Origin of the sequence: Halocatena marina (assembly GCF_023276375.1) — an archaeon.
Classification (GTDB): domain Archaea; phylum Halobacteriota; class Halobacteria; order Halobacteriales; family Haloarculaceae; genus Halocatena; species Halocatena marina.
Map to the genome: position 1 here is coordinate 342,374 of NZ_JALLPK010000004.1, position 45,243 is coordinate 387,616.

General features: G+C 52.3%; 49 protein-coding genes and 1 pseudogene. 29 read left to right on the forward strand and 21 right to left on the reverse strand.

Annotation, left to right across the window (positions count from 1 at the left end; genetic code table 11):
- Positions 1–264 precede the first annotated feature (264 nt).
- A complete protein-coding gene (locus MW898_RS24435) occupies positions 265–789 on the reverse strand; it encodes a hypothetical protein (protein ID WP_248910909.1) in 525 nt (174 codons plus the stop codon).
- Positions 790–1,132: 343 nt separating this feature from the next.
- Here MW898_RS24435 and MW898_RS24440 point away from each other — a divergent pair, with 343 nt between their 5' ends.
- Entirely contained in the window at positions 1,133–2,170 is a 1,038-nt protein-coding gene (locus MW898_RS24440) for a PDDEXK family nuclease (protein ID WP_248910910.1), read from the forward strand.
- Positions 2,171–2,564: 394 nt separating this feature from the next.
- Here MW898_RS24440 and MW898_RS24445 read toward each other — a convergent pair whose 3' ends face one another.
- Positions 2,565–2,930, reverse strand: a complete 366-nt coding sequence (locus MW898_RS24445) for a hypothetical protein (protein ID WP_248910911.1) — start codon at positions 2,928–2,930, stop codon at positions 2,565–2,567.
- Positions 2,931–3,189: 259 nt separating this feature from the next.
- Here MW898_RS24445 and MW898_RS24450 point away from each other — a divergent pair, with 259 nt between their 5' ends.
- The 6 genes and pseudogenes from MW898_RS24450 (at position 3,190) to MW898_RS24475 (ending at position 6,871) form a co-directional block, all read left to right on the forward strand.
- Positions 3,190–3,537 (forward strand): winged helix-turn-helix domain-containing protein, encoded by a 348-nt coding sequence (locus tag MW898_RS24450; RefSeq protein WP_248910912.1) that lies wholly within the window; start codon positions 3,190–3,192, stop codon positions 3,535–3,537.
- A gap of 5 nt (positions 3,538–3,542) precedes the next feature.
- The gene (locus MW898_RS24455; protein ID WP_248910913.1) at positions 3,543–3,854 is read left to right on the forward strand and encodes a hypothetical protein; all 312 of its coding nucleotides are present in this window, start codon (positions 3,543–3,545) and stop codon (positions 3,852–3,854) included.
- 77 nt (positions 3,855–3,931) lie between these two features.
- Positions 3,932–4,234, forward strand: coding sequence for a DUF7521 family protein (locus tag MW898_RS24460; RefSeq protein ID WP_248910914.1), 303 nt, complete (start codon positions 3,932–3,934; stop codon positions 4,232–4,234).
- 536 nt (positions 4,235–4,770) lie between these two features.
- Positions 4,771–4,854 (forward strand): annotated as a pseudogene (locus MW898_RS26465) (TrmB family transcriptional regulator); the annotation flags it as partial.
- 284 nt (positions 4,855–5,138) lie between these two features.
- Positions 5,139–6,062, forward strand: a complete 924-nt coding sequence (locus MW898_RS24470; protein WP_248910916.1) for an ArsR/SmtB family transcription factor — start codon at positions 5,139–5,141, stop codon at positions 6,060–6,062.
- Positions 6,059–6,871 carry a DUF6036 family nucleotidyltransferase gene (locus tag MW898_RS24475; protein ID WP_248910917.1) on the forward strand — a complete coding sequence of 271 codons (813 nt, stop codon included), beginning with the start codon at positions 6,059–6,061 and terminating at the stop codon, positions 6,869–6,871. The genes MW898_RS24470 and MW898_RS24475 overlap by 4 nt, the downstream gene beginning before the upstream one ends.
- An 81-nt stretch (positions 6,872–6,952) precedes the next feature.
- Here the strand turns inward: MW898_RS24475 and MW898_RS24480 are convergent, their stop codons facing one another.
- The gene (locus MW898_RS24480) at positions 6,953–7,186 is read right to left on the reverse strand and encodes a hypothetical protein (RefSeq protein ID WP_248910918.1); all 234 of its coding nucleotides are present in this window, start codon (positions 7,184–7,186) and stop codon (positions 6,953–6,955) included.
- A 171-nt stretch (positions 7,187–7,357) separates the two neighbouring features.
- Positions 7,358–7,948 carry an NUDIX hydrolase N-terminal domain-containing protein gene (locus MW898_RS25895; protein WP_278000009.1) on the reverse strand — a complete coding sequence of 197 codons (591 nt, stop codon included), beginning with the start codon at positions 7,946–7,948 and terminating at the stop codon, positions 7,358–7,360.
- Between the two features lie 381 nt (positions 7,949–8,329).
- On the opposite strand from MW898_RS25895, the gene MW898_RS24495 reads away from it, so the two are divergent.
- Positions 8,330–9,373 carry a DUF8127 domain-containing protein gene (locus MW898_RS24495; protein ID WP_248910919.1) on the forward strand — a complete coding sequence of 348 codons (1,044 nt, stop codon included), beginning with the start codon at positions 8,330–8,332 and terminating at the stop codon, positions 9,371–9,373.
- A gap of 108 nt (positions 9,374–9,481) precedes the next feature.
- Here the strand turns inward: MW898_RS24495 and MW898_RS26470 are convergent, their stop codons facing one another.
- Positions 9,482–9,751, reverse strand: coding sequence for a GNAT family N-acetyltransferase (locus MW898_RS26470; protein ID WP_373689911.1), 270 nt, complete (start codon positions 9,749–9,751; stop codon positions 9,482–9,484).
- Between the two features lie 362 nt (positions 9,752–10,113).
- Here MW898_RS26470 and MW898_RS24500 point away from each other — a divergent pair, with 362 nt between their 5' ends.
- The 5 genes from MW898_RS24500 to MW898_RS24520 all read left to right on the forward strand — a co-directional run bounded on the left by MW898_RS24500 (position 10,114) and on the right by MW898_RS24520 (position 16,612).
- The gene (locus tag MW898_RS24500) at positions 10,114–11,979 is read left to right on the forward strand and encodes an ABC transporter substrate-binding protein (RefSeq protein WP_248910920.1); all 1,866 of its coding nucleotides are present in this window, start codon (positions 10,114–10,116) and stop codon (positions 11,977–11,979) included.
- A 77-nt stretch (positions 11,980–12,056) separates the two neighbouring features.
- On the forward strand, positions 12,057–13,040 hold the full coding sequence (locus tag MW898_RS24505; RefSeq protein ID WP_264556729.1) for an ABC transporter permease: 984 nt from the start codon (positions 12,057–12,059) through the stop codon (positions 13,038–13,040).
- A complete protein-coding gene (locus MW898_RS24510) occupies positions 13,040–14,230 on the forward strand; it encodes an ABC transporter permease (protein ID WP_248910922.1) in 1,191 nt (396 codons plus the stop codon). The genes MW898_RS24505 and MW898_RS24510 overlap by 1 nt, the downstream gene beginning before the upstream one ends.
- A complete protein-coding gene (locus MW898_RS24515) occupies positions 14,227–15,270 on the forward strand; it encodes an ABC transporter ATP-binding protein (RefSeq protein WP_248910923.1) in 1,044 nt (347 codons plus the stop codon). Before MW898_RS24510 ends, MW898_RS24515 begins: the two co-directional genes overlap by 4 nt.
- On the forward strand, positions 15,263–16,612 hold the full coding sequence (locus tag MW898_RS24520) for an ABC transporter ATP-binding protein (RefSeq protein ID WP_248910924.1): 1,350 nt from the start codon (positions 15,263–15,265) through the stop codon (positions 16,610–16,612). The genes MW898_RS24515 and MW898_RS24520 overlap by 8 nt, the downstream gene beginning before the upstream one ends.
- Before the next feature lie 82 nt (positions 16,613–16,694).
- Here the strand turns inward: MW898_RS24520 and MW898_RS24525 are convergent, their stop codons facing one another.
- The 7 genes from MW898_RS24525 to MW898_RS24555 all read right to left on the reverse strand — a co-directional run bounded on the left by MW898_RS24525 (position 16,695) and on the right by MW898_RS24555 (position 22,369).
- Positions 16,695–17,243: a hypothetical protein gene (locus tag MW898_RS24525; RefSeq protein ID WP_248910925.1), complete on the reverse strand. Its 549-nt coding sequence runs from the start codon at positions 17,241–17,243 to the stop codon at positions 16,695–16,697.
- Positions 17,244–17,393: 150 nt separating this feature from the next.
- Positions 17,394–19,109: a hypothetical protein gene (locus MW898_RS24530; RefSeq protein ID WP_248910926.1), complete on the reverse strand. Its 1,716-nt coding sequence runs from the start codon at positions 19,107–19,109 to the stop codon at positions 17,394–17,396.
- Positions 19,102–19,860, reverse strand: coding sequence for an ABC transporter ATP-binding protein (locus tag MW898_RS24535; RefSeq protein WP_248910927.1), 759 nt, complete (start codon positions 19,858–19,860; stop codon positions 19,102–19,104). The genes MW898_RS24530 and MW898_RS24535 overlap by 8 nt, the downstream gene beginning before the upstream one ends.
- Positions 19,861–20,295: 435 nt before the next feature.
- Positions 20,296–20,871 (reverse strand): hypothetical protein, encoded by a 576-nt coding sequence (locus MW898_RS24540; RefSeq protein ID WP_248910928.1) that lies wholly within the window; start codon positions 20,869–20,871, stop codon positions 20,296–20,298.
- Positions 20,872–21,109: 238 nt separating this feature from the next.
- Positions 21,110–21,466, reverse strand: coding sequence for a hypothetical protein (locus MW898_RS24545; protein ID WP_248910929.1), 357 nt, complete (start codon positions 21,464–21,466; stop codon positions 21,110–21,112).
- Between the two features lie 305 nt (positions 21,467–21,771).
- Complete coding sequence (locus tag MW898_RS24550; RefSeq protein WP_248910930.1) at positions 21,772–22,038, reverse strand: hypothetical protein; 267 nt, start codon at positions 22,036–22,038, stop codon at positions 21,772–21,774.
- A gap of 118 nt (positions 22,039–22,156) precedes the next feature.
- Complete coding sequence (locus MW898_RS24555) at positions 22,157–22,369, reverse strand: hypothetical protein (RefSeq protein WP_248910931.1); 213 nt, start codon at positions 22,367–22,369, stop codon at positions 22,157–22,159.
- A 548-nt stretch (positions 22,370–22,917) separates the two neighbouring features.
- Between MW898_RS24555 and MW898_RS24560 the strand changes: the two genes are divergently transcribed.
- Positions 22,918–23,241 carry a hypothetical protein gene (locus tag MW898_RS24560; RefSeq protein WP_248910932.1) on the forward strand — a complete coding sequence of 108 codons (324 nt, stop codon included), beginning with the start codon at positions 22,918–22,920 and terminating at the stop codon, positions 23,239–23,241.
- Positions 23,242–23,876: 635 nt separating this feature from the next.
- Here the strand turns inward: MW898_RS24560 and MW898_RS24565 are convergent.
- From MW898_RS24565 to MW898_RS24590, 6 genes are all read right to left on the reverse strand, one after another.
- Positions 23,877–24,746 carry a universal stress protein gene (locus tag MW898_RS24565; RefSeq protein WP_278000023.1) on the reverse strand — a complete coding sequence of 290 codons (870 nt, stop codon included), beginning with the start codon at positions 24,744–24,746 and terminating at the stop codon, positions 23,877–23,879.
- A 193-nt stretch (positions 24,747–24,939) separates the two neighbouring features.
- Positions 24,940–26,325, reverse strand: coding sequence for a hemolysin family protein (locus MW898_RS24570; RefSeq protein WP_264556600.1), 1,386 nt, complete (start codon positions 26,323–26,325; stop codon positions 24,940–24,942).
- A 194-nt stretch (positions 26,326–26,519) separates the two neighbouring features.
- Positions 26,520–27,413 carry a universal stress protein gene (locus tag MW898_RS24575; protein WP_248910934.1) on the reverse strand — a complete coding sequence of 298 codons (894 nt, stop codon included), beginning with the start codon at positions 27,411–27,413 and terminating at the stop codon, positions 26,520–26,522.
- Positions 27,414–27,762: 349 nt separating this feature from the next.
- Positions 27,763–29,268 (reverse strand): TrkH family potassium uptake protein, encoded by a 1,506-nt coding sequence (locus MW898_RS24580; RefSeq protein ID WP_248910935.1) that lies wholly within the window; start codon positions 29,266–29,268, stop codon positions 27,763–27,765.
- A gap of 448 nt (positions 29,269–29,716) precedes the next feature.
- Positions 29,717–30,085 carry an ArsR/SmtB family transcription factor gene (locus MW898_RS24585; protein ID WP_248910936.1) on the reverse strand — a complete coding sequence of 123 codons (369 nt, stop codon included), beginning with the start codon at positions 30,083–30,085 and terminating at the stop codon, positions 29,717–29,719.
- 399 nt (positions 30,086–30,484) lie between these two features.
- Complete coding sequence (locus tag MW898_RS24590) at positions 30,485–30,670, reverse strand: hypothetical protein (RefSeq protein WP_248910937.1); 186 nt, start codon at positions 30,668–30,670, stop codon at positions 30,485–30,487.
- An 864-nt stretch (positions 30,671–31,534) separates the two neighbouring features.
- On the opposite strand from MW898_RS24590, the gene MW898_RS24595 reads away from it, so the two are divergent.
- From MW898_RS24595 to MW898_RS24615, 5 genes are all read left to right on the forward strand, one after another.
- Positions 31,535–32,134, forward strand: a complete 600-nt coding sequence (locus MW898_RS24595) for a hypothetical protein (protein WP_248910938.1) — start codon at positions 31,535–31,537, stop codon at positions 32,132–32,134.
- A 433-nt stretch (positions 32,135–32,567) separates the two neighbouring features.
- Positions 32,568–33,308, forward strand: a complete 741-nt coding sequence (locus MW898_RS24600) for a TrmB family transcriptional regulator (RefSeq protein ID WP_248910939.1) — start codon at positions 32,568–32,570, stop codon at positions 33,306–33,308.
- Complete coding sequence (locus tag MW898_RS24605) at positions 33,305–33,454, forward strand: hypothetical protein (protein ID WP_248910940.1); 150 nt, start codon at positions 33,305–33,307, stop codon at positions 33,452–33,454. Before MW898_RS24600 ends, MW898_RS24605 begins: the two co-directional genes overlap by 4 nt.
- 12 nt (positions 33,455–33,466) lie before the next feature.
- Positions 33,467–34,030, forward strand: coding sequence for a helix-turn-helix domain-containing protein (locus MW898_RS26150; RefSeq protein ID WP_264556728.1), 564 nt, complete (start codon positions 33,467–33,469; stop codon positions 34,028–34,030).
- Between the two features lie 57 nt (positions 34,031–34,087).
- Positions 34,088–34,396, forward strand: a complete 309-nt coding sequence (locus MW898_RS24615) for a DUF7344 domain-containing protein (RefSeq protein WP_248910941.1) — start codon at positions 34,088–34,090, stop codon at positions 34,394–34,396.
- A gap of 194 nt (positions 34,397–34,590) precedes the next feature.
- On the opposite strand, the gene MW898_RS24620 is transcribed toward MW898_RS24615, so the two are convergent.
- Positions 34,591–35,100: a MarR family transcriptional regulator gene (locus MW898_RS24620; protein WP_248910942.1), complete on the reverse strand. Its 510-nt coding sequence runs from the start codon at positions 35,098–35,100 to the stop codon at positions 34,591–34,593.
- Positions 35,101–35,696: 596 nt separating this feature from the next.
- On the opposite strand from MW898_RS24620, the gene MW898_RS24625 reads away from it, so the two are divergent.
- The 3 genes from MW898_RS24625 (at position 35,697) to MW898_RS24635 (ending at position 39,087) form a co-directional block, all read left to right on the forward strand.
- A complete protein-coding gene (locus tag MW898_RS24625) occupies positions 35,697–36,242 on the forward strand; it encodes a hypothetical protein (RefSeq protein WP_248910943.1) in 546 nt (181 codons plus the stop codon).
- A 1,558-nt stretch (positions 36,243–37,800) separates the two neighbouring features.
- Complete coding sequence (locus tag MW898_RS24630; RefSeq protein ID WP_248910944.1) at positions 37,801–38,187, forward strand: ester cyclase; 387 nt, start codon at positions 37,801–37,803, stop codon at positions 38,185–38,187.
- Positions 38,188–38,664: 477 nt separating this feature from the next.
- Positions 38,665–39,087, forward strand: coding sequence for a hypothetical protein (locus tag MW898_RS24635; protein WP_248910945.1), 423 nt, complete (start codon positions 38,665–38,667; stop codon positions 39,085–39,087).
- 608 nt (positions 39,088–39,695) lie between these two features.
- Here the strand turns inward: MW898_RS24635 and MW898_RS24640 are convergent.
- Entirely contained in the window at positions 39,696–39,848 is a 153-nt protein-coding gene (locus MW898_RS24640; RefSeq protein WP_248910946.1) for an SRPBCC family protein, read from the reverse strand.
- 119 nt (positions 39,849–39,967) lie between these two features.
- On the opposite strand from MW898_RS24640, the gene MW898_RS24645 reads away from it, so the two are divergent.
- The 6 genes from MW898_RS24645 to MW898_RS24675 all read left to right on the forward strand — a co-directional run bounded on the left by MW898_RS24645 (position 39,968) and on the right by MW898_RS24675 (position 44,079).
- A complete protein-coding gene (locus MW898_RS24645; protein WP_278000010.1) occupies positions 39,968–40,765 on the forward strand; it encodes a DUF4013 domain-containing protein in 798 nt (265 codons plus the stop codon).
- Between the two features lie 309 nt (positions 40,766–41,074).
- Positions 41,075–41,914, forward strand: a complete 840-nt coding sequence (locus MW898_RS24650; RefSeq protein ID WP_248910948.1) for an ABC transporter permease subunit — start codon at positions 41,075–41,077, stop codon at positions 41,912–41,914.
- Positions 41,915–42,200: 286 nt separating this feature from the next.
- On the forward strand, positions 42,201–42,434 hold the full coding sequence (locus MW898_RS24655) for a hypothetical protein (RefSeq protein ID WP_248910949.1): 234 nt from the start codon (positions 42,201–42,203) through the stop codon (positions 42,432–42,434).
- Positions 42,435–42,495: 61 nt separating this feature from the next.
- Positions 42,496–42,696: a hypothetical protein gene (locus tag MW898_RS24660; RefSeq protein ID WP_248910950.1), complete on the forward strand. Its 201-nt coding sequence runs from the start codon at positions 42,496–42,498 to the stop codon at positions 42,694–42,696.
- Between the two features lie 24 nt (positions 42,697–42,720).
- Complete coding sequence (locus MW898_RS24665; protein ID WP_248910951.1) at positions 42,721–43,179, forward strand: hypothetical protein; 459 nt, start codon at positions 42,721–42,723, stop codon at positions 43,177–43,179.
- 657 nt (positions 43,180–43,836) lie between these two features.
- Entirely contained in the window at positions 43,837–44,079 is a 243-nt protein-coding gene (locus tag MW898_RS24675) for a hypothetical protein (RefSeq protein ID WP_507237224.1), read from the forward strand.
- Between the two features lie 103 nt (positions 44,080–44,182).
- Here MW898_RS24675 and MW898_RS24680 read toward each other — a convergent pair whose 3' ends face one another.
- Complete coding sequence (locus MW898_RS24680) at positions 44,183–44,548, reverse strand: iron chaperone (RefSeq protein WP_248910952.1); 366 nt, start codon at positions 44,546–44,548, stop codon at positions 44,183–44,185.
- A 507-nt stretch (positions 44,549–45,055) separates the two neighbouring features.
- Between MW898_RS24680 and MW898_RS24685 the strand changes: the two genes are divergently transcribed.
- Positions 45,056–45,243 (forward strand): hypothetical protein (locus tag MW898_RS24685; protein WP_248910953.1); only part of this gene is annotated, 188 nt, incomplete at its 3' end.

Sequence of the window (45,243 nt, forward strand, 5' to 3'; positions counted from 1 at the left end):
CGTTCGGCAGCTTTGCTCGCAACTCCGGAGGGGATTTCCCCCCACGGTCCTAGATCGTGATTGGCCGGGTCAGGCGATCCGGGTTCGATCATCCGTTCGACAGTGCATCCAGCATTGGAGAGAGCATTGTACACGTTACTTATCTTCTGCCGGTTGACGTCGTGGGCCGCAACGAGGCTCACTGCATGCTCTAACTACTCGTGGGAGAGGTCGACCTCAGTCACATGTGCGCCACAGTCAGTGAGATCCACGGTATCATGGCTCTCACCCGAGTTCCAGTACGTCTGCTCCAGTGAGATCATCGAGGAGGGTTTCGATATCGATATCCCACTCCCAGTTACAGCCGATAAACAGCGTGGATATCTGCCGACTGCCCCGAAGTATCACAACAAATCCTTCATCCTTCAGCGGAAGCTGGACGATCGCCACAGCACGGCAGAGTGATCGTGTCGCCTCGGACGGCTCGATCAAACCCGTGATGAGTTTGTGCTCGTCCAAGAGAACTTTTATTGTGCTAATTGGAAATAAAACAGATATGAAATTTATTAAAAATAAAAGCTTGTTCTGGTCAGATATTGATTCATACGTTTCAATAATGTCTTTATATTTCCTTATGGCATACAACTGATACACAATTATCGATACGAGTGACAGAATAATAACCAATTGTGCTACTGGTACTGTTACACTGACACTATCATATACACCAGTGAAATATGCAGCAAATCCACTCATAAGAATAATTAGACAAAGAACACCTATGGCTAATTTGTTGTATTTCTCCTTCATTAGTTCTCTCAACTATGTAAATGAATATAAAAGCATCTGTTCTCTTGGTCGTGGCGAATCGCCATACTATGGTTGAATCACGCATTCACAGCTCGTTGATATTCCAATCAAGTCAACCGTTGATTTCGATCTGGGCCGAAAGCATGGGGGCAAAGAAAGGATGGCAAAAATTGACGAGTAGATTTCTGAAGGAATCCTGCTGACTGATTGAACGATCGCTAGCATTATAGTTCTTAAAAATCTCGACGATATAGCTATTTTCTGATCTATCAAAACTAGCTTTCTTAATGTGATAAGCAGTAGTATAGTCAGAGTTAAAGATGATTTCGTGTTTTAAATAGATATGCTCAGAATCGAGGGAGGAGAAGCGACCGAACTCACGACCACCGAATTAAGTGCAGAACAACTCGATGAGAATGATCTACGCGAGTGGGTGGTTGACAATACCGCCGAAATACTGGGTGAAGATCTTCTTGTGATCGGTCGGGAGGTTGGCGTTGCAGATCTACGTGATGGAGTCGATATTCTCACGATCGACCGTGCAGGGAGCATTGTCGTTATTGAACTCAAACGTGGGTCTCTTCGCGGATCGGTTGATTTTCAGGCTCTGAAGTACGTCTCATACGTCTCTCGTTGGTCGTATGATGATATTAAACAGCAGTTTGAGATGTTCTTACAGTCCAGATGGGGGAGCGATCTTCACGGCGAAGATGCGTCCTTTGCAGAAACGCTTGAAGAATTCTGTGATGATGACTATGAGCTCAATGGAACGCAGCGGGTTTTTCTGGTCGGAAACAAGGTTCGTGAACGTATCGGGAGCGTTGTGCTCTGGTTGAGAGAGCAGGGAATCGATACCAGCATCGTTCAATTTTCGATCTTCAAGGACGAGACAGACAACCTCTATCTCGACTCGAAGACACTCGTCCCGACATCTGACTTAGAGAAATTCGAAACCGGCGACACTCCGTCCGACAAACCGTGGAAGATCGATGGCAAGCGTTGGCACCTCGAAGAACGAACGAATGAAGATACCGCTGCACTCGTTCAACAGCTGGTCAATTCGCTTAGCGAGATCAACGGTCTGGATGGCCCAAGCTGGACACAAAAAATCTATATTGCATTTCGGGTGGAGGGGACGAATCGACTACTATTGCGAACGCGGGCACATTCGGTGCAGGTCGATATTCGTGATTTTTCGATTAACGACGAAGATGATCTTCTTGAGTCAGCAGCCAACCTCATCGACGACTGTGAGCGGGTTGGAATAGATACTGCATTCCAAGAGAATCGAACCCGGCTGCAAATCAAATGTGTACCCGACGACGAACTGGCGGACGCCGACTGGATCGATTTCACAAAGAGCCTCGTGTTTGGAGAGTAAGATGTGATCTGGCTTTTTGGTGATAAGTTCGACAATCCTGACGAGCAGTAGCGTTTGGTCGTCATCGCTGTGGAGTTGATCACGGGCGTATTGCTTGTCGCCCTGATTGTCTTCGTGCTTGGTCGACGGTGGCACGGTAAGCCTTCTGTCAACCGAGCGTCGACGCAATCGAGCCGTCCCTCACTACTCATCCCATGTACAAGATATCCGTATAACCGTTCGGAACCAACTTCTCGTGAATCATGAAGAAGATAGAGCGAGCAGCACGTAGAGCTGTCGTCACGTCAGTGGCTGTAAATAGAGTCGATACTACTGTTTGGTGATCAGGATGGATACACTGTTCTCGGTATTCGTTCGGGAAAACCGAGAGCAATCGCGACTATGAGTACTCCGGTTAGAAGCAGAGGAGAGATGTGGATGAATCCAAAGAAAATATCGAGAGAGAGAGAAGGCCGAAGAACCCGCCAAAACAGAGGAAGAGGATTCCGATTCCCACGATGAGGATCTGAGCGACTCGACTCTTTCGAGCCCCGGCGGCGATAACAGGCGATATCCCGACTGTAAGAAACAATACCCCGACGGCTGGAATCCAGATGTACCGACCAGCAACGAGTAGCAGTTGATCGAGCCAAGAAACTGTGATCGAGACGTCATAGCCTGGCGTGACGATACTCGTGAGTCCCCAATACAAGAGGAATGCTCCGATCAACCCAACAATTCCGTAGAGTGCGTTCAAACCAACCCTCTGTGATCTATTCATGCGATGTCGTTCCGTCTTCTGTGTAGTTGTTGCCGAGCAGACAGCCTACCGTGTGAGCGTTTCTCGAAGCGTCCATTACTACCATTATCTAACACAATCAGACATAGTATCGGTCATATGATAAGAGGAAGTGGGCGACTTCTGAGTTGGAAAGTACTCCCATCTACTTTTATTACTACCCATCATTGTCCAAATGTGACGTGGTTCCACGACGAGAACAGATCACGGGATCAATTGTCGGGAGGACAGCAATCAGCCGATGACCACGAATGGTGAGTTCAGTGAAATCGCCGACCTACTCGATGATTCGTATGCACGTGATATACTTGCTGAGACGAGTATTGAACCGAGATCTGCAAAGATGCTGAGCGAGCACTGTGATGCATCGCTGCCGACGGTTTATCGCCGGATCGAACGTTTACAGGAGCACGATCTCCTCACGGCCCAGCAGCAACTCGCTCCCGACGGGAACCACTACAAGACGTACGAAGCTCGGCTCGAACGAGTATCTATTGACCTCACGAACGGAACATACACTGTCAAAATAACCCGGACGAAGCAGGGCGCAGCTGACCGCTTCTCCGATCTTGTTGAGGAGATGAAGTAACAGAAATGATCTCACTGCCGCTCCAATCGATAACAGACGAAACGGTAGTCGTAGTGCTGTTATTCATCAGTTTTTTTGTGGCTGTCGTCCTCTCACTCGTGGTCGGAGTCAAAGGCCTCCAAAGCTATCGGGTGTCGAACGATCGAGGTATCGCGTTGCTCACAGTAGGTATCCTGCTCCTGAGCGGGGTAGCAGGCAGTGTCAATGTTGCTTTCACACTGTTCACAGCCGTCCCTGGCTGGATCGTGACGACGGGAGCCAATCTTGTTCGGCTCCTCGGCGTTATAGTCATTATTATGACAATTTATGACTCATAATACTTCCCCTGACCGGATTGCATCGAACAGCGTCACCGGAACCGATGCCGACATCGATCAACTGATGAAAGACTTCAATGACTGACGTAATCACACCGCTCATCATCGATACAGTCGCAATTCGGCTTGGTACCGCCGGACTCCTCGCCATTGGTGGTGTCGTCATCGCATATCAAGGCTACCGTGGATACGTGCGAAATGACAATCGGACGCTGCTGTTTCTGACTGTCGGAATTCTGTTTTTGACCACGATTCCAGTCGTGGTCGAGGGAGGGTTGCGATTGACGGATGCACTCGTCTCATCATACGTGAACATTGTCGTTCTGTTTCTCATCATCTTTGGACTCGTTGTCATCCTGTATGCATTCACCCGGACATAGGAACGCATCCTCTGAACCGTGTTTCTGACACGCCTGACAGAGTGTGCGGGATTTCTCACATTATAGTGATGTCTTATGTAACAGACGATCTTCGGCAAAGGTCAATTATTACATAAGGTCAAATCAGCTTTCTGAACAGTGAGCTACTATGGTCTCTCACCACTGTGTGATGTTGATGTTTCTCGATAAATCGGTGCGATCGACCCATCTCTCCTCACTCCGGCGGAAATGTACTGGTGAGTAAGGCAAGACATGACGTTCGCGAACCGCGTCACATCTTCAGCTTGATTGGTACGATCTTGTGTCAGTGAGAATCCTCACATCGCTGGTGATGGCCACCGTGTCGGGATCAAGTGTTGTTCAGAACTGCTTCAGTAAACCGTCTCGCCTGTCCCGAGAGTGTAGGTATTGAATGTATAGTTTTGGCCCTGTTCTCCTTGAGATCTGACGAGCTCGCCATCAAGATTGTCACTGTCGCTCCCTGCTGCGTTGCTTGAATTGTGGTGATCTCGATGGATTCCTGTACTGGCTGTTCGGAGATGACAGGTGTTGCACGCGGGAGCGTGGGTGTTGTCCTCTCCCGGCTCGAAGAACGCGATTTGGTACGTCACCACGATCAAATATCGAGACTTCGACCGACAGCGGGGGACGCTGGCACAGCACATTATCGCGGCAGTTGTTAAGGTCTTGCATGGTTACCCCCCGCTCCCAGACGATTGATAGTTATCACTATTGATACGGGTGTGATTAAAGGAGAGCGATTACGCTAGCCTCCTCACAAACGTCGAGGTGCTTGCTCACCCCCGTCGGGACATGTCGACGTCGTGCTCCATCTCGACTAAGCCAGTCAACTGTTGCAAAACAGCGAAGTTATTTATACATTGATTCGTAATTATGCAACAGTATGCTCACTGAAGGCGAGTTCCGTGCCCTCATCGTCCTCCGTGGTGAGATGACGGTCTCTGAACTCGCAACGAATCTCGATCGGAGTCTCAGCTACACCTCAGAACTCGTCACCCGGCTCGGAACGGCTGGCCTTGTCAAGATACGCCGACAGGGGAAAACAAAGCAGATTCGACTGTCAGATACGAAGGCCCTCGAGTTACTCGGAAATCTCACGCAGCAGTATTCACATATTGATTGGCCGGAGCTGTTGTCTGGGTCAGCACTCCGTGTTTGTTACTACCTCGACACCCCACGCACTGCGACCGATCTTGCACGCCGCGCCGACGTCCATCGGAGCACCGTCCACCGTGCTCTTTCCCCGCTTCAGCACCGCGGAATCGTCTACCAGACCGATGATAACACATACGCACTGAATGAGGGGTTCGAACAGCTGAGCGTCTTCGCTCAAGAACTTGCACATCAAACCCATCGACAGACCGTCAAAGCGCAGATCAACACGTACACGATTCTGTGGGAGTCCCTCGATGAGTTCCTTGTACAGACAGATACCGAGATCGTTGACGAAAATTTCACCCCGACGGGACCAGATCAGTTCCAAAGATATGACTTGCCGCTCTTGGCACGTGATCGCCGATACTACCTTTATTCGGAGACGACGGAGGACCTCTCGCCGGAGACGTTGTGCTGTCATATGCTCGTGATCGATTCGGGAGCACGGACGCAATCATACTGCCTGCTCTTACTCAGTCACATTGACATCGACCGCGACAAGCTACGTTCTCAAGCCGTCAAGTACGACGTCGATGACGTCGTCGACGAGCTCTGCACGTATCTCAACACCAGCGGTGACCAGCGAACGTCTCGACTTCCGGAGTGGGAGGATTTTCAGGAACTGGCTGAAGAGTACGGGGTGACAGCATGAGGGCACGGTTCGACAGCTCATACATTCGGTCGGAACTCGAACGAATCGGTGAGCACCTCGACGAGCCACTCACCGTCTTCCTGATCGGTGGTGGGTCGATGGCGTTCCGTAATCTGAAGAATACAACTAAGGATATCGATCTCGTCGTCTCGTCTGGTGAGGATCTCGGTCAGCTACAAGCAGTGCTCCTCGAGCAGGGATACGATGTTGTCCGGGAACCGGACGAAGCATATGAAAAACTCGGTGCCCAGCGAATCCTTGAGAACGATGATGGATGTCGAATCGACATCTTCAACCAGCAGGTGATCGACAAGCTGATTCTTTCTCCGGGGATCCGTGAGCGGAGCGAGCAGTATCTCGACCCAGGGAATCTTGTGGTCGCACTCGTGAGCCCAGAGGACATCTTCCTGTTCAAAGCGGTCGCTGGACGGGTGGATGATATCGAGGATATGTTTTCGTTGCTGCAGATCGGGCTCGAGTTCGACCTCATCGAAGCCGAACTCGAGACGCAGATTGAACTTCTGGAGCAAGAACTGTTCGTGACGTATGTGAACGAGGCGTTAACTGATCTTACCGAGCAATACAACGTGACGACACCGTTGCACGATCCCATCGCGGAGATCACAGAGCACGTCTACGAGGAACTCGAAGTGCTTCATGCGCTCGACGAACCGAGATCGATGACCGACCTGCAACAGGAGCTCAACCACATTACAACGGACGTACAGGAGATCGTGGGCCGTCTGGACGAAAAAGATGCAGTCACGATAACCGATGGACGGATCGAACGCCGCTCAACAACGATCTGACAGCGATGGGTGAGTGAGGAATGAGATCATCCATCCGCTGTGAGCCTGTCTCCACTACATTCTGTTCGCCTATATCCCCGTCTAACGGAACCGAACCCCGCTGAGGGACAGCCCATTGAATAAAATGAGTCCTCCGATAGCAGCGTGTATGATAGCTGAAACAAATACCGTTTGCGGGTGAGCAGCCCAGTCGATCAAGTTGTATCCAATGAGCACACTGATAATGCCGAGCAGCCGACGACTGATAGAAGTGCTGAGTACCTGAATCGGTCCAATAGCAATCAAAGGACTGATATCCGAATTGTTGGAGGGCATTATTTATCCCTACTCATTTGGAGATAAATTGCTTTCCTCTCTTCGCCAACTCCGACTCATGAAGAGAGATGCACCCCTCGGAGTGTGGATTGTGATGCATGCCTTTCTGTCAGTGTCTCAGAAAATGAAACAGCCACTAGAGGCGTGCGGCGAGTCCACGCTCTCGCTTAGTCACTGAGCGTCGGTGCGTTCAGCAACCTGATGTCGTTGTGCTTGCAGTGCGTACTCTTTGTCCTCGCCATTCCAGGACGGAACGCGATCGAGACGCCAATGCTTCAGTTCCTGCCCCTCTGCGGACAGGTGAGCCATCCCACCAATAATCTCACTCCGATAGACAAAATGAACGTGCCGGTGCGGGAGGCCATCCTCACCCGGCTTCCGGAAGTTCACTGTAGTCATTTCGAGAAGATTAATCTCATAGCCTGTTTCTTCCCGTGTTTCACGGACGGCTGCCTCCGGGGGCGATTCATGTGGTTCAACAAGCCCGCCGGGAAGCCCCCATTTGTCGTTGTCCGTTCGCTTCATGAGGAGAATCTGTTCGTCACCATCGAAAGTCGCGGCCCCAGCACTCAATGAACAGCCGAGGTTGCGTTGTAAGCGTTCTTGTACCGCATCCTCCGGGAGTTCCAGCGTCTTCGCATAGTACGTCTCGACAAGCTCCATGAGTCGAGTATATCGCTCTCTGTCGTACGGATCGTCAGAAAAGCGGAGACCGTCCCGAGCGAGCAGTCGAAGCTCATCGAGCAGCGGAAGTATGTCCATTATTACTCATTCACACATCTATGCGACAAAATTCTTCGTCAGCTCAGTCGCTCGTGACGGCCACTCGCTCACAGCCGGCGAGTGAGGAACTCGGTGATCACTTCCAACTGTTTCGAAGGTGTGTTCACAGAAATTCGATATGCTACCGTACATTCAGGGAGCTGGGCGAGTCTATTCAGTGCCAAGATTTACTCGAGAAGCTCCGGTATCTGAGCTAGACTACCAATCTCGTAGGTAGCTGGTCGTTTCCTGTCATGCTTTTGTCGCTCCCGTTGTAGAAGGGCTGAATCAATGTCAACGGACACGTGAGGTCTCAAGTAGTGTGGAATACCACGACTCGTGAACCATAACGTTCAAACGTTCTTCATCTATCGTCTATACGTGTCCCGCTCTTTCCCCTCCATCCGTACAGTCGCAATACTTCTTCTGCTCATCGTCGGCAGTACTCTCAGTTTCGCCTTCCACGCAACGGCAGGTGATGCAACGATTACCTATGAGGCTACTCCCGTCGAACCTGGCGAGAATCCGAAACTGGTCACACACGCGACGAGCAACGTGACCGACCTCGATGAACTACTCTCGGATACGTCTAGCCAATATCAGCAACCGATCCGAACCGCCGCCGCAACCGGCACCTACAACGGAACCCTTTCCTCGGAATTGCATATCGTGATCGAGGACGTTGAGACACCGTACGTCTGGTACAATGGAAGCTACTACGTCTGGACGCTGTCGACGCACAGAGAGACGACAGACGCAACGATCCAGATGCGCCAGACCGATCCCGAAACGGTGTTCACCTCCGTCGTCCGTCCAGTAGCAAAAGCGCCACCCGAAGTCCAAACAGCCATCGAAACGGGAACCACGACCGGCCCGGTCGTCAGGCCGGGGTTGTACCATCAGGACGGGACGTACTACGTCGTCGCGCCCGAAAACGAGGCTGCACTGGGCATCCATATTGTGAGTATCTTTGTCGGATTCATACTTATGCCAGTCGGACGTGGATACGTCGCGGTTGCGCTGGGGCTTCTCGGGTACCGCTATCGCGATCCGACGCGCGATCGTCTGTTGACTGTTCGTCGAGCCACCGCAGTCGCCGCACTCGCGGTTCCGATAGCACTCTTTGGGACAGCCCTTTTTGAAAGTGGCTCCCTTACCCGCTTCGTTACCGGTCCCGCAAGTGCAACCGTCGTCGCGTCCGGTGTCGTTGCGGGTGTTCTCACTGCCCAGCGGCGGTGGCTCAGACTCGTCGGACTGACAATCGGGATCGGGCTGCTCACTACGGTGGCAATGTCGGCCGTCCAAGGTACCGCTGGACTCGTTTTCGGGCCACTTGCCGTATTCCTCGGGCTCGTTACCGGCGTCGTTCCGTTCGGATACGGCTACGCATTCGCACAGACAGCGTCACGAGAATCGACTCAGTAGACCCTGGATGACGGCACTGACGCCTATCTCGCTGCCGTTGGGAACGCGCTACTCCCCGACGAAACGACTGCTGTCTAGTGGCGAGAATCGGTAAGACGGTGAATGAGATTACTGGTATTGTTCACGTCGAATTGAATAGCGGTGGCAATCAAATACCTCACTACCGACGGCCAACCAATTCCGTAGTAGGCCTTCATCTGTCCCACCGAACTTCTCAACATATCTTTCAACCGCCTGTTTGGACTGCTCGTTTCCGTCAATATACCCAACAGCAACCGTCTCAAGGTCAAGTACGTTGAATACAATTTCGATGAATACCTCGGTACGCTCGCCCGAGTATCCTCGTCCCCAGAACTGTTTATCAAAGACGATTCCAATTGTAGCGAACTGGCGTTCCTAGTCGGGGTAAAGTCCGGCGAATCTAGCGATTGTCTCTCCATAGACTTCAGACTCTTTCGGTCGAACGACATACTTCGCACCTTCATCCTCTTCCCGTTGCTCCTCCGTCTGTCGCCACGAACGTGTCGGTGACGATCAAAAACACGGGGATTTTTCTGTTGTTTCTTATATGTACTTTGAAGATTGCACGACAATGGCAGTACTGAGTTTCGAATTACTGAGCAACTTTCTCGGTGCGTGATTGATCTGCTTGCCTCCAGACTGCAATAGAGATATTTTCATATTAGAAATGTATGGATTTATTACAAAAATTATTTACCACAATAGAAAAATCCATTTGTATGTCAGATGGTAACAATCAAGGTGGTCCCAATGAGCCTGCGGTCATTTCGTCGGTCAGACGCCGACGAATGCTCAAAATTCTCGGTCTCAGCAGTACGTTCGGTCTCGCTGGCTGTATGGGTGGTGGCGACAATGCTGGCGACAGCGAAAACAGTAATTCCTCCACTAGCGGCGCCCCCTCGGTCGGCGGAAAGTACACAACAATCGCAACTTCCGGCCCACAGACGCTAAATCCGCTGTACAATACCGAAGCCGGAGCTGGGGATCTCATCAGCTACACGCTCGATCTGGGCTATACGTTCAAGCCAAAGACAAAGTTCTTTCCACAGGTTTACGATATGTCGAGCGACGACTCGCAGGTATGGGTGGTGAACGTCCGCGAAGGTCTCAAGTTCAGCGGTGACTATGGCAAGCTCACTGCCGAGGACTTCGTCTACCAGATCACCCAAGTCCATCAGTCCGAGTGGGCTGGGACAGCTGACACGTCGTCGTGGCCGAGTGAGTACAACGTCGAACAAACGGGCGACTATGAGTTCCAGATCGAACTTCCAAGCCCGAACGAACTATACCCTGAGACTTACGATCCGCTGTTGTACCCGATCCCGAAGGGCCTGATGCAGCCCTATGTCGAGAAGCAAAACGCCGATGGTCTACGAAAGGACAAGGAGCTACTCGAACTAACGTTCACCGGAAATATGGGTGCGTACACTCTCGATAGCCGTAATCGTGGGAATTCGCTCACCTTCGTCAGAAACGACAACTACTACCTCAAAAACGTAGACAGCGTGCCTGAACGCTTCAGCAACGCCCCATACTTCGAGACGCTCAACGTATCGATCGTGCCCGAACAGTCGTCCCGGCTCGCCGCGCTCGAGACCGGCGAAACTGACTCGGCGGCGGTCCCACCGAATCGAGTATCGCGCTTTCGCAACCTTCAGCAGGTCGATGTTATTGAGATTCCACAGCCGTACACCGAGGTCTGCTGCTATAATATGCGTGACAACGGCTGGAACGCAGGTCCAGGAAACCTTTTCCGGAAGAAAAAGTTCCGACAGGGTCTTGGATGTGCGGTCAACAAAAAACGCCTTGCTAAAGGCGTCTTCCGCAACTTCGCGAATCCCGTCTACACGTGGCAGCCCAGTTGGTCGCGGTGGTACCCAGAGGACGACAGCTCTATTAAGCAGTACGGGACGGGGGACCTGTACGGCAAGCAGGCGACCCGAAGCCGTATTAAAAAAGCCATTTCGGATACGGACTACGGCTACAGTGGTGATATGTTGCGGACTCCGAGCGGCGAGCCAGTAGAACTTAGTCTCTATCATATCGCCGGAGATGACACCGATCAAGCGATGGCCGAGTTCATTGCCAAGGAATTCGAGAAAAACGCTGGCATCAACGTCAAGCCCATGGAGATTCAGGGCACACAGTTCGACGAAAAGTACTGGCAACAGCAAATTCCCAAAAACCCCGAGCAGTACGAGTGGTCCAATGGGGCGACCAACGCGGGTCCGCGTGAAGTCACGAGTGCCAACTCGTGGGACATGGAGGTAGTGTTTGGTCTCAATACCTACCCGTTGAATCCGACTACCGCAGATGTGTTCTTCGTCAAGGATTCGGCGTACAACCCGTACGGCTACTACCCGTCGTGGGATGCGAAGAAGTTGTTCGATCAGGCTAGCAACGCGACGAGCGTCAAGGAACTCCAGTCTATTATGAACAAGATCTTTGTCAAGATCAACGAGGACCAGCCGTTTGGGATGCTTGTCTTCCCCTCGGACACGATCGGGTACGCTGCGGGGATTGAGGGCCCACAGAAGAATTTCTTCAACGGCTGGGACTCCCAGACGTGGTCCCGTAGCGACTGATACAATAGCTGACCGCAATATCTGACAGCTTATTTCATGTTCGAAGGTCCAACAATATGGAACTAGGAATCAACAATTTGGGAATAGGATGGTATATTACGCGACGAGTCGTGTGGGCGTTCATCGTCACGTTCATTATTGTCTCGGTAACGTTCGGTCTGTTGGCTGCCGCGCCGAACCCTGAAATATCGCGGGCAGCGACACAGACGGCACTCCAAGGCGGCGATCCGGCGGAGATACAGGAGACAAAGGAGCGAATACGCCAGCTCCGTGGTCTCGACGCCCCGCTCCACCAGCGATACACCGACTACGTCACCGGCGTGTATACGCTCAACTGGGGGTGGTCGGAATCCCGGAGTCAACCGGTGACCGAGGCAATCCTCGAGGCATTGTACTACACAGCACAGTACTCGATTCCGTGGACGTTGCTGGTGATACTGATAGGCCCTGTCGTAGGGCTGTATTCTTCGGCCAACCGGTACAGCTGGAAGGATCACGCGGCAACCGGCTTTGCCTTCTTTGGGTACGCAATCCCGAACTTCTTTTTTGGAATCATCCTCTTGTTGCTTTTCGGGGTCCAACTCGAGTGGATACCCATTATCTATAATCCAGACGTGCCAGTATTCAGTATTGAAAACGCACGCCAGCTCGCGATTCCCGTGTTCGTACTGGTGACTGGCTCGATCGGCGGCATTATGCGTATCTCGCGTAACGAATCAACATCATTCATGACTGCGGACTTCGTAAAGACCGCGAACGCGAAGGGAGTCTCGAAACTCAGAATCTACGGTCGTCATGTCCTTCGTCCGACGATGGTGCCGCTGTCGACGACGATGGTGGGCCAGCTTCTCGCGCTGTTTATCGGATCGTCGCTACTCGTAGAGATTGTCTTCGGCATTCCAGGGATCGGCCGGCTGAGTTATCGGGCTATCATTGCACAGGATACGAGCGTCGTATTGGGGTTCACGTTTTTCTTCACTTTCGTCGCTACGATATCGAACCTCATTCAGGACCTCGTCTACACCGTGCTTGACCCGCGGATTGACTTCGATGATCGATAATGTCTACTGACGAACCAACCACACGATTCGACGAGGTGGACTGGGAGGAGATCACTAGCGGACGCGATCGCACTCTGTCCCCCAATCTCAAGGGTGCGGCCGTCGTCCTCGGTGCGATCTCCGCACTGATCCTGTACGACGTCTTCATCGTGCCAGCCGATGACTCGACGTTTGGGGCGGTCGGCTGGTACTACGATGTCACCGGCATCGACTGGCTATTCGCCATTTCGATCGTCCTGTTCGGGTTCTACGGCGTCCTACCGTTGTACCAGAACGCCCGGATGACGCGGTACTACTGGCGAGAATTCAGAAAAAACCGACCCGCGATTGTCAGTCTCGTCTTTCTGGGAATCATCTTTGTCGGTGGGCTCTTCGGGCCGGTGTTCATGGCTCCGCCGGAAGTCCAGCTGTATCGACAGTACCAGCCACCGGTTGGATTCGAGATTAGCCAGCAGTACATCGTCAACTGCGCTGGCTCGGTTGTGAATGGCGCGTGTCAGGGAACGTGGCAGTATCCGTTCGGAACCACTGGAGACGGACGGGGCGTCTTCACGATGATTGTCTACGGAATGCAGATCACGATGAAGATCACGTTTATCGCCACACTCTTAGTCATCACCATTGGTACCGCCGTTGGGACGGTTAGCGCCTACATGGGTGGGCTCGTGGATGAAGTCCTGATGCGGTACGTCGACATTCAACAGTCGTTTCCGACGCTCATTCTCTACCTGCTTGTCCTCTATATCTATGGCGGGAATCTGGCCCTGTTCATTCTGTTGTTTGGGTTTTTCGCGTGGGAAGGCACTGCTCGATACGTGCGGAGCAACGCGCTTGCAAAGACCGAAGAGGAGTATATCAAGGCAGTCCAACTCAGTGGCGCGAGCACATATCGGATCATTCGCCGGCATATTATTCCAAACACCGCGAGCAGTATTATTACGGACCTTACACTTCTGATCCCCGTGTTTCTTCTATTTGAGGCCCAACTCGCCTTCCTTGGACTCAGCGCTCCGGGCACCCCGTCGTGGGGGAATCTAATTGCCGATGGTAGGGCAGATCTCGCCTCGGCACCGTGGATCACCCTAATACCAGGGACAGTGTTGACATTTACCATCCTCGCGTTCAACTTCCTCGGCGACGCGGTGCTTGACGCGATTGACCCCGAAGCACAGGCGGAGGTGGAACGATGAACACAGACACGCCACTCCTTACGGTCGAGGATCTGACGACAACGTTCGAAACCGACGCTGGCCTCCTCATCGCGGTCGACGGCATTGACTTCGAGGTGCACGAGGGAGAGACAGTTTGTATTGTCGGCGAATCCGGTAGTGGCAAAACGGTGGCGAGCGAGTCCATCACGCAACTGATTCCCTCGCCGCCCGGTTCGGTCGATGGTACAGTCCAGTTCAAGGGTCGCGATGTTGTGTCGATGAGCGAGTCCGAACTCCGGAAGATACGAGGCCAGCAAATCGCTCATATCTTTCAGAATCCACAGGACGCGCTAAATCACTGTTACACTATTGGATGGCAGATCATCGAGGCGGTACAGGTTCATGAGGATATCTCGGATGAAGCGGCCCGCGAACGCGCGGTTGACCTGTTGACCCGCGTCGGTATTGCCAACGCTGCCGCCCGTCTCGACGACTACCCACACGAATTCTCGGGCGGGCAGAAACAGCGCGTCATGATTGCAATGGCACTGATTACGGACCCCGCTCTGCTCATCGCCGACGAGCCGACCACAGCGCTCGACGTGACTGTACAGGCTAAAATCCTCCGACTGCTCAACGACCTTCAGGATGAATTCGGGATGGGTGTCTTGTTTGTGACCCATGATCTCGGTGTCGTAGCTGAGATTGCAGATCAGGTTGTCGTAATGTACGCAGGGAAGGTAATGGAACGCGGTGATGTCTACGAAATTTTCGAAACACCGTCGCATCCGTATACCCGGGCGCTGATTGAATGTCTACCAGGCGGGAATCGCTCCGGAGACGGGATTGAGGGTACGCTTCCGGACCCGACCAACCCACCCGATGGGTGTCGGTTCGCACCGCGATGTGAGCACGCCGTCGCGAAGTGTACGCACGGTGGCCAGCCCGCCCTGTTCTCGATTGACGCCGCCGACCACCGCGTCTCGTGTGTCCATTACGGTCATGGCGGCGACCCGTCAGTCGTCACCAGCGAGGATGGGGATCAGGCACAGTCCGACGGAGGGGCCGCGGATGACTGAGAACCCGCTGCTCTCGGTGCGGGACTTGAAAAAACACTATCCGATTACAGAAGGACTTCTTTCACGGCAGGTCGGGGCCGTGCGCGCTGTCGACGGGATTAGCTTCGATATCGAAAAGGGCGAGACACTTGGGTTGGTTGGTGAGTCTGGCTGTGGGAAGTCGACCGCCGCCGCCTCAATCATGCGACTGGAAGAGCCGACCAGCGGGGAGGTCCTGTTTTATGGCAACGGAGATGACTCGCAAACTGCTGGAAACAATACTGCGACCGATGTGACGAAATTTGACGACCATCAGCTCAAGGCGTTCCGGCGGGACGCTCAGATGATCTTTCAAGATCCCTCGTCAAGTTTCGATCCGCGACAGACCATCGGGGCGTCAATCACTGAACTCCTCGAAATCCACGGTATGGTTGACGGATCACGTCGTCGGGCTATCGCTGAAAATCTGCTTGAAGACGTGGATCTCTCACCGGACGACTTCGACCGCTATCCCCACGAATTCTCGGGGGGCCAAAAGCAGCGAATCGCGCTCGCCCGCGCGTTAGTGCTGAATCCCGACCTCGTGGTCGCTGACGAGCCGGTGAGTGCGCTTGATGTTTCCATCCGGGCCGAGATTCTCTCGCTGATTAACGATCTCCAAGCAAAGTACGGTCTGTCGGTGCTGTTCATCAGTCACGACCTCTCGGTCATTCAGGACGTTTGCGACCGAGTTGCAGTGATGTATCTCGGTGAGATCGTGGAGATCACAACGACCGACGAGATATTCTCGAACCCCCAACACCCGTACACGGAGGCGTTGCTCTCTGCAATTCCAGCACCGGATCCTCGGAGCACGCAAAAGGGTATCGAGCTGACGGGGAACGTTCCGAGTCCATCGGACCCGCCGTCCGGATGTCGGTTCCACACCCGGTGTCATCGAGTAATCCAGTCCGATGAGTACGACCTCGAACAATCGAACTGGCGAGCGCTGTTGACGTTCCGGGATAGTGTTAGTAACGGCACCGTCGACGCCAAGGAGACAAGACGGGCTCTCAGTAGTAGTTCGGACGAGAACCATGAGACCACAGTCTCAGATGCGGAGATAAAGCGCGAACTCAGGGTAGAGTTTGGGCTCCCCAAGAGACTTTCTGATCGGTCGGCCGAGGAGACACTCACTGAAGCACTCGACCGGCTAGCTGATGGCGACCGCAGCCGAGCGAGTGAATTGCTCTCGACGTTCATCACGCCCTGTGAAGCGTCCAATCCGGAATTGACCGACCACGGGGCTGATCATCTGGCTTCGTGTTACCTCACTGAAAACGAAGCCTCACTCCGGAACATTGCGGATCCACACGTGGACTGATAGTAACGAGGCAGTTTATCGACCGACGAGATTCGACACTCAATATCAAAACTGGTTGTCCGAGTCTAAATACGACCGTATCCTAGATCAGGATTTGAGTATCACGTGGCCGAAGATGAATGCATGTCAGTACACGGCGAGTGAACGAGTCAGTTGACTCCTTTTCGTCGGGAGTCTCGGTCGGTCCGTCATCGATCTCCGAATCATCTTCGTTCGACGGTTCGTCATCATCAGCTCCGGAGATGGTGATAGATAGCTCGTAGCGATCATCCATGTCATACAATCCGATCCCATCTTCGTAGGGATACACGTGAATGAAATACGCCCCACTCGCGTTCGGTCCAAGGAGTCGGGTGTTCACCAGATTAGAACCCACGTCACTCGTCATCACGCTAATTGTTTCGCCTTTGTCGAGATCGACCGCGTACGTATCCTGGTCAGAACCACTCACCACCGCCGATATCGTCTTACCCGACTCGATCGAGGTGGCCGTCGCTGGTTGTTCGTTCGGATCGTACTGATCGGGTCGCTGGGTCTCAACCGTGAGGTCATACTCGGTGATATTCGTCCCCTTCACCCGGACGTAGTAGGTCCCGGACAGTTCGACCACCGTCCCACCCAATGCCTGCATGGTAGGACCGATTGTCCGGTCCGAGGGAAATTGTGGTCTCCAGGGATTCGGTGACAGTCGATTGCTTCCGACGCTACTGCCTCGTTACAGCAGTAGGGCCGTAATGGATACTGATTCGCCGTAGTAGATATCTCCGCGGTAGAGCTTGGGCTACTGTTGCTCGTATTTCTCGAAGCGACTGATTGCGTTTCGATAGCAGATTCCTGCCACGAGGAGGCCACCAGCAAAGAGTCCTCCACCAAGACCATAGCGCAGTGTTTCGATATCAATTGCTTGGATATCGGTCATCAACTGTTCAAACCAACCGACCCCACCCATATCGAGCAGTCCGAGCACGAATACTGGAAGACCACCGAAGATGAACGACAGTGCAGTCCGGGTCAGTTCAGGATCAAGCAGTAGGCCACCAAGTAATGCGCCGGGAACGACCACACTCAAACTGTGGATTACGATCGTGCTTATCCGTGGGGGGAGTACGTCGTCGCTCCGACCGATTGAAATCGCATCGAATCGTGGCATCATCATCCCTAGTGCAGGGGCGATTGTCACCGCTACCAGGGTCAAATAAAGAGTGATACCGACCAGTCCAGCAATTTCCATTGATGAGTAGGGTGAGATCATCCCAGCGAGTGCGGTAAGTACTCCCGCGATTGGAAGACCATAGAGCAGCCCTGGAACCAGCAATCCGTGGACGTACTGGCGTGCAGGGATGGTAGCGACCGTCATTGGCAACATCGATCCTTCATCACCGAGTGGATTCATCGCGGTAATCTCACTGAGAATCCAGGGCAGCCCAATTGCAAGCACCGGTGCCAGGGTAACGTCGAGTACACCATCGCTGTAGGCGATAAATACGGCATCGAAGACGACAACTGCCGGAAGCATGAGATACGAGAGCCGGCTTGGATCGCGGATCGAACGCACAATCACCCACTCAGACACCCGGCGAGTCGGCTGAGAGATAAACTCTGGAAATGGGAGTGGGCCCAGCCGAAATGAACGCTCACTGTGATCCGTCGGTTCATCGTCATCGTCGATGCTGACTGGTTCACTAAACCAGTAACCACTGGTGATTCGTTCGGTTGCGAACATTCCACTGATGATAATCAGTGCGCTCGTCACCATCGATCCAATAGCCTTCACTGTCGATCCTTCGATCGCTCCTCCTACCCCCAACACGCCAACATCGAGAACCCACCCCGTTGGAAACCAGCCCATAACGGACAGATTCATCCCTTCCATCGGGCCTAATATCGCGAACAGATATCCACCCATTACGATCGCTACGGCTACTCCACCGATGATGGTCTTGTACCGTCGGACGAATTTCACGTGAGTGAGCAACCAGGCGATCGCATACCCAACAGCAGTCCCTGTGATTATAGTGGTCATCACGAACATCAACGCCGCGATCGGAATAGTGAGAAATTCGCCGGGGGAACCGAAGATAATGAACCCAGCAGCCGTAAGCACGATTATTGGAGCCGCAAAATACGCAAGTCCTCGCAGCGTTTCGGCGATAATGTGGCCCATAGCAGCCGTTCGTGCAGACACTGTCGTCAACACTAGCTCCTCGGCTTCGACGCGGCTCCGTTGGGTGACTAATCGGTTGGTGAAGATGTAGACACCGAATACCCAGAACATTGCTAACTGTCCTCGAGCACCATCTGTGAGTGTCATTCCTGAAAATCCCTGCAACTCATCAGCAAACGCAACGAGCAATGCAAGTCCTACGACGCCCATGAACACCATTGGTCCAACTGTCATCGCCAATCGTGCTTTGTCGTCCCACATCCCTGTGAGCGTTCGCTTAAAATCGAACCGACCCATCTGCCAGGCGTGGGTAAGCCAGCCCGACTCAGTCATTTGGCTGCACCTCAGCAGCTGGCTCAGTGTCAGTCAGCTTCAGGAACACGTCTTCGAGTGACTGTTTTTGGCCACTTTCGGCGCGCTGAGTCATGCTGTTGGGCGTGTCTTCGGCGATGAGCTCTCCATCGGCGAGAATTCCGACGGTGTCTGCAACGTCTTCGACAACCGGAAGGATGTGCGTGGAGAGAAACACCGTCGTCCCATCGTCTGCTAACCCGCGAATCCGCTGGCGAATCGTCTTTGCGGCCCGAGGATCGAGCCCTGAAGTTGGCTCATCGAGAAACACCACTGGTGGTTCGTGTAGGACTGCCTGTATATAGGCGACTTTCTGTCGCATTCCCTTCGAATAGCCGTTGATCCGATCGTCAGCATCGTTGAGGAGATCGAAATCGTCCAGAAGCGTTTCGATGCGCTCTTGTATCGGACCTTCAGGAAGATCACGCAATCCAGCTGCGTAGGTCAACTGCTCGAACGCGGTCGCTTCGTCGTACAACGGTGGTGTTTCTGGAAGATAGCCGATCTGTGACCGCAGAGCGTCTCGATCGGCAACTGAAACGCCTCCCACGTGCGCACTACCACTACTAGGCGTGAGCAACCCAGTCAACATCCGCATCGTCGTCGTCTTTCCCGCGCCGTTCGGACCGAGAAATCCATACACGACGCCGGACGGAATCTGGAGAGCCAACGAATCAACTGCGAGGGTATCACCATACCGCTTGGTGAGGGCGGTGGTTTCAATTGCTGTCATCGCGATTAGAGTAGATTACCACGCCCGACTATTAGAACCTCTGATTTATAATATATCTCTCATACATCAGAAATCGACTTAATGGATTCATCATGCATAGCCACCTGCGAAATGTAGATATAAAATATTGATTTCGAGTCTAGGTGCATTTGCAACCAACTTAGCCGACCTCAGTAGATAATGTTGCTCCTGATGATCGTGCAAACGCTCCCATTTTCAATCTTGCCAACTTATTCATGTTCCGTACTGCTCTCTGTTCACCAGTTTCGCCGACTCTCTCGTCTAAAGCCGAAGTCCTTGCTGTCTGTCCAGCACACATCGTGCGGATGAGCGCATCCAGAAGACCCATTCCACAGCGATCTGTCGCGATGGGACCCGGGCATGAATTGACGGGGGCCAACGCGAGAGTCCCGACGAAGGGGCGCTGTCTGCCGTTTACTCTGACGTTTCGGTCGCAAACGCGTCGCCGTGGACGGCGAGCGTTGTCCAGTAGACTTCGCCGTCGTATTGGACGAGATACGTGCCACTCAACTCACCTTCACCCGATTTGTCGAGACCGTGGGCCTGCTCTTGGTCGCGGAACCGATCGGCTAGCGTGACGAGTACAGACGGTGGCCCCTCGTCCGGGCTGACGACGTACTGCTCTTTGCTGATCGCCGTCTCGACGATGTCACGCTGGGCGTCTGAGGGACCTGACAATGCGAACGCAGACCGCTCGCGCATCTGGCGACCGTACTCGGCTGCTGGGGTGACCTGGCTGACGGTGTACTCGTAGGTGATCAGCGTCATTACGTCTGAGCCATCGACGAACCACGCCGCCTCCGAACCACCTTTCCAGACGCCGTAGGGAACCTTCGGGGGCAGTGTCGCGTCAGCAAGGGCGGTCATTTCGAGGTGGGCAGTTGCGTCCTCGGTAACGCCAAGAACGCCATTAGACGGCCCGAGTCCGGTATAGACAGTCAATATCGCTAACAGGAATGCTGGTGGAGGTAGGACGGTACGGCGGTGCATACTGAACACACGGTAAAGCACCTCGGAAAGCCTTGTGAGGCATTTGTCTGGCGTGATTCGATCTATCTTCCTTCGATTTCAGGTGGTAATTACAAGCCACCCCTTCCCCCTCGTCGCAGCATGAAGAATACGAAACAGCAGCCCAATCACCCTATATCGTGAGCGGCCAACGTTCAGTGGAGGGACTGGCAGTTGCTGTCGCGTCAGTCTTCATCATCCATTGAGTAAGGATGCAATCTCAATAGGGTTTCAACCAATACGCCATCACTATCGTGCCGATACATAGACCCATTAACATAGACAGTTTCCCTGTTATTTCCTGTGTGGAAAGAATGAGTATGGAGATATGGATCACGATCCCGTATGTATTCTGCACGAGGGGATAGGCCATCAGAAAATGGTAGATACCAAGCAAGGCCATCGCTCCTATGAATCCTACGAAAACGTATGTAAACATTATAACTGCGTCTGTAGCCCATATCAACCCTACTGAGATAATTGCAATTACAAAGTAAAATAAATAATACTTGAAAAAACCGTCAATTTCGGGTGATGGGCCACCCCTGTCACTATCTATCCCCGTTTTGCCACTCATATTAGTCAGCTGCTTATTCCATTAACATAAACCAGATCAGATTACCTTTTCGAAGAGGGGCCAGGATCATTACATTGGGATTATCATTTGAAACTTGGAAAACATTTTTCCGAATGTTATTATCTACGAGCCTTATGTGATAGATAGTGGGTGGGTAGCAACCAAGAGTTACACAAGGTCAGATCCATCAGCGCTCGGTTCAATTGAGGCGAAGATCACCGTCGGAAACGGTGCAAAAGGCCATCTTTATGCATTATTTGATTATGTGCATGACTATCTGCAACCAGGGAACGACATCCCGACTGTTAGCCCAGCACTTGCAGCACGGTCCCACCGATGGTAAGGAGGGCACCCAGGACGACGAGTCTGAAGTGGTATCGATTGATAGTGACAGCCGTCGGCTCCGTGGTGAAAATAGCATGGATCGACGCGAGTCCCATGCCACTGCCACCGATAGCTAGCAGTGTATTACTTACGCTGAGCCCGATGGACATAACGGATGATAGGGCATTCACTGCCAGTACTGCACCGACAAGCATGAGAGATCCGTGGTAGAGGTGAAAACGATTCATACCTGATACCGACAGTAGTAAAGCAAAAGAATCTCGGTTATTGGCATTTTTGACGTCTTTCTTCGGTAAGGTGAATATCTTGGTCCTGTAAGACAAAGGAACGATTCGAAATTCTCCATCACTTCTTGCGTTGGTGTTCTGAAAGCATCTCCGCTTCTTCTTCGATTTTGGCTATCTCACGATCCCCCTCGGGATTGCTTCCTCCGTGTGAGTACCGAACGGAAGAATCGAGGACTGAGGGGATGAATCGTCCGTCTTCCGTCTCTTCGTTATCGGCAGCCCTGTCACCTTTGAAGCGAGCGGTGAGCCGAGTCAAGAGAGCACGGAGCATATATTGATCTATATTTTCTACGAATATAAACATTCAGCTATCCTCGCCCATAGGCTTCGGTGCACAACAAAGCGACGCTCAGTGGGAAGCCACGTTTCACGGTGCTTGTCGTCATAGTGCTCGTCAACCGTGTCCCTCCCACTGACAACCTCCAGCGAGTAGTGTGTCTCAACGCTTATCCGTGAGATGCGTCGCGGCTCGACGTCAAAGTCCTCCGCCTGAAGGCAACAGTCCCCCATCGATCAAGTCGCGATCTCGTGGTCCTACAACACCGCTGCTTGGTGTCGGTGATTGGCAGTCGAAGGTCCGGCGACATACCCTCGAGGACTCTTCAAACTCCTGTTATTAGGTGTTTCACTAGTATCCTCTCAGAGCGTCATATTCGGCGATCAATCGATTCTTTCCAGCTGAGTTCTATAGGACGGAGCCACGATATATTTCTTCACCATATTCTAATCGAATATATTAGTACTTTTTGCATTAATATATTAAATGATAATAACGGAATTGTTTTATAGCATTTTGTGAAATCTGTATTTGCACTACGTATGACATTAGAAGTAAAAGAAGTTGAATTCGATATTAATGCGAAAAAGGAGAAATACGAAGACACCAAACGGGTCGAGTTCGAGGGTCACATTAATGATGATACGATCTTCAGCGCACTCACGGGATTCGACTTGCACTACGACGGAGGAGAGTCATATACCATCAACAAAGTGATGGCCGATACGTCGATCGATGATACGAGAGGACGATCAGCCACGGTCGAGGTGACCGCTGATTTTGCCTATGCGGAAGGACACGTCTCCGTCGACGATATATTCACTGGTCAGGTGAATGTGATCGTGGTAGCTGTCACTACTGCGTGATGGTCCTTCGGGGGTAAACTCCTCCGCGTTCACTCTTTCTGCGCGTGTATGTACTATGCTCAGAAGATACTGTTTGCATCAGATTGGCGAAATGGTGGGTGGTACGAACGCATCCACCCTCCTTCGGTCGATCAGTTGTCTTTGTTCGTTGAGAGCGGGGCTTCCACATCACCGTCCAACTGTCGTTGTGCAGGGAAGCCAGTCGATGAGGAGGGTTCGTGGGGTAGTCCACGGTGGCTCCAAACTGACAAACGAGGTTAGTAGCTCCCATACGTAGAGTGGTCGTCATAACCGGAAACGGTTCACAGTGTTGAAATTATTGTATTAGAATAAATCTCTTTAACTGAAGAGGTACTAACGTAGTGTCGAATAGAAAACGAATGGGGAAATTGTTGTCCCGTATGGCGTGGGTACTTGCCAATTCGATCACGCCGGTGGTTATAGGTTTATTTTTCCTATGGAAGATGACTCATATTGATCCTATCATCATCTGGGCCCTCGGAGCATTCATGATCCCAGGAGGGATTCTAGGATACCTTTGCAAACACGAAAGAGATGTTTAGAAGTGTGATGTGGAGATAGCATATAATACTGACATCTACATAGGTCTTGGAAACCAATCCTACCGACGGGACTCACTCTGATTCTGCGACGGTCATAACGGGGACCGGTGCCGAGCGCACGGTCTTTTCAGCGACACTGCCGAGCAGGATACGATCTGTGCCACGTTTCCCTGTCGTTCCCATCCCAATGGCGTGTATGTCGTTGGATTCGATACTGTCGAGAATTTCCTCGACAGGTGTTCCATGTTCGATATGACGAACGGTATTGGTAACCCCACGCGTTTCGGCCTCAGAGACGACAGTCTCGACAGCGTCCGTCGCGGCCTGTTCTCCTTCCTTCTCGGAAATCGTCGACCGAACATCCGGCCCGAGTGTGGAGTTGTCCACGACAGAAAGGACGTGCACGGTTGCATCAAGCGACGCTGCAAGCTCAACGAGATGACTGGCAGCGTGCGTTGCAGCGGTACTCCCGTCCACTGGAATGAGTATGTTCTCGTACGGGAACATCAGCGTCTCATCGGGCTGCATACGGACAGTGAGCACGGGAACCGACGAGAGACGGACAACCTTCTCGGAGACACTCCCAATGAGGTATCGTGAGATCCCATCGCGGCCGTGGGTTGGCATCACGACCAGATCCTGGTCGTAGCGCTCGGCGTACTCGACGATCGTCGGGGCGGGATTGCCCTGGACGACGTCGGTCTCGTATGGAACCCCAAGTGAGTCCAGTATTTTTGAGGCCTCATCAACGATGTCTTCCCCTTGTTGTGCGAGTGCATCGACTGTGTGACCATCGACGACGGTGACGCTGTCGCGCGTTGTGTCGGCGACGTAGAGTATCTGAATGGTTGCGTCGGCCCAGTGCGCGAGCTCGCTGGCGTGATGAAGTACCTCGGCTGCGCCTTCGCTACCGTCGAATGGGAGAAGGATGTTCTCGTACATGACTCGATAGGTAAGGGTACGTTTGCCGATCACCTAATGATTTTCACCCAACTTTCAAGATAGTAGCTTCCATCTGAAGATCGGAGTAACAATCGCACGTCCTGCGTCTCCGTGTACAGAGAGCTAGTCTCAGTTGCAGAATAGAACAACCGAGAATAGTACCCCTACGACCTAGCCGCTGGGACACTGCCGGTCAATCGGTTTCGTCCTCGCCTGCCGACGTTTTCTCTTCGACCGGATCGGCTGCGTGGTCGACGGTTACCCGGACCTTCTGAATGCGAGTGTTTTCTACCTGTTCGGCCCGCAGTGTCACGTTCTCGTAGTTGAATCCCTCGCCCTGCTCGACGAGGCGACCCGCGCGATTGAAGATGAAGCCCGCGATTGTTTCGAACTCTTCGCCTTCAGGGAGGTCAATGTCAAGGGCCTCGTTGACCTCATCAACGTTGACATCGCCCCGGACCAGCACCTCTGTGTCGTCGACGGACTCGATCGGATGATCCTCATCACCCACCAGTATCTCTCCGACGATCTCCTCAAGCACATCCTCCATCGTAATGAGCCCCTCGGTGGCACCGAATTCGTCGATGACGATAACCATGTGCATCCGGTTCTCGCGCATCTCGGAGAGAAGTTCATCGACGTTCTTTGACTCGGGAACGTGGAGGGTTGGAGTGACCACCTCCTCCACCTCGAGGTCGGTGGCTGCGCCGTAGTCGGAATTCTGCAAGTCACGGATATCGAAGACGCCGATTACGTTGTCCAGCGAGCCCTCGTAGGCCGGCAGGCGGGCGTGCCCTGACTGGATACATTTCTCAATGGCCTCCTCGACGGTCGCGTCTTTGGAGATGGCCGCCATGTCGAGGCGTGGGGTCATCACCTCCTTGGCAGTGGCGTTGGTGAATCGAAGGGTGCGCTGGAGCATCTGACGTTCCTCCTCGTTGAGGATGCCCTCGCGCTCGCCTGTTTTGATCATGTTCTGAATTTCGTCGCGACTGACGTACGACGACTCGATAGACGAGCCGCCGCCGGTAATCTTGTTCACGATCGTTGTCAAATAGTGGAACAAAGTGATGAGCGGCCAGAGCACTTTCCCGACGATTTGTAATAGCGGAGCGACGGTCCGTGCCCACGAGTCGGTGTTCTCGACGGCGTAGGACTTGGGCGCGCTCTCGCCGAACAGCAGAACCATCGACGTAATGCCGAACGACGATACGAGAACTGCCGTCCCCGCGTCGAAGTAGAAGCCAACGATGGTAGTCGAAATAGAGGACATTGTGATGTTGACCAAGTTGTTTCCGACAAGAATCGTCACGAGCAAGCGGTGAGGGTCCTCTTTGAGGGATTTGACCACCCGCGCGCCACGCTTGCCATCCTCGATCATCGCGTCTATTTGGTGGGCTGGCAGGGAGAATAATGCAATCTCAGACGATGAAAAAAATCCTGATCCCATAAGAAGCATCAAAATCAGGATGATACCAACCACGGTAACTCCCGCCTGCCCCAGTTCGATACCAACGACCGGCACAGTGTACAGTGTGATACCGGCCTCAGATGCTGCTGTGAGCACAGAAGTTTCCACAACATCACCATATTACTAGAGCAGAAAATTAACCCTTGTGTAACCGGCGTCTGGATTGTCGTAGAAGTCGCCCCCGACGCACGTGATCATCTTCTTGGCATAGCCATTCACCCCTGGTGAAAGGTGTACGGTTTGGATGACGCGTGGGCCGGAGTCCCCTCTTCTCCAGATTCGTTGTCATCACACTGTTCGCATTAGTCTGCCGGTGGTACGACTAGTATCGGTCTGTCAACGGTGCGTATGACCCGATCCGCAACACTCCCAAGATGCTGGCTGGCGAGATTTGAGATACCTTGTGAGGCGACTACCACGACGTCGATCTCGTTGTCGGCGACGTACTCACGAAGCGCCTCGTGGGGCGTACCGTGCGTAACTGATCTACGGAGGTCAATATCTACGTCCGTCTCCCTGACACGGTCAGAAAAGTGGGAGACGGCCTCGTGGCCTTGCTCTTCGAGGTGATCGATGAATTCCTCAGAGACACCACCGACATTGAATACACCTCCCTCCGCCTGTACATCCACGACAGAGACGACATGGAGCGTCGCATTGGTGTGGTGTGTGATATCGGCTCCGTATGGCGCTGCGCGCTCGGCGTTCTCACTTCCATCTGTTGGGGCAAGGATGTGCGCGTACGATCCACTATCGGTGTTAGCTGAATCGGCATCCGGAACGATTAGAATGGGAGTGTCAGTGCGGCGGAGCACTCGGTCGGTCGTACTTCCTAAGAGGTGTTCTGTAACTCCTGATCGCCCTGCTGTTCCCATGACAGTGAGATCAATTGAGCGGTCGGTGGCGTACTCGCCAATCGCTTCAGAGGGAATCCCCTCGAGCAGTTCCTTTTCGTAGGCAACGCCAGCGTCCTCTGCACGTGTTGCCGCCTCTGATAAGATTTCGTGACCGATATCTGTTAGCGTATTCATTACCTCTCCGACAGCCATTCCCGAAGCAGCGATCTCTGTGCCGACGTTAACGACATGTAAGAGATAGACTGTTGCGTCGTACGTATCCGCAATGGCAACGCCGTGATCAAGGGCAGCGGTGCTTGCCTCACTTCCGTCACACGGAATCAGGATCGTACTGTACATACACTACTCAAATTGAGGCTCTGGAGAGGAAAAATTGCTGCCCCGTCAACTGCAGCGTCCACTTCAACGGCCATGGGTTTGTGTGTTCAAAAGCGGAAACACAGCTGTTATCCCTCAACACTCGAGGGCAAAGACGTGCTCACATATCTTCGATTTCTGGCATGCTACTGAGTTCAATTGGTGAGCACGCCAGTAGACGTGCGTATAACTGGTGTAATGATGCGGGTAATGGATAACAGCGTTCGGCTGGTACGAGATTGCTGGGAGTCCTCAAGATCCCTTCGAGGACTGAGATCTGTCTAAACCGCAAGAGTAGAATATGGTGGAATAAGGTGGAGTAGTTTACATGTCACAACCGCCAGAAGGCACGGGTGAATAATGTTAATACAGGAATGATCTCGATTCGACCAATCCACATGAGCAGGATCATTGCGGTTTTTGTCGTCGCCGGGAATGCGTGATAACTTCCGTAGGGGCCAGCTCGACCGAACGCCGGTCCGATGTTCAAGAATGTTGCGGCGGCTGCACCCATCGCTTCAAACTCCGAAACTCGTAGTCCAACCCGTGCAGCGTCCACCACGATAAATACGGTCAATCCGAACGCGAGCACGAGACTGAGCAATACAAACCCGTAGACGTCCCGAACAGTCTCTTCATCCACTGGTGTGTTGCTGACACGAATAGGACGAACAACTGATGGATGAACAGTCGTGAACAGTTCTCGTTGAAATGCCTTTATAACTACTAACCACCGGAGTGCTTTGATCGAACACGTTGTACTCCCCACCATTCCTCCAATGAACATACAGGCAAACAGGATGTGCTTGGCCGCCGGTGACCAAATATCATAGTTTGTGCTGGCGTATCCAGTCGTTGTGAGAATCGAAACGGTATTGAAGATGGCGTGCCGAACGGTTTCTTCAACTTTTAGTGTGGTCAAAGGGTCGAGCGTTACTGCGGTAGCGACGAGCCCTGTTGCGAGAATGATCGTTCCCAGATAGAAACGAAATTCCTCGTTGTCGCGGAATCGTTGAAAATCCTTTCCGGTAAGGACGAAATAGATGAGGGCAAAGCTCGTTGCTCCGACGAACATACACACAACGAGCGCCCACTGAACGATGGGTGAGAATGCTTCAGCACTCGTAGGTTCGGGCGAAAATCCAGCTGTTGCAACCGACGTGAACGCGTGCGCGATGGCATTGTAGAGTGTCATCTTTGGTGCCACTCCCACGAGATGGAGCGAGTACAGCAGGATGACCGCAAGCACGGTGATTGCTGCGTACAACCCTAACAGTATCCGTGCCGTTTCGGCGATGTGCGGGGTGAGCTTGTTAACTGTTGTCGTCCAGGTCTCCGATTCCATGAGTTGTGCTCCACCAACCCCCGCTTCTGAGAGAATCGCTGTCGCGAGGACCAGAATACCGAGGCCACCGAGCCATTGGATGAGCTGGCGCCACATCATGATTGACTGGGTGTGAGCATTGAAATCCAGCATGACTGTCGCGCCCGTGGTCGTGATACCACTCATCGATTCGAAGAATGCATTTATTGGATGGGCGGTCGTTCCGTTTCCAGCCACGAGAAAGGGGATCGCACCAATGATCGCAACAAGCAGCCAGATGAGCGAGACTGCGAGGAACGTCTCGCGTACATTCAGATCACCGTCAGCCGAGAGGGCATTCATACCAAAGGCAAGTATAAGTGTGGCTGCAATCGTCACAAGAAACGGTTCAACTGGCTCCCCGTAGTAAATCGCTATCATCAGTGGGAACGTGAGTGGGATTGCAAGGTATGAGAGTACCGTCCCTATCAGTCCAAGACTGACACGCCAGGCAACCCGGATCCGTATAATCATTGTTTGGTATTAGAAAGAAGAATGGGTATATCCATTTGTTTCATCGCCGTTCCTTTTTCTAGTACACTCATCTCTGATAGGTGTTTCAGACCTGCATTGTTTGGAAGTGCTCTTACTGTCTACTTAATTTTCTCACACAGATGTTTTCAGTGGCCGAGAGACAGAACGTGAGCAGCGACCGATACAGTGGCTATCAGTGGAATGATCACGACTGTCTTATCAGCAAAGCGCATCGTTCTTCGGTGCTACGACTCTCATCCGCCAAAGGTGAGTTGTACGTCTCATCGACCGACAGATCATGAGTGTCTGCATAGCCGTAATCAGATAACTGCTGAAGAGAAGTCATCTCTCACTGAGGAAATGTCTGATAACAATCACTACCAGAGAAGCCTGACTCCATCCCAACTGACTGGGAGGCAGCTCCCAACTTCAATGACGCCGCAGAGTCTTATTGAAGGAACTCCCGGAGCTGCTGGTGTGCGGGGTCCTGACCAATAAACAACACAATCGATTCATGTGTCGGCGCATACAGCGTCATCTCGGTTCCTTTTTCCGAATACCCGGTTCCAGCTGGTTGGATAAAACCCACGTTTTCAAGCTTCGAGAGGTGATAATGAACGTTTTGGAGAGATGTTTCGGTCTCGGCTTGAATGTCGCAGGGAGTCGATGGGTGATTGTAGATGATCGACAGTATCTGACGGGTCGTTGACGCTGTCAATGCGTTGTACGCAGCATCGACACCCGCATCATTCTCATCGATAATACGCGATTCGGCAGGAGTTGTATGTACTTCGTTCCGCAATGGGAGCAAACTCATCCCTTCTATCTATTGAAGCATCATATTTGAGTATACGATCCCTACACGTATTTTATTATACCACTAAGATTAATTGATGCCGGTATATAATTAGAAATATATTCGTCATCTGATAATGTCTGCCCTTGGTTAAATTGAGTTGATTGTATTCTAAGCATCCGACCCGACGAGACAACAACTCGTGAGACGAGAAAAATGGCTCAGAAATAGTGCTGAATTGGGGGATGTTGTGCTGGGGTTGTCGGTTGTGAGTAACTATACTGGCACCTACCCCTCTCTGTGCAAGGTTACCTGTCTGAGTGAAAGTGCGGTGAGTGAGGCGATACGATTATCCGAAGCTGGTGCCCGTCACGTACTCGTAAGCACAATGGCTGGCGATACCTTCGCATTATTCCACGTTCACTCAGCTGCTCGTTCGTCGTCGAACATTTCGACCGGCAGCCCGAGCGTTAGATCAAGATCCTCAGACATCCGATGGTGACGAACATCACGTGCGATGTCGTATAACGCCTGTGTGAATCCGACGATTCTCATCAAGATGTGAATGACATGATGAGCGACAAGATAGACTGGTGGAGGTTTCATTACGTTTGGGGCGACGTCCATCGCATCTATAATGGCGAACACGACAGCTGTCGTCAGATCTTCGGCTGGATCGTACTAGTGATGACCCACCTGAATTCGCGTCGAGTTGTGGAAGAATCATCTGTCCTGTTCGTTTCATTAGAAATGTATTCCCATAGCATGAAGTAGGGAATATGACCATCTGACAATAATATTCTACCGACACTTAGAGGCCTTTTCAATGGGATCTACGAGAATATTCCTGTCGTGCGTACCTATATCCTTCACTCACGCTGGAATCAAATGCCTATCGACGGAGACTCCGAAACTGGCGACATGACCAAGCGTCCTCGGTTTCGCATACTACACGCGGAGACTCTCATGGTACGATCTACAGTCACATAGTGCTAGTGTTGGTTTCGCTCACGACCGTTTAGGGATAGTGGCGGTATATCCTCAAACCAATTCTGTCACTCAAATCTTCACAAAGAATTATCATGATGTATTAATAATAAGAAATTATACATGATTACTAAGTACTATTCTACTGTTTGTCGATCTGGCAGCCAAAACGGGCTGTCGAAACACGAATTTGGTTCATTGGCAAACCGTGTGATCCACCACACGGTTTCTGTTTTAACGTCTCCTCGTGAGGACCAAATGCATCCTGAACCCGTCGACGGGGGAAACTGTGGGAGACCAATTCCTTCTGCGGAAAAGTGCTGCGACAGTACTATCCATCGGTGCGTTGTCCGGCTACCTCCACTGGAATGGAACGACCGTGGATCGGCCGTCCACATCCCGAGACATTCCACGATGACGTGAACAGTCGACACACAGAGGCGGCTTGTTCGAAGGACGGAGCTGCCCTCAGTACCGACCGACGTGAGCGCCTCACTCATCACCACTCAAGCGATTCGCTGGGAGGTGCCGCCGGACAGCTTCACAGATCTGAGAAAACGGGAAGACGCAGCCTCACTCGGTGATATCACTGGAAACGGGTTCAGCCACGACGATCTGTCCGTCGCTCGTCACCGTCACGCGGAATCCCCGATAAAGAAACTGCACGCGGCCGAGCAAGGCCCCACTGGCTCTATCGAGTGCTCTGCAACGGCCTGCCACTCGCTTGCCTCGCCATTGCCCGTAGGCGGGCGGGTGCTGTCGGGCTCGTCAGCGCGAATGTCTCTCATCGCGCCCCACGGGAGTCGGTCCCGTGACCGGATGACTCGACGGCGGTCGCAACGCTGTCGATATCGTGGCCGCTCACTCCTCGGCAGGCTTATCTTCGTCCCGGTCAGAAAAGGGCGTTTCGAGCCACCACGTGACGAGCGTCGTGAGGACCGCCACCAGACTATTTGTTCTACCCGTTCCCCCGATGGCTGTTACATCCGCGCCATCGTTGCTAACCATCGTGCTCATGAGGACCGTCTCACGATCGGTGCGGGCGTTTCCCCTCACCGGGCTGGAGGTGTGCAACGTAACTAGCAGCTTCGTACTGACTCATCCTCATTTCTTGGAACAGCTCAACGGCGATCAACTGAGTGGATCGCTCAGCGAGCATGAACGTCCCGCCAGCGACGGATGTCCAGCAATCCCACTGTCGACTGGTTATGGATCATCAGATCCCGACCCTGAACACCTTCATGGTATGGGGGTGTGAGGATGTTCGTGACAACCGATATCCTATCGTCAAGTCTCGGTTATCATTCCGCTCATCGCTCGTCGCCTGATGTTGTTGCCAGAGTGGTAACAATCGAGATATCTATGTCTGGTTACACCGTACTATGACGTCTAATGGCATAGTACTGTAGATCACCAATGTAGCCAATCGACGGTAAGACACGATGGAACACGACACCGCCTACACGAGCGCGGTTGACACTCTTGAAGCACTTGGACTCAAGCAGTACGAGGCAGCGTGTTTACGGCGCTGACGCGACTCTCGTATGGGTCGGCCAAGGATCTGAGCGAGGTCACAGACGTTCCCCGGACACGCGTCTACGATGCCATTGAGCAACTCCAACGTGACGGATTGGTCGATGTCCAACAGTCAACTCCTCAACAATTTCGAGCCGTCTCGATTACGGAAGCGACCGCGCTGTTGCGCCAACGCTTCGATACGCGATTGAACCGCCTGCAGACCAGCCTCGACGCCTTAGAGCCGATTGAGGCCAACACCCGCACCCCTCCGCTGAATGTTTGGACGACGACCGGGAGTGAGACAATCACCCGGCGCATGATCGACTTTCTTGACCGGGCAGCCGATGAGATTATCCTGATCGTGAATGGTGAGCCCGTCATCACTGACCGGTTGCTCGATCGAGTACGAGCTGCCTCCAACCGAGGGGTCGAAATTTACGTTGGAACGCTATCCGAGGGAGTCCATGATCGCCTACGAACGATGCTTCCCGACGTCACGCTGTTCGAATCAGAACTCGACTGGCTCCAACCACGTGGGGCAGAAGACGAGTCGATCGGCCGCCTGCTGTTGGTCGACCGTGAGACACTCCTCGTGAGTTCGATCGGCCACCACAGTCCTGTAATCGAGACGGCGCTCTGGAGTGAGGGCGTCGACAACGGGCTGTTGGTGATCGCTCGCCGGCTCCTCGCGACCGGGCTCGATCCAGAAAGAGGAATGCGCGAGACAACGAGGGAGTGACAGCCCTCCACAACGAGGAAAAGACACACGAACACGACAACAACGGACACCTTAGACAATCACTACTACACAGGTCCATGACTGTCATCACCGATATTTCAGTGCCAGCAGACCAGTTCGCACTCGGGCGCCTGCTCGATGAGTAACCGGATATCGCCATCGAACTCGAACGGCTCGTTCTACTGCACGATGGAATCATCCCCCTGTTTTGGGTCGAAGGAGCGACGCTCGAGGATTTAAGAGCCACCGTTGAAACGGACCCGGTCTCCGAAGAAGTACACCACCTGACAGAGATGGATGGGCGCCATCTCTTCGAGATCCAGTGGAGTCCAGACGTCAACGCGCTCGTCGACCCGATGATCGAGAGTGGGGCGGAGGTCCTGCCCGCCACGGGCACGGTCAACGTCTGGGAGTTCAGGCTCCAGTTTCGCAATCGCGCGCGGTTGGCCACCTTTCGTGAGCGCTGTCAGGACAACGAGGTGGATATGCACCTGAACGCCCTCTACAATCCCACCGTCCCGGCCGAGAAAACAGACGACGAACTCACGGCCGAACAGTACGACATCATCGATACCGCCTATCGCAATGGGTATTGGGAAATTCCCCGGGAGATCACCATGGGCGAGTTGGCAGAGCTAATCGGGATTAGCTCGAATGCTGCCTCCCAACGGTTGCGCCGCGGGCTTACCGTACTCGTCGGAGAGGCACTCACCCCATACTAGCGATACGGGCCCTTTAGGGCGGGGAGGAGTCACTGTCGCTCTACTGTAGTATCGTATATGGACGTTGGGGACGCATTGCAATTGTTAGCAGATCCCTATCGCTGCCGGCTGGTGTTGACATCGCTGGAGCACAATCTTGAAGACGAAAGCGACATTTCGGCCGTGATGGCAGACGATGCCGAGGAGTTCGAAGAGCTCTCTCTCAAGATGTATCATCACCATCTGCCGAAATTGGAGAAGGCGGGCGTGATCGAGTGGGACAGAAACGAGAACGTGGTGCGCAAAGGCCCGACGTTTGAGGAATTGGTGCCACTCCTTCGGCTCATCGACGACCATCAGGAGGAACTGCCCGGAGGATGGCTCTGAACTGCGAGAGAGGCAACCATTCAGCACGGATGGGTCAGATGATCGAAATGAGATCTGCTTGGTCCTGATTGGATGCGCTGATGTGCCAGTGGTGATGTCCGACAGGGCGATCATTCATTCCATATTTCGTCTTCTAGTGCGTCAAGCTCGTCCTCAAACGCAGCGGTGTCGATGTCCTCAGCGGATGCGTTTCCTTAGGTCTCATCGGTTGCCCGGTTGGACATTCGATGGAACTGGTCGAGAGAGACGACGTAGCGGCGAAGTTCTTCGCGGTTGTCGAGGGCGTGGTAGTAGCTATCGTCGGTCTTGCCGATATAGCCCTCTTCGTGGAGTCGTTTGAGCGTTGTCGTCGCGTTTCCGTGCGGAATGTCGAGGTGATTCCTGATTTCGATGGATCTGTATCCATACTCGGAGTTGGCATAGAGAAACGCCACGATGTCGGATTTCGTGATGTCCGGCGTGAGATCAGCCTCGAGAGTCAGCGGATCAAGATGGACTGGTATTGTATCGTGTCGTAATTCTTTGTCGTATGAGGGAGTTCTGATCGCGGTATGCAGTCGAGGAAACTGCACGCACGGAGGATGTAACAGGGAACGGGTTCCGGCGAGATCTGCGCGGAGTGTCGGTGAATTTAACCTTATATAACACTTTGACGCCGTCAGTCCTCGATCGATTACATAAGGCACAAAGAAAACAACACTCATCTGAAGTGGTGAAAATCATATCGCGACAAATGATCTACGTCAGTAGCTATCCGCAGATTGAGACGGATTTGTACGCATGACTGCTGAGACAGCTTCTGACTCACTGCCATCGACCGTAGGACTCGATACTGCTCTATTTCATAAATGCCACAAACCTTACAATGCACTGGGGCTTGTATAACTATATGTCTGGTCTAATTCTGGACAGCCTATGTGAGATGTATAATCCAGATCTTTGGGCGATGAAGGCTGTCTTTTTGGGTTCTGCATTCATATTGCTACTATTCTTGGCTAGTCCAGAGTTCACAAACCCATACTACACCGTTGGAGTAGCAGCGACAGTTTTCACAATCATGTCGTCAGTTGCTATCCTCGCTGTCGAACGAAGGAACTAATCGATGACAATACGCTCTGCTTTGACCACGGATGTACTCCTGAAATCATATACATCAATGGAAGACAGTATCCAATTAATCTAGACCTATATAAATTAATTTTCTTAGGTTTAATATAAAATAATATTCAGATACTATAATTGTCTGTCTGACGGCTTGTAAATACACACGCTTAACCGTCTTTGATCACTCATCGGGGGCATGATTGATTCGATTCGAGGAGAGTTGGCCGAAGCGCTCCATGCTGCAACGCTGGGAGAAGGGGTAGCGTGTGATTATCACCAGAGACCAAAGGAGATCTCGACGGAGGAATCAGTGTTGGTCGAAGCAATGCGGCTCGTCGATCATCCACAGCTTCAAATCGAGCAATGGCCTGAGGATTGGGTGATCGATGCTGTTCGGTGTGCCGATCACGCTGTCGATGAGATCGTGGCTCCGACACGAGGTTTCGAAGAGGCGTTAATCAGCGTGTCGCTCACGGTCTCGAATGGTGTTGTGAGTGTCTCGATGCCCTCCTCGGACGATGTCTCCGTGCTCGACGTCTCACCTGCAACTGATGGCACGCGTCCGATACTAATCGATCAGCAGCTCGTCGACGCAAGACAACCGAACGACCACGGGGTATTTCGCTGGACGCGAATCGCCGGGATGTTAGCTGCTGAGCCTCCCGAGCCCCTCCGAGGACACATCGAGAACTTGATCGAGGGCTCACAAACGGTGCCAGAGACCGTCGAAAAGAGAATCTGAGAGTACGCACGTTTCTCTCTCGGACACCGGAGACCTCAGAACGGGTGTAGAACTAAACACGCTCCTGAGCGACTGGTATGGAGGAACATCACATGTCCGATGGAGTGGGCGGACCGTCCCATTGACTCAAGTCCACACCACTGACAACGGAGAGCGAACGGTCTGCGCCAGGTGCCAGACCATCGAGGAGTGAGTATTCAAGTAGCCGAAATGGCGAGATATATTTGAAAGAGATATCACACTAATGGTAGTGGTAGCACTTCTCTGTATAGTTCTTGGCACTATATTTGGGAGCGTAACCAATACACAATTATCTAACTTTATTGTTGGAAGCACTGGCGCCTATCTCATTGGAATGACGGGAATCGAAATTAGAATAGATACGACCACCCCCGTCCACCTCATTATGTATGGCGGAATGGTAGTGTGTCTCACTGGTGGTGTAGCCCTCTCGCAGTTTCTGTAACCACGGTAATGATATATCAGTGAGACCGGGCGTGCAAATTAGCTCAGTCTCTGTCAGCAACGTAGTTTTATCCTTTATCCTTATCAGGAATACAAATATAGGTATTATACGTAATTTATCATTATAATATATTTATAGAAATACTTTTTCAAAAACCATAATAACTGAACGTGAGAATAGTAACTATGAAACGATTCATTTCTGACCCATACACCAAGCGCCAAAGCGTTGGATTTGGGCTTTTCATGCTCATGATTGGTGTGGTATTATTATTTTTGAGGACGAGCATCAGAACGTCTACCTGGCCAGTAGCTACAGGATCGTTAGCCATACTCGGAGGCCTTCTATTACTGATCGGTCCCACAGGAAGTTGGATTGGTGTCCAATCACTTTCTGAAACGTGGTGTTTGACCACAGGCGTCGGGTCGATACTTATCGGACTATCGCTCGTCCTCATACCGGTTTTCCACCGGACAATTGCGCTTATCGGGGTGGGTCTGTTGGGAGGGATTGCGTTAATTGGGCAGGGAATCGTAACGGTTCGAGCGCAACCAGAGATGGAATGAATCAGGGAACCGCAGTTTCAGGTGGCAATTACTCAGAGACACCACGCAGAGAGGGACCGACAAACCTCCGCCGCGAGTGTGAGACGGATGGTGAGTGAACAGTAGCAGCTATTGCTCAAACCGATGGGATAGCTGTGTTCTCCTGTGAGGACTATGAAACCGAGATCGACCTAGATATGATTCAAACATTAATTTCACAGATAGAGATTGGAACCAAGCTAGCAAGGAGGGGTCAGCTATCTCATCTCGAGTATAGGCCAGTTCTCTGTTGGGTCGCGGTATACTCTAGATTGCACATTTGTAGAGAAACGTGTAACTGGAGGAACGAATCGTAGCGAATGCGTGTCTCAAGGTGATCAACACGGCACGGAGCGACTCGCACTTGCCCTGCCATGACCTCTGATGACTACGATAGTGATCACCGGATCAATCAGCAGTCCTGCGTAGAGTGAATTTCACATTTGGTCCACTAGGCTGGCGTATTTATTGAGTGGCAGCGTTAGTATCACCACCCCTGACGAAATATATGAGCAAACAAATAGATGTCCTTAATCAGCTCTTCGAGGAGGTATGGAACGGAGGAACCCCGGATGTTGCGGACCAACTCGTTCATCCAGAGTATGTGATTCACGACCGCGAACTCGCTAGCGAACTGCGCGGGCCAGAGCTGTATAAGACGTTGGCGAGTGTGACGCGAGAGAGCTACTTGGACTTCGAGTTGACTATTGATGACGTCATAGAAGAAGGAAACAAAGTGACCCTTCGGTGGACGATGACCGGGACCCATGAAGAGACAGGGAAACGAGTCGAGATGCCCGCTATCGGGATCAATCGATTCGAGGAGGGCCAGCTGATTGAGTCCTGGACCCAGTCCGACACGTACGGCCTCATACAGCAGCTCGAAGCTGAGTAGAGAGAACAAGAGAAGCCGTGACTGAGCGTCACGGGATTCACAGTTATGTCGATTCATGAAATCTGGTAGCAAGTACTCACCTGGAATCCCAGAGTAGGTAGAACTAAACACTCTTCCGAGCGAGCGATCAGTTCCCTCTCGTACGCAAGCACCGAGAAGGTCGATTTCGTGGATCTGTTCATTGGATACAGCCAATGATGGTGTCGACATACAACCCACTACGCGCCCGATCAATCTAGTTCTACCGCTATCAATAACTGAGAAATACCAGCGAGGGGACGATGGACGGCCACGGCTCGTAACCGAGGGCAACCGACGGGGAGAGGACTACAATTGGCCCAGGTGGACAGTAGCGTATCGAGGGGGCATCGGTATCGTCAGGGCGCTTTCACAGGAGGCTGACGGTGGTCTGCCTCTTCATTTTAAGTCTCCACCCATCCGTCTTTACTGCGTACTTTGAGTTTGATTGCTGATGCCGTGATTTGGGCCCACATTGGCATCAGCGTTGTCCCGGTCGGTACCGGTCTGGGGGCACTGATGACGCGGAGAGGTGGCCGCCGCCATCGACAATTCGGACGAGCGTACGTCTACAGCATTGGGTTCGTGGTAGCGAGTGCGATTGTTCTCGTGTCATTGCGGTGGAGCCCAGTCCTGCTCATCGCTGTCTTCAGTTTTCATCTAGCGTTCTCGGGCAATCGTGTTCGTTCGTGGAAACGTGATGGACAGCCAACGGCTCTCGATTGGGCCGCAGCCAGCCTGACGCTGGTGACGGGCTTTGCGATTGCGGGCCTCGTTCTCTTGGGGTATCTGGGGTGGTTGGTCCGTTCAACGTTGCAGCCGGCGTTCGTGCCCGCTATTCTTGGCGTCTCAGTCGGATACTTTCCGCTCATGGATCTATGATGATTCTGAACACTATCGAGCGAGCCACAGCAATGGTTTATCGGCCACCTCATCCGAATGGCTACGTCGTACTTCATCACGATAGCCACTGTTTCCATAACGAATTTTGACTTTCTGCCGCTGACGACTCGACCCCTCTGGCCAGCGATAATTGGTGTTTCCCTCGACATCTGGCTACGCCGATACCGCCGACAGTTGCCATGGAGGGTTGCGAAGTAAGACTGTACTGCACACGCCCACGCCGATGACAGTTACAGCGCACGTTGACAACTCTCTGAATGTTGAGGGCTGACCTTGATCCGACCAATGAAACACATTATATATCTTATTCTTGATCTTGGTTAGCCTCGAACGTCTCAATCCTGTCGTGGTTTTCGGTGGACACACCGTGATCGAGACAACAGATCACGGACTGCGGCGATATACTCATTCGTATTCTGAATATCTACCGTGTGGAACTATGACGATCTCTGTTGATACACCGAACAGCTATGCGTTACGATGCTAACATTGTCATGGTTAGTTGCAGCTCAGCGGCCGCCTACTGCACACAGGCCAATTCAGATTGATCGAAGGGATCAGTACGAACCAGTGAGGAAGTGTTCACTTTACTCGGTTAGCCAGCTACCGTCTGTCACATCGAACTCGTGGACTTCATCGGAGAAACCTTCCGGTGGGAGCCAGATGGCGAGTTCATTCGGACCGAGGAAGGCATCGTAGATCCGCTTTGGAGGGAGTTCGATCACGCGGTTCACAGTCACGCTTCGCTCTTCACTTATTGTAGTATGACCAATCATGGAAGGTTCTGTATTGTATCATCGTCCATATCCTATAATTAGCCACAAGTCATAAGTAAACATACAGAGAAACAATACGTAACATGTTGAGAGACGCGTTATCGTATCCTCGGCGTGATAATAGCTGGCGGACAGTCGTGATCGGCGGATTGCTGACGTTTTTCTGGTGGATTTTCTTCGTGCCGATATTCATCGTGTCTGGGTACAGCGTTCACGTGCTCCGGTCGTCGGCGCTGGGCGAAGCGGAGGCTCCTCGATTCGATGACTGGGGTCACCTATTGGTCGACGGTCTCAAGGCATTCGTCATCTATTTCGCGTACGGCTCCGTTCCGTTTCTAATTGCCTTTGTTGCCCTGTCCGGGACGATGTTTGAGGGAGGGGTAAACGGTGGAGCGGTAGCTATAGTGAATCTCCCACAACTGATCGCCCTCGTCAGTGGTGTGCTTATTATCACCATGGCCGCTCTCATTCCTATTGCGCTGACCAACTTCGCGCTTGAAGACCGCCTCGGTGCAGCATTCGAGTTTCGGACAATTGTTAACGCGGCGACCACGGGTGACTACATCAAAGCCGTTCTCTCTTCCATACTCATCGGAGTCCTCGGCTCGGTCGTCTTCTTGATCGGCGTCTCCATTTACACGACGATCTCCACAGAGGGCTACTGGCTCCTTTTAGAAATTATCACAGGAACTCCAGACCCGACGCCAGATCGTATTTCGACACTTGAGTTCGTCCTCGCTGTTATCGACTATGTGGGTATGGCCGTCGTCGCCTCGTTCGTCGGATTATACGTGCTGATGGCCATCTACCACCTCCTCGGTCAGGAATGTGCCACAGCCCTCGTTGACGATTCGTCGTCCTCACTACTCAAATCATCATAACCCGTCTCAGCAGGAGCGGAAATGCCCGCTCAGTGCTGAGTTTGAGACCGGATACCGGGCACGACGACCGATCGATCGCTCACGACGTGTACGCCGACGATGGGCCATGCCTACTCTAAGGGTGATCGAGATGTCTGATCAGAGGCCTTGACACGTCGGTCACCCAAGCTATCGAGTCAGTCATCCGCCGCCGTTCGTGGATCGAGCGCGTCCTCGTCACCTGATCTTACGCTACGCTTCCGTATCGATGCTCGTCATCTAACAAGCGAAGCAGTACAATTAACATATAGCTGGATAACGTTTCAGAACATGAGCTTGGCCGTCGTCACGAAAAAGGAGTTTCAGGACGCAATTCGTTCGTACACGCTCTATGGGCTCATCACTCTCTTTGTAGCCATGACTGCATTCTGGGCAGCGATTCATTGGATTCCTGAAATGGCTGACCCAGTAAATGGAAATTTGGATACGATCGCGTTGCTAAATAGCATGAGACAACCTGCAATCTACCTTATTCCGATGGTTTCGATTGTGGTCGGGCACAAAGCCATCGCCGCCGAGCGTGAGAGTGGAAGTATCCGGTTGCTTCTCAGCCTCCCACACACCCGGCAGGATGTGGTGGTCGGGAAGGTTCTCGGTCAAACAGCTGTGGTCGCAGCAGCGATCATACTAGGCTACGTTGCTGCTGGCAGCATTGCGTTTTTGACCTATGATTCGTTCGCGTTTGTGATCTTCGGGAAGTATCTCATACTCTCGGTGCTCTATGCGCTGGTTTGTCTTTCGATTGCGGTTGCAGTTTCAGCGAGTGCACGACAGATAGAGCGGGCGTTCGCCGGCGCTGTCGGGCTGTATCTTGTACTTTTGGTCCTCTGGGATACGATCGTTGCTGGACTTATCGTGGTATTCGTTGGGTGGTCGCCTCAACCGGGCGAAATTCCTGACTGGCTGACCGTCCTTCACTCACTAAATCCTTCGACAGCGTTCGCTCAGGCTACGCGAGCGGTCATTCCTGTCACTCGTGAGATCACGACGTTCCCCACGTTAGAGTCAAGTATTTGGATGGAATGGTATGGATTCATCGTGCTGGGGCTATGGATCGTCATTCCGGTTGGACTTAGTTATCTCTTATTCGAGCGAGCCGATATACAGTGATCTATCATCCACAAACTATCACCCGGTACACGTGGTTGCGTCACTAGTGCGATGTGATGGCCCGACTGCTCGGCATCTTGGTTCGACCGCTTCTTTCCGAATCTAGAGACGCACACGGGGTAAAAGAGCCTGAATCGGTGACGGCAGAGCGTTGGCGGTCCGGATAGGTTCCTTCTCATGGGAGTGAAATGCTCGCTAGGCCAGCCTGTCTCCCGAAGCGTTTGTTATTTCTTTCATTTGGAAATGGTACACAAAGACCAGATCGATCAGACGCATAGTTGGGTGTATGGCAACAACATCACCGAATGTGTTGCGAACGGTTCCACGAGATCGAATTTCACTAGTGCCTGCGTACGACAGTGCCGAACAGAAAGCGCTGGATACGACCCTCGTGACGGCGATGGAACGCGCCAAAGCGGCTGAGGAAGCAGTCCTTGCCCACGTATTTCGATGTGATGTCGGCTCGGAACGTTACCAAGAGTACGGCGACAAGCCAGATCGAATGAAACTCGCTCTATGAGACGGAATTATGTGATATATTCTCGCGACACATTCTTGAGAGAAGGTCTCAAACCATTGGTATGGACTACAAGGACTTCGGAGTAATCGGACTGGCTGTCATTGGTGGCAGCGTCGGAGGTTCTGTCGGAGGCTTTGGCGGTTTCGTTGGTGGTGTGTTCGCTGGCTCGGCGGTCGGCGCAAAGTGGGCACATGAATCGGATTCGGTCCGTGCCCTCCGTCAGCGCGTCGCTGAACTCGAAGCTGACCAGCCAGAGAACTAACGGCAACGAGGACGCAGATTCGATGTGACTCAACAGCAAGGACTTCCAAGGGATGCAACCCTTCTGGCCGGACTGGCGCTTTCGATTTTCGGCCTCACGAACGTGTTTTCCATTGCGGGAACCCTACTTGAACGCTGGACGATACTATCGACGGTCCAACTGGGAGTTGGGGTTGGATTCCTTTCAATGGTCGTTGGGTATGGATTCGCAGCCGGATCAGTCAGGCGACGTTCACTGGTCGGGTTGGCACTTACCCTTTCGTGGATGGCGTTCTTCTATGGAGGAGCCCTCCGCCTTCTCGGCTGGGGTGGACTGCTCGTCTGCATTGGGCTGCTCGTCTTCGACGGAGTACGCGAAGACCGACTCGGTATCGGGGTGCATTTCCTGCAAAGTGGGGGGGTGATGTTGCTGACTGTGGCAGGGATTTCTGCATACGGAATGATCCAAGAATCAATCCCGATAACAGGTATCTCGAGCCTCTGAGGGTGGAGTGGCATCGTGCTGTCTGTCGGCGGGTTCGCACTGTGGATAGTTGGGCTCACGTACAACAGTTCCCACTTAGAAACGAGCTCCGAAATTCCCTAAGAGAGTGTCTACTTTGACCAATCCGACCACCCACCGATCCATAACGTCCCAGAGACGGTTTTTATGTGTGGTGATTTCCATTGTGCACCATGTCGATTAAAGATAGGATTTTCATATTTGGTGGACCAGGAACGTTACATGACAGGCTTAAATTCATAATATTAGCACCTATATTTATTGTTGTGGGTGTGACTATTAGATTCATGTTTATTCCTACATTTGAGGAAATACTGTTGTTGAATTTCATCATAAATATTTCATTTCCAGTAGGAACAGTGTACATTGGACTATTTCTATTAGATCGTATTGACTAGCAGTATAGTAAAAAGAGTTTTACAGATTGCTCGTATCTCCTTGTAAACTGAGATACATATCGAAATGTCCTGAGATCGCTTCGATCTAGTTTCATACGGCCATTCGGTCAGTTCCGAGACCTCGCTACTTCATTTCAGGCATCTCAGAGGATCTGTTTAGCTTCGACAGGAACTGATAAAATGAGGTGGGAAGACACCGCAGAAAAATTGTGCAGACACGGCCACGGATCTCACCGAACGGGTGCAAGAAATCGCGAAATCGCGAGGCATCCCCGTGTCGAAGATCCTCGAACAGGCGCTGGAACGCGGTGTTGAAGACCTCTGGATTGACACCATCCTCTCGCGGTACGTGAACGACGAAATCGATCGAAAGACGGCGTTCGAACTCGTGGGACGAGACCGCGTCGAGCGTGCAGAACGCGAACTGCAGGCAGTCGAAGACGATGTTCGGTGGGGCAGAGTGCGTGATCGTTGCGGTCGCTGATACAGGCCCGCTCATCCACCTGAGACGGATCGACGATGAATCCCTGCATTGGGAATAACGTACTCAACTTCCACTATTGATTGTAGATATATTGTCTGTAGATTTATTCTCCCGACTCTTTGGCTTCATTCACTTTTTCTGTTAGAAGTTGCTTTAGCACAGCGCTCGGCACTTTTTGTTCATATTTAATTTGTATAGTTTCCTTTCCTGTTTTGAAGCCTTTTTCTTCAAGCATTTTGCGATCTTCATGTTGAAGTGCGTCTGCGCCAATGCCAATGGTTGCATGATTTTTGTGTGCGGACAGCCCAACATGATTATTATCGAATTCGTAGAACGGAACGTTGTATTTTATCCCTTCTTCTGCCGCTGGAATTGTGGATTTTATTAATTCCCGGAGTTCCTCGAGCGTCGAGCGAGCTTCTTTGTCTGCATTGGCAACGTATGAATCAACATCTTTTGTGTTTGACATTTTTACTCACCCAATTACTCTCACTGAGGTTCTGTGTACGGGTGGCCTTTTCTTAATGAAATCGATGAGTTTCAGGATCGAGGGAAAAACACATCAACAATATCCAAGTCGCACTCGTCAACGACAACGAATATCCGATTCGCACCGAGGTAACCGACAAGCTGAATCCATGCCACAACTCGCTCTATGAGCATGATCCAACCAAGCATGGTCAGGACCTCCAGCGATATTTCGAAGGATATCGTGATGTCGACGGATACGACCTCTGCAACTGGTGGGGGTTCTAACCTCGAATCCATATGCTATTGATATTTTGAAGTGCCTTGGACGATATTACTCATTCATATTGTGCGTCTTGCTAAAATTCGCTTCAGGAAATCTTTATCAAGGCACTGACAGAAATGGTGCTTGAGGTATATCGAAGATGACTGACGCCCTCTTGATTCCATTGCGAGGACTTCATCACAGCAAGAATAGTACAACACGGTTCCACAGCGAGGGAGTCCAATGACAGTCTGGCGCACTGCGAGCCCATCAGCTAGACTGACAGACCCTGACGACCTCACTCCGCCCCACGATACAACGTTCGCTGAGGCACAGGAGGCGGTGAATATTGTGGTCTTTGAGCCGACATGGCTCCCGGACGACTGTCGTATCACAGAAATTACTCTGCGTCCCGAACAGCCACCTGGCCG

Bases quoted from the DNA above. Each gene is read 5' to 3' on its own strand.
- MW898_RS24435 (WP_248910909.1), bottom strand. From the start codon at position 789: ATGAAGGAGAAATACAACAAATTAGCCATAGGTGTTCTTTGTCTAATT.
- MW898_RS24440 (WP_248910910.1), top strand. From the start codon at position 1,133: ATGCTCAGAATCGAGGGAGGAGAAGCGACCGAACTCACGACCACCGAA.
- MW898_RS24445 (WP_248910911.1), bottom strand. From the start codon at position 2,930: ATGAATAGATCACAGAGGGTTGGTTTGAACGCACTCTACGGAATTGTT.
- MW898_RS24450 (WP_248910912.1), top strand. From the start codon at position 3,190: ATGACCACGAATGGTGAGTTCAGTGAAATCGCCGACCTACTCGATGAT.
- MW898_RS24455 (WP_248910913.1), top strand. From the start codon at position 3,543: ATGATCTCACTGCCGCTCCAATCGATAACAGACGAAACGGTAGTCGTA.
- MW898_RS24460 (WP_248910914.1), top strand. From the start codon at position 3,932: ATGACTGACGTAATCACACCGCTCATCATCGATACAGTCGCAATTCGG.
- MW898_RS24470 (WP_248910916.1), top strand. From the start codon at position 5,139: ATGCTCACTGAAGGCGAGTTCCGTGCCCTCATCGTCCTCCGTGGTGAG.
- MW898_RS24475 (WP_248910917.1), top strand. From the start codon at position 6,059: ATGAGGGCACGGTTCGACAGCTCATACATTCGGTCGGAACTCGAACGA.
- MW898_RS24480 (WP_248910918.1), bottom strand. From the start codon at position 7,186: ATGCCCTCCAACAATTCGGATATCAGTCCTTTGATTGCTATTGGACCG.
- MW898_RS25895 (WP_278000009.1), bottom strand. From the start codon at position 7,948: ATGGACATACTTCCGCTGCTCGATGAGCTTCGACTGCTCGCTCGGGAC.
- MW898_RS24500 (WP_248910920.1), top strand. From the start codon at position 10,114: ATGTCAGATGGTAACAATCAAGGTGGTCCCAATGAGCCTGCGGTCATT.
- MW898_RS24510 (WP_248910922.1), top strand. From the start codon at position 13,040: ATGTCTACTGACGAACCAACCACACGATTCGACGAGGTGGACTGGGAG.
- MW898_RS24515 (WP_248910923.1), top strand. From the start codon at position 14,227: ATGAACACAGACACGCCACTCCTTACGGTCGAGGATCTGACGACAACG.
- MW898_RS24520 (WP_248910924.1), top strand. From the start codon at position 15,263: ATGACTGAGAACCCGCTGCTCTCGGTGCGGGACTTGAAAAAACACTAT.
- MW898_RS24525 (WP_248910925.1), bottom strand. From the start codon at position 17,243: ATGCAGGCATTGGGTGGGACGGTGGTCGAACTGTCCGGGACCTACTAC.
- MW898_RS24530 (WP_248910926.1), bottom strand. From the start codon at position 19,109: ATGACTGAGTCGGGCTGGCTTACCCACGCCTGGCAGATGGGTCGGTTC.
- MW898_RS24535 (WP_248910927.1), bottom strand. From the start codon at position 19,860: ATGACAGCAATTGAAACCACCGCCCTCACCAAGCGGTATGGTGATACC.
- MW898_RS24540 (WP_248910928.1), bottom strand. From the start codon at position 20,871: ATGCACCGCCGTACCGTCCTACCTCCACCAGCATTCCTGTTAGCGATA.
- MW898_RS24545 (WP_248910929.1), bottom strand. From the start codon at position 21,466: ATGAGTGGCAAAACGGGGATAGATAGTGACAGGGGTGGCCCATCACCC.
- MW898_RS24550 (WP_248910930.1), bottom strand. From the start codon at position 22,038: ATGAATCGTTTTCACCTCTACCACGGATCTCTCATGCTTGTCGGTGCA.
- MW898_RS24555 (WP_248910931.1), bottom strand. From the start codon at position 22,369: ATGCTCCGTGCTCTCTTGACTCGGCTCACCGCTCGCTTCAAAGGTGAC.
- MW898_RS24560 (WP_248910932.1), top strand. From the start codon at position 22,918: ATGACATTAGAAGTAAAAGAAGTTGAATTCGATATTAATGCGAAAAAG.
- MW898_RS24565 (WP_278000023.1), bottom strand. From the start codon at position 24,746: ATGTACGAGAACATCCTTCTCCCATTCGACGGTAGCGAAGGCGCAGCC.
- MW898_RS24575 (WP_248910934.1), bottom strand. From the start codon at position 27,413: ATGTACAGTACGATCCTGATTCCGTGTGACGGAAGTGAGGCAAGCACC.
- MW898_RS24580 (WP_248910935.1), bottom strand. From the start codon at position 29,268: ATGATTATACGGATCCGGGTTGCCTGGCGTGTCAGTCTTGGACTGATA.
- MW898_RS24585 (WP_248910936.1), bottom strand. From the start codon at position 30,085: ATGAGTTTGCTCCCATTGCGGAACGAAGTACATACAACTCCTGCCGAA.
- MW898_RS24590 (WP_248910937.1), bottom strand. From the start codon at position 30,670: ATGAAACCTCCACCAGTCTATCTTGTCGCTCATCATGTCATTCACATC.
- MW898_RS24615 (WP_248910941.1), top strand. From the start codon at position 34,088: ATGGACGTTGGGGACGCATTGCAATTGTTAGCAGATCCCTATCGCTGC.
- MW898_RS24620 (WP_248910942.1), bottom strand. From the start codon at position 35,100: ATGAGTGTTGTTTTCTTTGTGCCTTATGTAATCGATCGAGGACTGACG.
- MW898_RS24625 (WP_248910943.1), top strand. From the start codon at position 35,697: ATGATTGATTCGATTCGAGGAGAGTTGGCCGAAGCGCTCCATGCTGCA.
- MW898_RS24630 (WP_248910944.1), top strand. From the start codon at position 37,801: ATGAGCAAACAAATAGATGTCCTTAATCAGCTCTTCGAGGAGGTATGG.
- MW898_RS24645 (WP_278000010.1), top strand. From the start codon at position 39,968: ATGTTGAGAGACGCGTTATCGTATCCTCGGCGTGATAATAGCTGGCGG.
- MW898_RS24650 (WP_248910948.1), top strand. From the start codon at position 41,075: ATGAGCTTGGCCGTCGTCACGAAAAAGGAGTTTCAGGACGCAATTCGT.
- MW898_RS24655 (WP_248910949.1), top strand. From the start codon at position 42,201: ATGGCAACAACATCACCGAATGTGTTGCGAACGGTTCCACGAGATCGA.
- MW898_RS24660 (WP_248910950.1), top strand. From the start codon at position 42,496: ATGGACTACAAGGACTTCGGAGTAATCGGACTGGCTGTCATTGGTGGC.
- MW898_RS24680 (WP_248910952.1), bottom strand. From the start codon at position 44,548: ATGTCAAACACAAAAGATGTTGATTCATACGTTGCCAATGCAGACAAA.